We start from the raw sequence: 57671 nt of genomic DNA, 5'->3' as shown, positions 1-57671 counted from the left end.
ACCATAAAACAGCTGTAGCTAATACAGCAGTCACCGCACATAAGTTGCCTAAACGCCCATTGTTCAGTGTACGAAGATATGTCCGTTCTGCATAAGCACCGAAACCTTTGCCCTCCATAGCCAGCGCCGTCTGCTGAACCCGTCTTACAGCATTCACCAACACGGCAGCCGCATACCCGCTCCACCATGATAACCGATTGCTCCACCCTCGTGGTGGTTCCTGTCCACGAACACGCCGTGCTGCCATAATTGTCCTCCCTTCTTCTTCCAATAAGGGGAGAAACGTCAGTGCCACCGAAATACCGAACGCAAACCGATAAGGAACACGCAAGCGCAGATTCAATGCCTGCACAAAATCTCGGGGATCGGTCGTCGAGAGATAGATATAAGATGCCAAAAACAACACAAAAATCCGCAACGTTAACGCCCCTGCGATGTCCAGCCCCTCTGCTGTAATGACAATGGGTCCCCATGCAGCCACGGTATGTCCTTCTCGAATCGCTAGGATAGACAATATAAAATACGGAATACCTAAACCAATCAGGAACGACATAGCCCGAAGTTGGCGTGCTAATGGCAAACGTGCGCCCAAGCCAGCCACAGCAATCAGTACAGCCAAGAGTGCTGCTTCCCGCAGCGTCGAATCCCAAGCCATCGACAGGAGGCTAAAGCATCCCACCCATATTAGCTTACTTAACGGCCCTAACCTGTGCAGCGGCGACGAACCGCCGTTATACTGAAACAGCATTTCGTTGTGCCTCCAGTCTGAGCCATTCTTCATGCAATAAAGAATACATTAGCATATCCTTAAAACCTGTAGATGTATGCTGTACCTGCCGCAACAGTCCTTCCTGTGTCCAGGACATCGAGGACAGCAGGGCTTGCGAGCCTGTATTGCGCGGGTCCACCAGCGCTTCGATCCGATTCAACCGAATCGTGTTATACCCGAATGACAGCACCAAGTGTAGCGCCTCGGTCATGTAACCCTGCCGCCAATAAGGCTTGGCTATTTCATAACCAATCTCGGCTTTATAAGCTCCCTCCGTCTGCCAATAATTAAAACCACAGCTTCCAATCAACTTCCCGTTTTCCTTCAGCTCTATTCCCCAGCGCAGCGCATCCTCCGTCTTCGCCAACTCATTCAACAGCTCAATCATATCCTCTGCGTCCTCACGTCCAGACATACCTGAAAGGTTCATATAACGGTGAACCTCCGGGTCAGACCAGCAAGCGAACATTGTAGCCGCATCCCCGCTTTCCATCCTTCGCAGCCGAAGACGCGCACTTTCAAGCAGTGGTATATGCCCCTCACATGCATATGCACACATGTTCAATCATCCTTCCAGCATTAAAATGACATAAATATACGCTACATTTAAGCATACACCTTCAACAAACACAACCTTATTTAAAGCTGCGAAGCTTATATATATAAATAGCCCTCCTATTCCTAGGATGAGGAATTAGAAGGGCATCTTCTATATTATAAGAGATTAAACTGTGGTGCGAGTCGGTTTCTTCACAACATCCTTGTACAGTACGCCCAGCATCGACTGAATTTCCTGTAATTCATCGATCCCTGCGCCGGTAATGCTGAACATATCATCATGCGGTGTCAGAAAGTTTTCCTGCGTCAGGTTTTCAAGCTCCTGCTTGACCTCACGTTCTCCTACACGGTAACCGCGCTCTTCCAACACAGGTTGAATATCTCTTACCGTGAGATCGTTCTGATGTGCATAAGAAAGCATCTGTATACGGATAAACAAGTTCTGAACATCTGCATGCATAATTGTAACTCCTCCCTGGCCTAGGCCACCATGTTACACTGTTTTTACCCATAGAGGATAAGCTGGAAACAGATGAGGGCAACCCTCGCTGAATTGCTTTCTATATTGTTTGCCCTGCTAAAACGTATAGCTTTCCCCCTTCCCAAAATGATTCTGTACAGAGGGTAGAGTACGGAGTGTACGAAAAGGTTACAGAGTGATTTTCCACTTGACTGAATATATACAATCGTTATATCTTGAATTAATTAACCAATGGTAAAAGCGAATTGGATAATTACCTATTTTTTAAGATATATACAACACTTAATGTAAAAATTTAATGTTAGGAGCGTGAACCCTACATGTTTCAAGCTATTCCTTACGAAGGCACACGTCATGAACAATTCGAATCGGTTCTCGGACAACTCCGGGCACTTATTCATGATGAATCCAATACCATTGCCAATCTGGCAAATGCATCAGCATTACTTGGTCATTTCCTTCCTGATATTAATTGGAGCGGTTTCTATCTTTATGACGGCAATGAGCTTGTACTTGGTCCTTTCCAGGGCTTACCTGCATGTATACGGATTCCATTAGGACGTGGCGTATGCGGTACCGCAGCCGCAGAACAACGGACGCTTGTTATAGATGATGTACATGCGTTTCCAGGACATATTGCCTGTGACGCTGCTTCCAATAGTGAAATCGTTATTCCCCTTGTCAAGAATGGGGAACTGATTGGAGTGCTGGACATTGACAGCCCACTAAAAGGCCGCTTTGATCACGAAGATCGTGTATTCCTAGAGGAATTTACGGCTATTCTGGTAGCCAGCCTATAACCAAAAATAGCGCATATATATCGTCTTCCTTCGCCACAATATAGGAGGGTCTGAAACCCAAAACTATCCGGCGAAGGAGATTGATGATTCATGTACAACAACATGGCTCCACAACAACAACTTCATCAATGTGAACAAATCATGCAACAATTGGTACAACAAACACAGCAAGGAACTGCGATGTATCAGCAGTTGCTGCAACAGGAACAACAAAATGCATCCAGTCTTGAAAGCCTGGTGCAACGTGAACGAAGCGCAGCTCAAATGATCCAAACTGCAATTCAGCATCACCAGCAGGCTATGCAGCAATACCAGCAAGTGATTCAACTGTGTAGTCAGTTGGAAAACTCCATCCGTTCCAGCAATCAAATGACTCAGCCTGGATTTGGCGATAGCTTTGCTTCCCGCAGTATGCAACCAACCTCCTTTAATACAGGAAGCCACATGAATAACAGCTTTCCGCAACATATGGGAACGACTGGACAACATTTCGCAAGCAGTGGCATGCAACATTACGGAAACAACAGTCAGCAAGGCATGAGAACAGCACAAAGCAGCATGTAAGCTACTTTTCACAAAAAAAGGGTGAACAGCAGGCCATCGGAATTGGCTTGTTGTTCACCCCTTTGTTAATTTAATTCCCGTTCGGCTAAAACCTTCATCCCGTCTCGCAAATACTCAGCCAGTCCGGGGCGATAGCCTTCATACATTTTATTGAAATCCTCATGCTCTACATACAAGTCTCCCAGCCCGCTATAAATTTCTGCTGTAGGGGTATAGAATCGGCTTACCCATTGAAGATGACGGCGGATTAGCGCCTGTACTTCTTCACTGTTATGCTTCAATCCTTTATTCATGGCTTCTGCCAGCCGCCGATGAATCTGGTCAGCCTCTGCCTGCGAATCCAAATAATCCTCTTTGCTCCAGTTCTTCGTCGCCGTCTTGCTCTCCTGAATTGTTTCCTGAGCCTCTTGACCATAACGGTCTGTCAAATCATGTTCATACATTTCCTGCTTTTCCGGATTAAAACCTTGGTACATGTGCTCTGGTTTCATTGCTTGTTCCCCTTTCAAATGAGCCACCGTTTCGTCGATGGTCTGTAGGAGAGTATGCAAGCGGAAGACTTTGGCCTCGACCTTGGCTCGATGCTCCTGCAAAACCTCGGCCTTTTGTTCCTTGGTTTGCTCCAGCACATTTCCAATTTCAGATAAAGGCAAATCCAGTTCCCTGTACATCATGATTTGCTGAAGCCTCAACAGTTGTTCCTGTTCGTAATAGCGATATCCATTATTTCCAATATGATGCGGTTTCAGCAATCCGATTTCATCATAATAATGCAATGTTCGTACGCTGATTCCCGACAGATTAGATACTTCCTTCACCGTATAAGCCATTCCGCTTCACCTCCCTTGCTTGACAGTCTACAGTCTCACGTGGCGTGAGAGTCAACGCCCCCACTCGCCCACCTTGGTACTACACTTTTACCCTGTAAGCGCGTTGTGAACCGCCCATTTGCCAACCATTTTCCATACTTATGACCTAGAATCTGCATCTTTAGAAATCTATGCAAAAAAGCCCTCCAGCACGTATTCTCAAATATGCCGGGGGCTCCATATATTCGATTTGACTTTACCACTATTTACAGATCATACGATACCTAAGAGAGGCTTTTCCCCATAACCACATGATCATAAAAAGCTATCTTTTGAATAATTTTCTCCAAATTGTGCTGCGTTTGTGCCACATGTTCCTCTACTTTCTTTTTGTGGGCTACAAGGAAGTCTCTTCTCTCTTGGATTGTGGCTTCTCCTTTTACATTTAGCTCAAGGTATGCCTTAATTTCTTCAATGGTCATCCCTGTATCTTTCATAGCCATAAGGAACCTAATCCAATCGATTTGTTTTTCGGTATATACCCTTCTTCCACCTCCATCCCGACCCACATCAGGTAATATGCCTTCTTTTTCATAGTAACGAAGAGTAGATGCGGGCAATCCGCTCTTCATTTGAGCTTCTTTAATGGAGTACATATTTATTCCCCTCCTCGTTCTTTTATTTTCTCTTCAAGTCAGCTTTAACGATAAGTATAAGTTTTCATAGTAAAGAGTGCAAAATTAAGATTCCTACTACCTGGCAGCAGCGAGGCAACCTTCTTATGACCCGTTAGTTCGGATAGAAAATAAAACGTGGGCATTTGTGCCTCATAACAAAAATCGTCTAGAATAATCTTTATGAATATATATCGGAAATTCTTTATAATCTCCTCAACACGTTTCTCTCCATAACAAAACATATTTTGGAAATTACTTGTATACTTTTCAACAGTTTACTAAATATATGCGATTGCTTCTCTAAGCCTATTCTTTTTTATCATAACTATTTAGTATTATAAGGATATAAAAAAAGGAGGTTATCATTTGAAAAGTACAGGTATGACACGTCCCCTAGATGCGTTAGGCCGCATCGTTATTCCCAAAGAAATGCGAATTTCCATGGATTATAATGTGGGTGATCCTGTTGAGATTTTTGCAGATGAGGAAACTGGTATTCTCGCCTTTCGAAAGTACACTGGGGTGACGTGTAAAATGTGTGGTTCAACAGAACAGTTAACTTATTTTAGAGACAGCTTTATTTGCGGGGAATGTATTGAAAGTTTAAAGAAGGGGATAAATTTCAGCCCTATCCTAAGACCAGCCAAATCATCTTTATCCAACTCACAACGATCTAATAAAGAGTCCAAACGTCTACGGCGATCGACACAACAGATGATCGAAAGTCTAAAAGAATTAATGCAAAAACACCCCAATGCAGCACAGCACGAATATGCCAAAATACTTGAGGTTTCCCAAGCCCGTATATCCCAGCTCAAAAAAATGCTCTAACTACAGCTTGATACCCTACATAGATATACACCAGAGATTTCATCATGTGCAGCTACTTTTGAACCGTGATACGCAGCATCATAGCTAACCGACAAAACGCATGAACGTCCATGCGAAAATTCCACACTAGGTATAAAGAACCACTTCATGACTTGCAAGCGATAACGCCTATAAGCAGAAGGCTGTGCTACATTTAATAATGATTCCTGAATTAAAAAATGACCTTCTTTAATCTGAGAAGGTCATTTCATTTATTTATTCATTTTTCTACGGTAAACAACCCTATACTTTTCCATTTTTAATACTATAAGCCAAATGCTTTTCATTCGTAATTCTATCCATTCTTAGCAGTTAACCGGTATCGCCCCTTAGTTTACTTCTTAGATATTTATAGAAAGAATCGACCTCTTGCTTCAAGTCAATTAAACGGCCCCAGGATTCAATATTTGTAAGTACGTTCAGGATAAGCATCACTGCTTGGTTATAGAGTCCTCTGCCAGCTAGAAGCTGGGCCGTTCCGTATTGGTAATAGATTAACTCGATTTGATTAGGATGGTTTTTATCATATAGCAAAAGCTCAAAGGCTGTTTCAGCTTTCTCGTACTGTGCCTGCTTTACATAAGCTACTCCTAGATTAAAATATGCCTCAATTGTCTTCTCCCCGCCATAAGTGCGGCTTATCTCATTAGCTTGTTCGTACTGTGCAGTCGCCTCTTCGAAATTGCCCTTCATTGAACTGATCTCACCCTTAACCAAAAGCAGACGGTGAAGAATAATAGGGGAGTATGGCTCAAAGGTTATTCCCCTAATTATTGCCTGAGCAACATCCAGTTGGTCGGTTTTTAAGTAGCATCTTGCCTTTAATACCTCACCAAGAATCTTCAAATCCGTAGCGTCAGGTTTACTTTGATCCATTATGGCTAATTCATTCATCCCTTCCCCAATGTAGTGAAGTCCATTCTCATTTTCACCGGTCTCAATGAGTGACCAACCAGCACCATCAATATAAAACATAGCTGCCAACATCGGGTTCCCTGCAGAGCTTGCATATTTTGCAGCCTTAATGCAGTATTCTGTCCGTGTCTCTAGATTAATCCGACTTAAAAAATGGGTTATTCTTAACATGATTTGAATTAGAGTATTGGAATCATGATTATCTGCCCACTTGAGCAATTTAAGGATGTTTGGCCACTCGGATTTTACGGGAGCCAGATCTCTTCCTAATAAAAAACTCCAATACACCTCAGTGGGCTGCTCCCTCTTGAGATGAGTATCTAGATAAGAAAGGTAATACGAACTCCAATTCCTCCGAAGTTCCTTTTCCAACTCAGGGTTGTCGTTAAGGTGTTGTTCTCCATAGGTGAGGACTGTTTGATGTGCCTGATAGTGGAGACGGCCGTTGCTTCGCTCCGTTTCGACCAATGAGAAGCTTCTCAGCAAACGCAGGGCCTCATAAAAGTTCTTCTGATTAAGTCCCGCCGTATTGGCCCAGCTGTCTTCAACGGTCGAATCACTAAAAAATCCGAATGTCTGCCATAACCGTCGTGCTTCTTCCGTACAGCGCTCCCAACTTCGACCGAATAGAAAACTAAACAGTGAGGAGAGAGTGTGCCCCGAACGAGCAATTTCATTAATCAGCTCACTGACTTGAATATCATCGTCAGCAAGGTCAGCGACAATCAGGGAGATTGCCTTGGGGTTGCCTGCCGTAGCCATAATGAGCCGCTGTAATGCTTCTTCATCATCTGTCAGAAGCTTATTAAGGCGCTCTTTCTTGGCAGGCTGATAACTCATTTGTATTTGGTAATTTACTTCCTCTCTAAAGTAGGTTAGAGCCTCCATGGGCTCAAGTCCATTCAGTGTAATTGTGTATATTTCTTTCTGTGAGAGGGCATGTAGCAGGCTGTGATTCTCACGTGCAGTTAATAGGATTTTCACGCCGGGTGGAACTGTAGCCACAAATTCATGAATTTCATTATTGGCCATATCTATACTATCGATTATCAGCAGCAACGGTTTCTGTAGTGCGGCCGATGCAAGTACGTTCCGCACAACTAAACGTTTCTCATTCAGTAATTTTTCCAGCAATTCGCTGCGGCCTAGCTGATATGCAATGGTGTCTAAAAAATCGTTCAAGGTCAAATTTCGTAGTTCGGCACTCACCCAGATAACATGGGAAAGGTCAGGCCAAACTAAAGTTGGGGAGCTGGCTTCGCCATGCGGATCACCAATACAAGCATATGCGATTTCAAGCGCAATCGTCGTTTTACCCATGCCTCCCCAGCCAGTCAGAAGACAGATGGGGGAAGGTGAGCGTAGCCATAAAGATATATATTCGAGATCATGCAGGCGCCCAATAAAAGAGCTTGTCCAGCGGCCGGGGAGATTGTGCTCAAGAAAGTAGGAGTGTTCCTCTTCAGCTTCAATGGATTGCGAATCAGTGAAGAACGTCTTAACCAAATTCTTGATCTCTCGATCTGCCGGAGTACCGTACGATCCGTTATCCAGCAAAACTTTAGCTTTGCGAAAGCAGGAGATCAGCCAATCTGCAGTTGGAGGATCAATAACCGGAATGGAAGTGGTCAGCAATAGGTCGTTGAACCAACGAGTATTCATTACTTCTTTTTCCATAATGATCCACAGAAGACCCAAAAGTTTGCCGTCTTCCACTCGGCTGGGAATATATTTAGGGCCCATTTGACCCATCCAACTTTTAATAGTATTAGAAGACACACCGATGCGGGCTGCAATACGGTCCATATAAGATTCGGAAAAGGATCTACCTGAGGGAACCGATTCTCTTTTCTTACGGCGGGTTCGGTATTCGGGATGCTCCCTGAGGGTTGAAATGCCATCAGCAAGCAACTCAGCGAACTCTACCCTTTTATCCAATTCTGCCAATATTCCCACACTCCTTACTTCTTTCTCAATAAATGTACAGCCGCGCTGTACGAAATGGACAGTTCAAAAAGATAGATAGCAATTCCATAACTATATACAATTTAATTGAAAACAAGCAAGGTTTCTAATCAACTGGAAAGGAAGGATCGCTAATGGATAACACTTTGGCAAGAGCGGAGCATACCACCGTACACTCAGAGGAACCACATAAGCTGAGTATTTTAGAAAAGCTATCTTACGGAAGCGGCGATCTGGCCATCAACTTCTACTGGTCGATGGTGCTGACATATATGCTGTTCTTTTATACGGATGTTGTCAGACTGCCGGCTGCCATTGTAGGAACAATGTTTCTTCTTGTACGAATCCTGGACGGATTTATAGATCTAGGTATGGGCTTTATTATCGACCGAACCCAGACACGATGGGGAAAGCTGCGACCTTTCATTTTGTTTGGTGCGGTTCCAATGGCTATCGTAGGTATATTGTGTTTCTCTGCACCTGAATTTAGTATGACCGGTAAAATTGTATACGCATACATCACGTACATTGCAATTATGGCCATGATGTCCTTCATCGGAACACCATATGGTGCGCTCACATCAGCGATGACACAAAATCCTCTGGAGCGTGTCAGCCTGTCATCTTACCGTATTGTTGGTTCCATGATAGGCAGTATCATTGTCTCCGTCATGACGCCGATGATTATCGAACATTTCTGGCCCCATAACGACCAGGTCGGCTATCGTAACACGTTGATGATCTATTCTGTATTCGCATTAGTGTTCTACATGATCTGTTTTGCAGGCACCCGGGAACGGGTTTCGGCCAAGAAAGCCGTGTCTCTTCCGTTTAAGAAAGCCCTTAAGGTTTTACTGCTGAATAAACCACTGCTGTTGATATCGTTTATTTATCTGGTATTCCAAGCTGCGGCAGGTATCCGTTCATCGATTTCTATTTACTACGTAAATTACAACCTGGACCGTACGGATTTACTTTCATTATTCATGTTGCTTACCTTTGGCGGTAATCTAATTGGTACTCTGGCTGCCCCGCTTCTAACCAAATGGCTGGAAAAGAAAAACGCTATCATTCTGGGACTATCCGGCACAATGATCTGCGGTGTTGCCCTGTTTTATACAGATTATAGCAATCTGTCTATGGTTATTGTCTGGACGCTGTTAAGCAGCTTAATAGGTGGGATGCCTGCGGCAGTGATATGGGGGGCGCTTCCCGATACTGTAGAATACTCCGAATGGAAGACAGGGTACCGTACCGAAGGGCTCATCTATGGCATATTCAGTTTTGGACAAAAGCTGTCAATTGCGGTGTCAGGAGCACTATCTGGTTACATCCTTGAGATTTCAGGATATGTTCCGAATGCCGTACAAACTTCATCGGCACTCACTGGAATAGCACTTCTACTCTGTCTGGTTCCTGCATTGTTAAGCATTATGGGTATCGTTGCAGCATTATTTTACAAGCTCGATTCCAGACTTTTTAACCGGATTGTATCAGACTTATACCAAAAAGAATCAAAATCTCAATTATAAACAGAAAGGGTTGTAATCTATGACAAACTATCAAGTACCCCAAACAATGAAGGCTGCTGTTATGCATAGTACTCGCGAAATCAAGATAGAAGAAGTTCCTGTACCAGAGATCGGTCCAGATGAAGTGCTGATAAAAGTAATAGCCGTTGGCATCTGCGGCTCTGATTTGCACTATTATACGCATGGACGAATCGGTAACTATGTCGTAGAGAAACCGTTCATTCTCGGACATGAATGTTCTGGGGATATCGTGGCTGTTGGATCCAATGTAAGTCGCTTCAAGGTCGCAGACCGCGTGGCGGTTGAACCGGGCGTGACCTGTGGCAAATGTGAGGCCTGCAAGTCTGGCAGATATAATTTGTGTCCTAAGGTAGAGTTTCTGGCAACCCCTCCGTTTGATGGGGCCTTTGTTCAATATCTTAAAATGCGAGAGGATTTTGTATTCCAGATCCCTGATAACCTGACCTACGAGGAGGCGGCTCTGGTTGAACCATTCTCGGTAGGCATCCATGCGGCTGCCCGCTCCCAATTGCAGCCTGGATCTTCTATTGCAATTATGGGTATGGGACCTGTCGGTTTGATGGCTGTAGCCGCTGCTAAATCTTATGGTGCTTCGACAATCATTGTAACCGATCTTGAGCCTCTCCGCCTTGAAGCTGCCAAGAAGATGGGAGCTACACATACCATCAATGTGTTGGAACAGGATGCGGAGAAAGAAATTAAACAAATCACTAACGGTCATGGTGTAGATACAGCTTGGGAGACTGCAGGTAATCCTAAAGCACTCCAATCTGCACTTGGTAGTTTGGCACGCGGAGGCAAGATGGCAATTGTCGGTCTTCCTGCACAGGCGGATATTCCTTTCAATGTTCCTTTCATAGCGGATAACGAGATAGATATTTACGGTGTTTTCCGCTACGCCAACACCTATCCGAAGGGGATTGAATTCCTTTCGTCAGGTAGTATTGACGCTAAGGTACTAATCACTGATAAATATCCATTGGAGCAAACCTATGAAGCAATGGAGCGTGCACTAAACTATAAAAGCGAATGTTTGAAGGTCGTTGTATACCCAAATGAATAAAATTTACTGGAAATAGTAAATAGGACGGAAGAGGATATCCGGTTAAGGATACCCTCTTCTCTTCATGGGTCTGGCTTTAAGTACTATCGGATGATCTGAATTGATACACCTAGAAGCCGCTATTTAACGGCTTTTTCATCTATAAAATAATCGTTGTTGTCTAAATGCGGTTGTTACATTGAGCTTCGTCATCTTATAACCTTTAATAAGAGGATTTAAAAAAGCTGCTGAATATTTAGACTATGCGCAATCTCAGTGATTGCACATGTTAAAGCCGGATGATGATCTTGATGCGATAGATATGTCTGTCCTCGTATTTCATTACCGCTGATGACATCGAAGAATGAATAATTCTGTAACGATCCATCTCCGTGTATGTGCAAAATTTTCGGCTGCAATTCATTAAATTATCGGGGAGATTAACGGGATAGATAAATGGTATTTTATAGCGTAATTAAGTTGAATTTCGTGTGTTATACTAAAAAAACATGCTAGGACTTATAAGAATGAATCCACTGTTGAAGGAGGATACAAATGTATAATTTTATAGCCCCCCCAGTAGAACCACAACAGTAGGATCTACTGTGAAGGTATCTACATGAAGTTTGATGTTCCTTTTCCATAGATTCTACTGTATGCAAGAGTAGACTATATCCTGTCAGTCTAACCATCATATTAGTAGAAAGCGGGAAAATAAATGAAAGAAAAATTATATTTTGTTTTGTCTATGGTGATTTTCGGTGCAGTTGGCGTGTTTGCAAAGTATATCGATTTGAGTTCAATTGAAATAGCTTTATTCATGAGTCTGATTGGCGGTTTGTTATTGTTCGGAATCTCCATCATAACCAAGAATAGAGTATATTGGCCTAACATAAAAAAGAATGCTCTTGCATTATTACTTGCAAGCATCGCCTTGAGCTTAAATTGGGTCTTTCTCTTTCAGTCTTACAAGGAAACAACAATCGCTAATGCCGCTTTAAGTTACTATTTCGCTCCTGTTTTGGTAATAGGTATGTCACCTATTGTGCTTAAAGAAAAGCTCTCCCTAAAAAAATGTTTATGCGCCTGTGCTGCCCTTTTCGGGTTGATTTTAATTTTACAGAGCGCGAGTAACGGAGAAGACGGCAATCATTTGATTGGTATCGTATATGGACTTATTGCAGCAACTTTTTATGCAATCCTGACTTTGACCAACAAATTCATTAGGAATATGAATGGACTAGAAATCACGATTGTACAACTATTATTATCATCGATATTCTTGATTCCTGTTCTTTTTATTACTCAAGAGAAATTAGGAATATATCAGTTATCAGACAATTCCGTTATCCTTATTTTGATACTAGGTATCCTGCATGCAGGTGTGGGGTTCTACTTATTCTTTTCCGGAATGAAAGGACTAGGTGGTCAAAGCATCGCTATATTAAGTTATGTAGATCCCCTAACCTCATTATTGATTTCAGCACTTGTGATAGGCGAAAGTATGACGTTATTTCAAATATTCGGCGCTATCCTGCTACTGGGATCAACATTTATTAGTGAAGTAAGCCTAAAAATAAAATATCCTTATAGAACTAAAAATGAGTAACCTCTCATTTTATTGAAGTCAACTTCAAAAATAATTAAAGGCAGCCGTCCAGAAGGGATGGGCTGCCTTTTTTAATTAACGGGCTGACAATAGGAATCGTTGCAAAAATGCTGCTTTTTGTACTTTTTTAGGACAATGAATTTTTCAAGAAAATATCTTGTAGGAACATTGCCCATTCCAACGAGTACGTTTACACATATGATGTCACAAAATTCAATTTAAAGGGGAGATACACACCTTGACTAAACATTCTTCTCATCGTTCGATGGGGTCGTTACAACCACATTTTGCAACCACTACTGAAGTGAGTAATTTTGTTAATCTATGGGGAATATTTACTGTGAATGGTCAACAGATCGTTGCTTTCGTAAAAAGCGTAGATCCCACTAATAAATCAATGTTAGTGCTATATCCTAATGGGACACAGTCTTATATTGATGTTACTCAAATCAGTCAGGCACAAGGCCCTTATCCAAGTATGCCTTCTATTGCAGGACAAAGCGGTGGTCAGGGCGGCGGTCAAGGCGGTGGATCGCATTGGCCTCCTCATAATCAAGGCGGTGGTCATCAGGGTAGTGGCTCACAGTGGTGGCCTCCTCATAATCAAGGCGGCGGTCATCAAGGTGGTGGCTCACAGTGGTGGCCTCCTCATAATCAAGGCGGCGGTCATCAGGGTGGTGGCTCACAATGGTGGCCCCCTCATGGTCAAAGCGGTGGTCAAGGTGGTGGGTCACAGTGGCCTTCCAGTGGATCTCGTAGCGTCAATCGGAAAAATCGGAAAAACTAATGCCTAACCCTTAGTATGGCAAATTGATGCTTGCCATGAGCGAGTGTCGATTGGAACACATTCAATATTGGACCAACCCAAAAGGCATCGCCTGAAGATGCACGCGATGCCTTTTGGTGTTAGCCACTGGCTACTTCGATTCCCCTAATGCTTAATCCTCTGGCTCTGAACATAAATATTAGGCTTTGCTGGCCATGTCTGCAATCTGGCGAAGCCACTTCTTACGCGTATTTTCATCAGATTGGGGTACCGACTCGAAAAATAGATGATACATGATATCAAGTCCGCAATATTCAAATATGCCTTTGTCAGACGTCAAACGAAGGGCTTGATCCATGCCATTGCTGGCATATTCCGCATGTGATTTTCCTTGCGTATTGAGGATAATGGCTTTCTTACCCTTGAGTAATCCCATCTGCACTCCATTTACATATTTATAAGCAAATCCGTAAGAGAATACGCGGTCTATATACCCTTTCATAATGGCTGGCATCCCCGTCCACCAAATCGGATAAATAAGGGTGATTACCTCTGCCCATTGCAAAAATTCCTGTTCCCGTACAACATCTTCTCCGATTCCTTCAATGACCTCGCTGCTGCTAATCACAGGTTGAAAGTTGATTGCATATAGATCACGAACAACCACATCATGTCCTTTTTGCTTCAGCCCCTCGACTGCTGTGGTCAAAATTGCATGATTAAAGCTTCCCTCGGATGGGTGTGCGTAAATAATAAGATGCTTCATGTTCTCTCCTCCATTTACTTTAAAATAAGTGATTGATCAATTACTTAACTTCGTACTCCTTCAATTAACTGAATATGCTCAATCCATAGTTCCGATAAAGATACTTCAGTAAACTTGAGCGGTATCCTGCTCATGAATATCACCTCCGTTGCTTGTTAATTCAGTTAGTGATTGATCAATTACTAATGAATGGCCTCAGTATAGTTTATTCCTTTTTACTTTGCAAGTGCTTTTTGTTCAACTTGTCAAAAAGATTATTTAAAGATCTGATCCCAAGGCAGTGTTATTATCGCTGTTCAAAGAAAATAAAGTCCCCCAGTTGATGCCCATTAGGGTGTGATGTAGAGCAATCACTTAATATGACTTTATAATGTCATGTTATAAGGTGTATGCTACCGAGAGAGGTGAAGCGTATGCCGTTAAGCAGACATTTTGAAATCGTTTATATGTTACTCCATAAGAAAAAGGTGACTGCTGATGAATTGGCAGAGCATTTTGAGGTTTCCACACGAACGATTTATCGGGACATAGATACCTTAAGCGCAGCTGGGATTCCCATCTACAGCAGTAGAGGCAAGGGGGGCGGAATATCATTGATGGAGGGTTATGTCTTTAACACCTCTTTACTGTCCGAGCAGGAACAAGATGATATCTTAATGGCACTTCAGAGTGTGGCTACAGCTACCATCCCACAGGTAGAAGAAGTGCTAAACAAGTTGAGTAGGCTTTTTAAAAAAGACATGGGAAACTGGATCGAAGTAGATTTTTCGCCATGGGGAAGCCAAAACAGCCAGAGACAGCTATTCACTCTTATACGCAACGCAATAATCACAAACCGTGTTATAAAGTTCCGCTATTATAACGTCGCCGGGGAACAGAGTTATCGTAGCGTCGAACCTGCCAAGCTCTTGTTTAAAGATAAATCCTGGTATGTGGAAGGTTACTGTTTAAATACGGAAAGTCATCGTGTATTTAAGATTAGCCGAATGAAAGAGATTGCAGTTACCGAAATTAGTTATGAGCCAAGAACAGTCGTAGCATCTACAGATACAAAGATGAACGACTTGCTTCATACCATTGAAGTAACTCTTCACATTTCTGCTCAAGGAGCTTACCGCGTATACGATGAATTTGCCGAGAAAACCATTACTCAGAAGGAAGACGGCTCTTATACCGTCACAGCACAATTTCCTGTAGGCAATTGGCTGGACAGTTATCTGCTGTCCTTTGGTCCCCTCCTTATAGAGGTTAGCCCCGAACAAGTACGTACAAGAATATTGTCTCATTTAGAAACGATGAAAAGAAATTTAAATGGCCCTCTATAATATGACACCATGTAGTCATATTATTACTGCTATGATGAGTTTGAAGTTATCGCTCACAACATACTCACCATAGGAGGTTGAAGGATCAATGAATCCACATAGAACCATGCCACCCGCAGTAGAAACTTACTTTACATCAGCGAATAAATCCCAGCTTGAAGTACTTACTTCCGCTTTCGATAAAGATGCGTTGATCTTGGATAATCATCGCGAAATCAAAGGTATGGAAGCCATAAAATCATGGTGTGAAGCAGAAATATCGGAGCCGAATGTCACCTTTGAGATCGTGGATATGGATGACAGTAATAATACCATCGTCATAATTGCGAAAGTAGACGGAGACTTTGATAAATCAAATCTCCCCGATCCACTCCTACTTAAACATCAATTTCTAGTAAACAACAATAAAATTAAAGAACTGATTATTACACTTCCATAAAGGTATTAAAAAAATAAGAAAGGGACAACGAATATGCCCGCTTATGTTGTTTTTATACGTGAACAGAGTACCGATCAAACTGAACTCCAACTCTATTCTGAGTTGGCACCGGCAGGTTTGGCGGGACATTCCGTCAACCCCCTAGCAATGTATGGCGCATACCAAGTTCTCGAAGGACCCGCTATTGAAGGGCTGGCCATCTTGGAATTTCCCACTTTTGAGGAAGCACAAGCTTGGTACTTTAGTCCAGCCTATCAAAAAGCCCTAAAACATCGACTGCGCGGAGGGCGGTACCGGGGTGTCATTGTCGATAGTGTGTAAGGTTCGCAAGACAAGTGAACTCGAAGTGGAGATACCTAGAGGTATTTCTCAACCACATTGTAGAATTTAGGAGGAATTATTCGCATGAGTTTTCAATTAGAAAGCATTTTAAGTGAGTTTAAAGGCAAAAGGGCCTTGGTCACAGGCGGTACCAAAGGAATGGGAGAAGCTATTGCTAAGCGACTTACAGCTGCAGGTGCTACCGTAATAACTACGGCTCGAACTACTCCAGCTAATTTAGAAAATCCAGACCTGTTTATTCCAGCCGATATTAGTACGCCTGAAGGTGTAGATAAAGTAGTAAACAGTGTTCTTGAGCGCCTAAGCGGTGTAGATATTCTTGTCAACAATGTTGGAGGCTCGTCAGCCCCATCCGGGGGAGCTCTTATCTTGACAGACGAGCATTGGCAGCAAACTTTTAACGCCAATCTGTTTGCTGCCGTCCGTTTAGACCGTGGACTGCTGCCGGCTATGGTGGAAAAGGGTTCCGGTGTTATAATTCATATTTCATCTATTCAACGTCGCTTGCCGCTATATGATGCAACATTGGCCTATGCTGCAGCCAAAGCAGCTTTAACTACTTACAGCAAAGGGTTATCCAAGCAGTTTTCGCCTCAAGGCATTCGTATTAATACAGTTGCGCCAGGCTTTATCGAAACGAAGGCAGCACAAAGTTTGATTGATCGGATTGCTGAAACGACAGGTGACCGAGAAAGTGCATTAAAGCAACTGATGGACTCGTTGGGAGGAATTCCAATTGGTCGTCCAGGACTACCAGAAGAAGTCGCTGAGCTTGTTGCTTTTCTGGTATCCGACCGGGCCGCTTCAATTACAGGAAGTGAATATAATATTGACGGTGGAACAGTTCCAACGGTCTAAAACTTTATTTTCATCTGAAAATCGCGCAAAAGGTGAAAAAAAAAGCCCTCTAATGAGCAGACATACGCAAAACGTATTATCTTTGTCCATCAGATAGGCTTTTATATAACTACTACCGTTTAATAACGACCAGCTTTGTTTCCAGCATCTCTTCCATGGCGTACTTTACGCCTTCGCGTCCAGTGCCGCTTTGCTTCACACCACCATACGGCATATGGTCAACACGGAAGCTTGGAATGTCATTAATTACCACGCCGCCAACCTCAAGCTTGTCCGCTGCATCCAGCGCGGTCGTAATATCACGCGTGTAAATTCCCGCCTGCAGGCCATAAATCGAATTATTCACATGGTTTACAGCTTCATCTATAGAGCTAACAGAATGAATCAGCACAAGCGGGGCAAACACTTCACGACAGGACACCTTGGCAGTCGGGTCCACATTAAGCAAAACCGTCGGCTCCAAAATACCTCCCTTGGCTTGGCCACCCAGAGCGATCCTTGCGCCTGCTTGAACCGCTTCTTCCAGCCACTCACGGACTCGTTCGACATCCTTGGCTGAAATAAGCGCGGATACATCCGTGTCCGGCTCTAGCGGATCTCCAATTTTTAAACGTTGAGTTGCTTCTATAAAACGGGATACAAAGGTATCATACAGCTCATCAGCAACGTAAATACGCTGAACTGAGATACATACCTGCCCCTGATTGGCAAAGGCTCCACTCACACAACGGTCGATGACCGCGTCCACATCCGTATCACGGTCGATAATAACGGCCGCGTTGGAACCCAGCTCCAGCGTGACCCGCTTCAAGCCAGCCTTGGAGCGAATTTCTGTACCGACCGCCGGGCTACCGGTAAAAGTGATATAGCTGACGCGCGGATCAGTGACAAGTACGTCGCCAATGGTTTTACCATCGCCGCTGATCACGTTAAGAGCGCCCGCAGGCAATCCAGCCTGCTCCAGCAGCTCCGCAATCAAGTAAGCCGACAACGGCGTCTGCTCCGCAGGCTTTAATACGACCGTATTGCCTGCTGCCAGCGCGGGACCCACTTTATGAGCGACCAGATTCATCGGGAAGTTAAATGGTGTAATAGCTCCGACTACTCCTACTGGTTCTTTGAGCGTGTAGGCCATACGGCCCTCGCCGCCCGGTGCAGCATCCAGCGGAATGGTTTCCCCGTGAATCCGTTTGGCTTCTTCAGCTGCGAACTTGTAGGTTTGCACCGTCCGATCAACCTCCGTCAGCGCAGCCTTCCATGGTTTTGAGGCTTCACGTGCAATGATGCGCGCTGCATCCTCACGCCGCTCTTCCAGCAGGTTAGCCAGCTTCTCCAAAATGGCTGACCGCTGGTGCGCTGGCATGGCCCGCATCTCCGAGCGTGCATCAGAGGCCGCTTGAATAGCAGCCTTGGCATCCTCTGACGTGGCCTCTGCCACCTCAGCAATGATTTCCCCGGAATACGGTGATTTCAACGTCGTGTACGATGAAGCAGCTTTCCATTCTCCACCAATAAATAAATGTTGCTGCATGCTTTTCCCTCCTTCTCTGGATATCAACGTTCTTTTACCATCTATTTTACCGTCAACACCGGACAAGGTGCATGCTGAATCACCTGATGGCTCACACTACCCAGTATCATTTCGGAAACAAGTCCTTTGCCCCGCGTCCCCATAATGATCAAATCCGTCTTTTCCTGCTTTGCACTTTCGCAAATGACACTGGCCGGATCACCGTGACCCGCCAGCATACGGTAAGATATACCCTGGTCCTTCAAATAGTCGGATGCAGGTTCTAAGATATGACGACCTTCCTCTTCAATCCGCTCATCCACATCAACCCCAACCGGCGGCTCATTCATGGATAAAGCCGGGTTTACATGCAATACAGTCAGATGCGGATTCCCCTGAAGCTGCTTAGACAACGTTTTGGCTGTCTCCAACGCCTTCATCGCGTGTTCCGAACCGTCAATCGCAACTAGAATATGTTTGTACTCGCTCATACTCTGTTCCTCCTCAGAAGTCCAATTTTAGTGTGCATCCACTTGAATATCCTGCATATGTCGACGACGTACGATCAGCACAGCTACACCAATCAGTACCATCAATGCTCCAAAATAAAACGGGGTTTCTGCTGAGTACCACTCTGACAGCTTCCCTGCAAGCCACGGCGAAATTGCCCCGCCCAAAAACCGCATGAAGCTGTAGGCCGCAGATGCTGTCGAGCGCTCCACTGGAGCAGCCTGCATAACAGCAGTTGTAATCAATGTATTGTTAATTCCCAGAAAAATACCAGCTACAATGACGGCGACAATGACAGTCGTTGGCGAACCAGCTATCGTCCCAATCGCCATAACACCTAAATCAATGGCAAACAGCGTCAGCATGATACTAATGGAAGATACCACGCTCAAGCGTGCTTGAATCTTCGGTGCTACAAACACCGAGGTAAAGGCCAGCATAATTCCCCAACCAAAAAACACATAACCTAAACCATGCTCGTCCAGATTCATAACATATGGAGAATACGCCATCAACGTAAAAAATCCAAAGTTATATAATAACGCTACAATACCGAGCGTGAGCAAAGCCGGATAACTGAGCGCTTTGAAGGGATCGGTAATGGAACCGCGTTTTTTGGGCTTTGGAATCGAAGGCAGCATAAACGTAATGAACAAAAATCCCACCACCATCAGTCCGGCTACACCGAAAAACGGACCACGCCAGGAAATGGAACCTAACTCACCGCCCAGCAACGGCCCCACTGAAATCCCAAGGCCCAAGGCCGCTTCATACAAAATAATTGCTTTAGCTGTTCCAGAAGTGGACAGACCTACAATCGCAGACAACGCTGTTGCGATAAACAAAGCGTTCCCCAAACCCCAGCCTGCCCGGTAACCCACAATTCCGCCAACTGTATTGGCCGTGCCGCCCAGTCCGGCAAACACAATAATAAACAAAATCCCGGTTAGTAGTGTCCATTTGACACCCAATCGACTAGATACAACGCCCGTAATCAGCATCGCAACGCCTGTTACCAGATTATAGCTGGTGAACAGCAATGAAACCTGGCTTTTCGTAGCATGAAGCTGATCGGCAATGGCCGGAAGAATCGGATCGACCAATCCTAGACCCATAAATGAAATAACACAAGCAAAGGCGACTGCCCATACCGCTTTCGGTTGAGACAGCAAGCCTGAGCGTTCTTTTAACTCTTCAGGTAATGCATGTTGTGAACTCATATTATGATGTTACCTCCACATCTGAATGTAAATGTTCTTGTTATGATGGGTCGTGATCAAGTTCTTCATCCAGAAGAACCTTGCGTTCACGCACCCTAACCCGCAACTCCACCAGCTCAGTCTGGAGCATACGGATGCTGTTGATTTTTCCCTCCATTAATTCCAACTGTTCGTTCAATGTACTTTCCATATCCTCCAACATGGCCCGTCGCTCGTTCGGTTGCAAATGCTCTGTTCGCTCGCGATATTCCTCCCGCTGACCCTTAAGCATTTCCGCTGCGGACATGTAACGCTGAAGCTCTTGCAAGGAGAATCCAAGTACTTCCTTGGCACTCACTATTTTTTTTAGTAAATCCACATCCTCCTGCGAATACAGGCGCATATTCCCTTCACTGCGCTGCGGAGAGGGCAATAAGCCGATTTCCTCATAATAACGAATGGTTCGCTTCGTCAGACCACTTTGCTTGGCGACCTCATCAATTTTATACGTAACCATGACACCCACCTTATGAAAAAGATTATATATAAATACTACGACTCTATAACGTTAACGTCAACGTAAACTTTTATATAAAAAAGAAACCGCCTCTATTGGAGACGGTTCCTAGTTTGGCTTGCACGGTCATAGACCCGAGCATCGGTGCTCAAGCCCATGAATATCGCTTTAGATGAAAATGGTACGTGTGATGATAACCAACAAAATGAAGAGTACCAGAATAACACCAGTGGAAGTAAACATGTTGTAGCCACCGCCACCGCAACCTCTTTCTACTTCACCCATCTTAAGTTCCTCCTCCCTCTGTCGATTACAACAAATCGCCCGAAATCAGATTCATGAGCTACGAATTAGATGACGAATGCTTTGGAAATAATAACGAGCAGAATGAAAAGTACCAGAATCGCTCCTGTAGATGTAAAAGCTCCATAACCAGCACCTACTCCAGACATGGTGATTCCTCCCTTCATGGTTTACAAAAGCATCTTATGCTTATGCCATCATTCATGATAGGGACAAATGCCGCGCCTGCCGCCCAAATCTAGGTTGGGATTGTATAGTCCTGTTATTCTTCGGACCCGAGCATGCCGTGATACAGGAGGTTTCGTGCCTGCTTGGCAAGCACAGATGGACTTTCACGTCCAGGTAGTAATTTAGTTAACGTCAGCCGTTCAATCAAGCCGATCACGCATTCTGCTGTCAGTTCAGGGTCCAGTTCCTCACGGCAGGAGCCCCATCGTTGCGCCGCCAGCAGATGCTTTTTAATATGCTCGGCCATTTCCGCCTTAATGCGCACCGAGTCTGCCGCCTGGTAAAATCCGACACGAGTGATCGCTGGATTGTTAGACAACACGCGAAAAATAGCTTCCAGAAACACTTGTCCCCGTCTCAAAATTTCAGCCTCGCTTTGGTCTGGGCCAATCTTCATGCTTTGTACCGTATCATTCACCAAAGTACGAAAGCTCTCCACAAGCTCCTCATACATTTGTTCCTTGCTTTCAAAATGAATATAAAAATCCGGCTGCGTTAATCCTGCACGTGCCGCGATCGAACTTACCTTAGTCTGATAAAACCCCGTCTGAGCGAACTCTTCAGCCCCCGCTTCCAGTAACAACCTTCGACTTTCCCGACTTCTGACTCCTGCTCTCATCACGGTCTTGCCCCCTTACGCCACAAATCTATCGTATTATAAAGTTCCTTTGCAGTAAGAACAATGGGCTTGAGGATGATATATACCTGTCCTTCAAAAGTCCTAATACAGAAGGACTGAAAGTTTTGGAAAATCTAGGGCATCTGCCTACAAGGTATAATTAACCAATCTGATGGTGAGCGAGCAGGAATTTATTACGCTCAGTGATGAGGACAATATTTGCGCATCATCTCAATCGTTGTCAGATCATCATCCAGCCCCCGTTGTTGCAAGCCGTCGATAATCTGCTGACGTTCCTGACCTTTGACATTTTGACCGAATTTAAACTTGGCAGTCCATTCCTCTGGTACAATTTTGATCAGAGCGACCCCTTTCAAGCGTGAAGCATACCGAGAATCGCTGGCATCAATCGTATCATACCCGCCTTCCGGTTGCAGCTTACTCATAAAAATGGAAAAGGCCGATGCTTTTTCTTCCAAATCCACTACATGCTCCGCATGACCACGCACGGTAATACTTTTAAAAAATGATGTCGCAGGACATGCCATATGTTCATCCGTAAAATAAGACGGAATGAGCGCATATTCTTTGGCAGCTGAAAAAGTAACCCGATTATCCTCTTTCATCCGTTCCATCTTTTCTCCAGCACGGCTGCCATGAATATAAAAAACGCCGTTTCCATAAGCGAAATTCAAGGGAACCACACGCGGAAAACCATCCTCGCTGTTCATGCCTAAAAATCCGAAACTGACCTCGCTCAGAAACTGCTCTATTTCCTCTTGTTCTGCCACCGTAAATTCTTTTCTTCTCACATTGAACTCTCCTTCCATCTATTGACCAATGATACATTTCAGATTATGTTGAAAATGGATTCATAAAAAGATCCAATATGAACGAAAATGAGTGGTCCAATCGAAGGAGAAGAGTATGGATATTACGATTGCTTATCAGCGTGCGCTTCAAAAGTATCATTTAAAATATTTGGCATTGTATCATGCTCTTCGTGAGGGAATCCTCAATGGTTCCCTAGCCAGTGGTACGCGTCTGCCTTCCACTCGTGATCTGGCTGTGATGTATGGAATTTCGCGAGGGAGCGTTAAAGAGGCATACGATATGCTGTTGGCAGAAGGATATGTAGACTCGGCAGTAGGCAGAGGAACCTTTGTTATGCAACAGACAGCGACGCTGCCCGACAAATTTCTAATCAACCAGCAGAACCAAAATTCACCTGTCGCAAAACAAAAAGCCCCTGCTCTATCAGCATGGGGACAACGAATCATGCAGATCGAAAGGGAACGAAACTTACAGTCGTCTCCTGTTTCTGCTACAGATAGAGACAGTGCGCAACCGCCTTTGATTTCTTTCCAGGCAGGAGAAGTTGTATTGGAGGGCAATTCACAGATCGCATGGAAAAGCGCAATGACTGCCGCTGGAAAAGATCTGCAAAGGCCCTCGGCTGATACGACGACTGCACCCGTGAACGGTGATGAATGGCTGCGCGAAGCGATTTGCCATCATGTTGGCAGAACACGCGGAATAACGGCTACCCCGGATCAAGTCGTATTATGCAGTGGTTCCATGGAAGTGATCACGTTATTAAGTCAGTTGCTTATTCATGAACAAGATCGAATTGTATTGGAAAATCCCTGTTATTCCGGCATCTATCGTGCAGTTACTGCCTCAGGCGGACAGATACATGCTGCTGAAATGGATCAACATGGAATTGTCCCACAGGATTGGGATTCCAAATTGCTGTTTGTTACGCCGGGACGTCAGTTTCCAACGGGTGCTGTGTTACCATTAGCACGCCGTCAACACATTTTGCAATGGGCAGTATCCAAAGGTGCGTGGATCATTGAGGATGATTATGACAGTGAATTCCGCTGGGCAGGACGACCCATTGAACCATTAAAAGCACTGGATCGCGCGGAATGTGTCATCTATGTCGGTTCCTTTTCCAAAAGCATGTTCAGCAGCCTTCGACTCGGATTTGCGATTCTGCCCGTTGAATTGGCCCAAGCGCTGACAGCTGCCAAACGACTATATGATCCCCTGCCTCCTGCCCGCTTGGAACAGCGCGCACTGGCACGTTTTATGATGCGCGGCGACTATGTACGCCATGTGCGTCGGATGACTCGAATATACAGATCACGCTACGACGTGTTTCAGCGTGAAATACAGCAGTTAAGTGAACTGTTTCACTGGCATCAGAACGATTGCGGACTACATGCCTATGCCATCTGGAAGCATGAGTCTGTCCAGTATCATCATTTGATGCAGACAGCACGATTTTTCGGAGTCACATGGCGTGATGCCGCCGATTACCAACTGACACCGGGACCTCCATCTGCCTGCTTTATCTTTGCCCATTTAACGGAGCAACAAATTATTGAAGGGTTTAATCGTCTGCGCCAGGCATGGGACCGTAATAAAAATCAGTAAGGAATCCCTTATTTAATCACTAGCCCCAAAAGGCCCACAAATGATGAAGCCTGATGCGGTGAAATGATGCAGCCATTCAAATCTTCTATATCCACCTGTAGCCCATCAAATTCGCAATCGCTCAGATCAATCCCTTTGAGCTTGGACCCGGATAGCATCGCTTGATCCAGATTGCAACGGTTAAAAAAGGTTTTTTGTAGTGTTAAATGATACAGATCGGCACTTATTAAAGAACAATCTTCAAAACCAACTTGCTTAAAATTAGCAAAACGGAACATCGAATAATCCCCTAAGCAATCCGAAAAACGAACGTTTTGGAGCCTGCTTCTGGAAAAGTCTGTTCCAAGCAATTTGCAGTTCCTGAACTCTACCCGATGGATAAAGGAACCGGAAAAATGAACATTAGACAGATCGCATTTATCAAAAATGACGTCTGTCCATTCACTTTCCGGCAATGACGATTCCATGATCGTTACATTTTTAAAAGTCATCTTCTCTAATGAAACCTTAACCGCTTCCACATTATCCAAAATCATATCCTCTACAGACCCCATACGATATTCGCCTTTGGATCGTAAGGAATACATTTCTTCATTTAATACGGGCAAGTCGACAGGAATCTTCGGCAACTCCATTTTAATTTTCATAATACCTCTACCTCCACGATTGAGCGCCCTCTAGGACATTTATATGAATCTATTTTCTACCAATTCTCATACATAGGGTAGCAAAAGTATTTCTCACACATATATTAACGTAGTGAGCACGCTCACGAACCTTTGTTAGGAGGTTGATAGCATGGCAGTACAACTATCTAATCAAGTGTTCTCCATCTCTGTCGGAGATTACGGCGATCTCTCTTCCTTACGGCTGGTAGGGGACACTTTTAATACCAACTATGTCATGAACAGCTCCAACGCACCTAAACAGAATACGTCGGATCATCAGTGGCTGGGTGAACTCATGTTCACCTATCGTCTCGACAATGGAGCGTGGACTCGGGCATGGACAAGTAATTCTGCTGATGCGCGCCAGATCACCTCTTCTGGAAACAGTGTCCAGGTAGCCTATCAGAATTCATCAAACAATCAGGGAATACGTAATTTCATTTTACATGAAACTTATTCGTTGGTTAACGATTATTTGCATTGGCAAATGAAAGTAACAAACACCTCTAATCAAACGCTGGAGATCGGAGATTGGGGACTGCCGCTTCCGTTTAACGAGTACTGGTCCGGTGGCAATAATGAACAAATTTATGAAACCAGAGTACTCTCACACTCCTTTGTAGGCCATAATAGCTCCTTTATTACCGCCGGACGACCTAGCGGCATCGGACCGTATGTACTGCTAATCCCTGATGCCTCAACGGGTGCTGGTCTCGAATATCAGGACCATTGGAGAACTGAGGAGCATCCCGGCAGCACTTGGGCTATGGAGCAAGGTGGCTGGTCCGAAGGACTGAATGTGTTCTATATCCACTCCAATGTCATCAAGAGCACCAACCGTGGTTATCTCGGAAGCACCAGTCTGTCGCTGGCTCCTGGTGAAAGCAAAACGTATGCCTTTAAATTTTATAAAGTAGCGGACGAGCAGGCTGTAAAGGACAGGCTGTACAGTGAGGGACATGTGGATGTGACCGTGGTCCCGGGTATGATTTTCCCGACCAATCTCAAGGCCAAATTCGATCTGCATACCAGCAAATCCATTACCTCTGTCACAGCGCAATATCCGTCCGAAACGACCATCAGCTATCTGGAAACAGCCCCTACAAACCATAAAATATATGAACTTACCCTGGGACGACTGGGACATAACAATATTACTGTAAACTATGGTAACGGCGAAAAAACCGTTCTCCAGTTCTATGCCATAGAGCCAGTCGAAGCTGCACTTCAGCGTCACTCTACCTTCATGGTCAACAGCACCCAATGGAACGTGCCGGGCGACCTGAGGGACAAGGTCTTTGATGACTGGATGATGCAATACAAGGCCAAACGCAACAGCTTTGCTGGCTACTGGGGCTGGGGTGATGATTGGGGACTAACTCACGGCCAGTTTCTGGCGGAGAAAAACGTTCAGAAGCCCGTAGCATCTGAAATCAAGGCAGTCGATGATTATTTGGAGGTGGCCATCTGGACGAATTTGATGGAAGGCCATCATACCGATTATCTGGTTCCTGATTTTCTGATGCCGCAGCCTAATACGACACCAACGTACCGGGGCTATGCCTATCCGCACATTTATAATACATTTTTTAGCATGTATAAACTTGCCAAGCTGTATCCCAACCTGATCAGCTATCGCAATAGCAAAAACACATATTTGCTACGTGCTTATCGTATTTTTAAAGCGTTGTATGAAGGCCCTGTTGCTTATAATTGGAACACGGGACTTATGGGTGAGCTAACTACACCTGATATGATTAAAGCGCTTCAGGAAGAAGGCTTGACTACCGAGGCTAACGAGCTGATTGCCAAAATGGCTACCAAGTACAACAATTTCAAAAACACCACCTATCCTTATGGCTCTGAGTATAACTATGACAACACAGGTGAAGAAGCCGTATATACACTCGCCAAAATGAACAACAACACGACCATGATGAGCAAAATCAACGCCAAAACGCGTGCTGCACGCGGTCATATGCCTGTCTGGTACTATTACGCCGATCCGGTCACCATCACCGGAGAGAATTGGTGGAACTTCCAGTACACCACTTCACTGGCCGGCTATGCGATGGATGACTGGACACGTCGGCATTCGTCCAAGCCCGAAGTGGATCAGCGTCTGTCCTATGCCGCCAAGCTGGCGAACATCGGGGCGATTAACTCGGGACAGATCAGCCCTGATCCTGCCAATATCGGGGCGGTATCGTGGACATATCAGGCGGGCAAGGGCAATTATGGCGCACTCGGTCTGGACGGCGGCCCCCTCTTTAACGGATGGCGCGGGATGTCCGGGGAAGCCGACCTGGGGCTATTTGGAGCCATTAAAATCCTAAGCTCGGATGTTGCTGTAGATCCAATATTCGGCTTGTTCGGCTATGGCTGTGACGTTACAGAAAGCAGTAACAGCTACGCGATCACTCCAAAGGACGGTGTATTCCAGCGACTGCATCTGATCACCCAAAAGCTGAGTTTGGAGCTGAATCGGGACCAATATAGCTTGGCCATCGTGTCTAAGTCCAAGAACAGCATCCGCCTGACGCTGAAAAACACGACTCCAGGCACGACTCACACCACCATTATGAGCTTGACCGGACTTGCGGCAGGTACGTATGACGTGCTCGTAGACGGCACAAAAAACGGATCAGTCACGGCTGCTAACAGCTCTACGACCACGGTCAGACTGAATATCGGTACGGCAGCCAACTATGATATCCGTATCCAGTCGAGTACAGACAACCCGTCTCCCGCCGGAGACATTGTAGCCCGTTATGAATTTGACGAAACGGCCGGATCTACCGCAGCCGATTCGTCAGGTTATGGACAGCAGGCCAGTGTAAATGGAGGTGCGTGGGGAGCCGGACGGAAAGGCAATGCCCTGCACTTTAACGGTACAGACGCCTATGCTAGCCTGCCCGGTGGTATCGTTAGCAGCCTAAATGACTTTACGATTGCCGCGTGGGTACGGGTGAACACGCATAACGGCTGGGCACGCCTGTTTGATTTTGGAGCAGGCACGAATCGGTATATGTTTTTGACACCCAAAGCCGAGGGAACCGGTATGCGCTTTGCTATCACCGTCTCGGGGAACGGAGAGGAACAACAGTTGAATGCGCCAGAGCTGGCAACAGGGGTTTGGAAGCATGTCGCCGTGACTTTGTCAGGCAATACTGGAATGATGTATCTGGACGGTGTAGAGGCGACGCGTAACACGAACATGACGCTCAAGCCTTCCAGCCTTGGACTAACAGACCGGAACTACATTGGGAAATCCCAGTTTGATGATCCCTACCTGAACGGTGCAGTGGATGAACTGATTATTTACAACAGAGCCCTAACCGCTCAGGAAATCCGGGGCTTGGCCTCGGCAAGCAGCACCATTACAGCCCATGATATGGGAGCCCATTCATATGCTGAAGGAGCAGATTAGAATGTATTCATTCATGCCGTTAACGTTTTAGATTATGAATGATTTGTACCGTGAATGATTTGCGTCGTGAATCATTATCGTCGTAAATGATTGGTATCGTGAATGATTCTTCCTATATTAGCTCACCCCCGGATTACTTAAGTTAAGTCTATAATCAGGGGAGAAATCCGGGGAGATGATGCTTCCGAAGCAAGCAGTCCTTCGGAAAGCTTTTAAAGCGACCGCTTTATTGGGACGATCAGCGGCAGCTTTTCCATCTGTAGGGCGTTTAGCTCCGTCTAATGCGTGTCGTTCTTGGTCTTAAGCGAACCAGTTCCTCACTGGTGAGCTGCCTAGTATAGGAGCGAGGGGAAGATCCTGTATCTACCCTGAGCACCCTGCCTGCCCCGTTGGGGCGGGCTACCCGTGTGTTGAATACCTGCATCGCCCACTGCACCGGAAAGGCTATAGATAAGCGACCATCTGCCGTGCCTGCATAGTTGACCGCAGCTGCATAATTATCTGACTGTCTGAGCCATACAGAGCCAGAATCCCCAGGTAGTGATACGGGAGTCGTACCTCTAATAACCGTCTGATCTTCGAAGGTCAGCAGGCCCAACTCTCCGCCATAATTGATTTGCAGGTCCGTATAGACGGACTCTACCGTGCCATTGACCCGTCCGGTCGTACGCCCAACCTTCTTCAATCTTTCTCCTATGCGATATGCGGTAACATGACCTGGAATCGCTCCTACCGTAGCGTAACGCGGATTGAGTAGGTTGTTACGGGTCGGAAGCGAAAGCGCCGCATCAATCAGGTTTGTACCGGTGGGATTCAAGCGTACGTAACGATACAGCCTTCCTATACGATCCTGAGTAACCGTCCCCCCATCGGCTCCGCCTGGCTGTATTGTAGCCTCCCGATTGTCTGTATTGGAGGGATTGAGGACATGGTTATTGCTAAAAAGATAACGCGTCGCCGGCGCTCCAGTTGGGGCAACGATGAGTCCGGTTGAACCGGAGCCTTCAATCGTCCCGACACTGTAGCCGGCGATGACCGGGCGTATGCGCACTTTGTAGTCCGTGGCATTGGCTCTGATCTTTCCAGTTTTTACAATTCGGACTGGAACGTTCGTTTTCTTTCCTAAGGCGGTGGCTGACAGGAGTCCAGTAGAGGCCGACGCTAGACGGTCCGTATACACAATGACAGCGGCTCCCTTTTTGGGATGGGCAGGGTCCCTGTATCCTACGCCAATGCCGTGGACACCGGACATTTTTAAGACTCGCTTGGCCATCCGCTTTTTCACTTGAAGCGCGGCCGAGAAGGTAGCCAACATAATCATCTCCTTTTACATTCAGATGAAATATTGTATGGCTAGAGACGCTTCACGTTCCATTTGATCTTACGATCGCTGTATTGAAAGGCATATGAAAACATTCCAAAAAATGGTATGCTCATTTTCGAAATTGACATCTTATCATTGGATCTTAATGTTCAAGGAGGTACTTTATGTTTTCAATCATGTTGACATACAGCATACAAGCAATTGCAATTTTACTAATTATCTTTGAATTGTTGAGAAAAAACAGAAAAAAAGTAGGCTGGGGATCACTTTCACTGCTGTTATCTCTTCTTGGCATAGCTGTTTCTTTTGAATTTGGCGATTACATATTGGGAGACCAGTTGCTTTCCTTTTTTGGATTGTCCGCATGGTCCAATCCTGTCGATAATACTAGGTTTCACTACACCATTTATCTATCCAGTATTTTTTTTATTCCCAGTTTAATCATTGGATATAAAAATCCTAAAGAGTTTGGAGCTACAATCGGAAAACGGATTTCTAGTATATATCTAACTTTGATCATCATTTCGCTTTTATTTTTTATTATAAGTATTTTCTCGAAGTAACGTTGGATGTGCGTCGTTCCAAAACAAAAGCCTTCCTCAGCGGAGGGTTTCTGTTTTATCACATTAAATCCAAACAATCCGGGGTGAGTAATTAGATCAAGGAGTTGGTATTATTTATAATTCATTTACCTCCATATTTTTTGCTGCGTTAACTGCAATCACCCTCATAACGTTGCCAAAATTAGAAGCTAGGGTGAGTAAGAGAACAATGTTGAAAGTGAGAATTTCCTTAATAACAACAGTTCTGCTGATCGGAGTCGTGTTGTATATCATTGACCCTCAGTGGTGGATCATTGCAGCCTTTGCAATTTTGTTTGTAACCCTTCCTATCTTTTTATTGAAACGTTGGCGCGAAAAAAGCTGAATCAGAGAAAAAGCCTTCCTTGTTGATAGGAAGGCTTTCCACCTTATCCCTTAACCGCTCCCTCTGCGATACCCTCCATGATGAATTTCTGGAAGAAGGCATAGATCAGGATAACCGGGATGGAGGTCAGTACAAGTGCGGCCAGAATAAGCGACCAATCCTTGTTGTACTCTCCAAACAGCGTATTGGTCGAGAGAATTAGAGTGTAATGGTTCACATCCGTCAGCATTAACAATGGAAGCAAAAAGTCGTTCCAAATCCACAGAAAATCCAAAATCGCGATGGTAACTGTGATCGGCAGCAGCAAAGGAAATATAATGCGAAAGAACGTTTGAAACTCATTACAGCCGTCCATTTGTGCGGATTCTTCCAGCTCACGCGGGATGGATTTGACGAATCCATGATACAAAAAGATCGCCATATTCACACCCAAGCCGATATAGATCAGGGCCAAGCCGTACGTACTGCCTTGAACGGACAAATCTTTTGCCATTCGTGTAAGCGGTATCATAATGGAGTGAAACGGCACCAGCATCGATGCGACAAACAAGAAGAAAATCGCACTGCTCAGTTTCCCCTGTGTACGAGACAGCTTGTAGCCTGCCAGTGCCGAACAGATCACAATGCCACCAATGCCGATAAAAGAAATAATCGTGGAATTAAGAGCGCTGTTCAGCAAATGAGTCTGATGAAAAGCCTGACTGTAATTTTCAAAGTGAAGCTTCGTCGGCAGCGCCGTAAAGGATGCAAACATCTCACCCTGTGTTTTAAACGAGTTAATTACCGCCATGTAGATTGGGAAGAAGGACACGACAGCGCCCACGCACAGAATCAGCGTAATCAGCAAGGAATTGGCTTTCTTCAGCCTCATGCCTCCACCTCCCTCTTCTTCATGACACGCAGCTGAATCAGGGTGAAAATAAGAACAATCGCGAACAAAATAACAGATTTGGCGCTCGCATACCCATAACGGAAGTTGTTGGAGAACGCCTCCTCATAAATGTTCATCGTAATCACCTGTGTACTGCGCCCTGGCCCTCCGCCAGTCAGTCCGTATACGACCTCATACACCTTGAAGGCACCATTCAGCGTCAGGAAGAAACAGATCGTAATCGCATGAGTAATCATCGGCATCGTTACGCTTCGCAATGTCTGAAATGCGTTCGCCCCGTCAATAATAGCAGCCTCCTTCAAGCTTTGTGGTACACCTTGAAGCGCAGCCAGATAGATGATCATCATATAGCCGACACCATTCCAGAGCGACACGATAATGATAGAGAAGAAAGATACCTTCGGATCGCCCAGCCACGATTGGCCCAAAAAGGCGATAGCCGTCTTTTCGGCGATCTGTGGCAGCACGGAAGAAAAAACGAAGGTCCACATAAATGCGCTAATAATGGTACTGATCATATTGGGCATGAAAAATATCGTCCGGAAAAATCCTTTGGTACGTGTACGCGACTCAATCAACACTGCCAGAGCCAGTGCCAGTACATTTTGCAGCACAATCATGACCAATACGTATTTAAGGGTAAACCAAAGGGAATTGAGAAAATCGGGGTCTTCCTTCAACGATTCCACAAAGTTCCCCAAGCCGATAAAGCTGTAATTGGGATTCAATCCGTTCCAGTCTGTAAAGCTGTAGTACATGCCGCTGATCGTTGGAATGAGCAGGAAGATAGCATAAAAGATCAGCGCCGGAGCCGTAAACGCCAGTAGCATGACGTATTTTTTATAGATTTTAAAAGGCATGGAGTCTCTCCCTCCTGGTGTAATTCTATAGGTTACCGTTACTTGTTCACTTTGTTATACGATTTCCATGCCTTATCCAGTGCCTTAATGACGTCATCCTGCGAGAGCTGACCAGCATAATAGGATTGTAGCGATTTCCCTGCCTCGTCCTTAACCGCTTGCGGGATAGATGGATCTTGGTACGACTTGCCTGCTTTTACGTATTCGGTAGCGTCATTAACCCAAGGATAGCTTTTAAACGTATGCACTTTGGAGATCGGATTAAATTTCAATGCTTCATAGAACGCGCTAGAATCCTTGTCATCCAGCACATAGTTAACAAAATCGAGCGCAACCTCCTTGTTCTTGCTTGTGGAGGATACAGCCAGCGAAGTCGAAGTGGACAAATTGATCAATGTCGCATTGGGATCGTCATTGATCGGCAGCGCTGCTACCCCAAAATCCATCTTCGGATCAGATTTTAAAATCGTTTCCGCAAACCACGGTCCCTGAATCCACATCGCCGCTTTACCCGAAGCAAACGCAGCCGATCCATCATCCCCGCCGATTTCAAGCGCCTTGTCAGTACCGTTGCTATTCACCAGATCAATAATATCGAACATGCTCTTCATTTCGGAAAAGGAGCCTTGGTCCTGATTCATCCGTTCGATAAAATCTTTATTCTGTGTGTTCATCATCGCACCTGCTGTCAGAGGCACGAACAGCTGTGGAATCCAGGATTCCTTGTAAGACAACAGGAACGGTTTTACATTATTCGCTTTCAGCTTCTCCACCACAGCCTTCATTTCGGTCAACGTTCCCGGCGGCTGCAAATCCAAATCCTTAAATATCTTTTTATTGTACAAGTAGCCCCACGAGATCGTTTCTAAAGGAACCGCTACGACCTTTCCGTCTTTGGTTGTCACCGAAGGCTTCACACTATCCATCAATTTGTTAACAAAAGGCTGACCGGACAAATCCTCCAAATAGCCCGCTTTATAAAACGGAGGAATTTCATTCACCGCGTGCAATGCAAATACGTCCGGCGCATCGTTGGATGCAAGTCTTGTCTTCAAAATTTGTGCGGCGTTGTCAGCAGGCGGCATCTCCAGTTGCACCGTAACGTCGATATTTTTATCTTTCTTCTCTTTCGCTACGAAAGCATTAATGTATTTATCGTAGTGCTCCTTCAAACGGGGCTGAGCAATAAACATTTTGAGATTCACCGTTTTGCCGTCTCCACCGGAACCGTTGCTGTCACTGCCTGAAGAATTCGCTCCACACCCGGCCAATAACGTGCCAACCAGCATCGTGCTCAATACACATTTCCACATTTTCATGAAAAATGACCTCCCCTATTTTGAAAATAACCGTTGCCCATCGGCAAATCAGTTGTTATTCAAAGCAGCTATGCCGCCGGTCTTCAACCTCTATTCAGCTCTGTGCGAACTTCATAAAGGCCAAATTCCTTTGTACTGCTCATTTTGTATACGCTTTCATTATAGAATGAGAGGTCACTTCTGCCATTGGACACCCTTAGCTTATTGGATTGGACTTTTTTAAACTTCCTTCCTCATTTCACCGGGTGCCACGCCAAAATGCTTTTTAAATACCCGATAGAAATAAGACACATCCTCATATCCTGCCATCTCCGCTACTGCTTTGATTGAAATCTGTTTATTGACCAGCCATTCCCGCGCCTTTTCCATTCTTCGCTCTACGATGTAGTCCGTTACATTTTGACCATACTCCTGCTTAAATACCTTGCTCATATACTCTTTGCTCACAAAAAAGTTTTTTGCCAACTGCTCCAGTGTAATCGGCCCAGCAAAGTGACTGTCGATATATCGCCGTACTTCTTCTAAATTCAGTTTGTTTTTGTATTTCCGCTGCCGAATGAGCTGATCCAGTTCCTGAACATAGCACGACGATACGAATTCCAGCGCATGTTCTACAGAGGATACGGCATCCTGCGACAGTGGAAATCCTGCCTTTGCCGTAGAAGTATCCAGCCCGTTATCCGCTGTGAGCTCTTTTAGTAGGGAAAGAAGCTCCTGCACCAGCCTGCCCAGCATATGTGGACTCGGTGCTCCATAACTCTCCAGCTCCTGCATAACCTGCCTACAAGTTATGTTCACCCCGTCACGGTTCAACTCATTAAAATAAAGACGCAGCAGTTGCTTATACCGGGTCAGCTTGTGAAAAAACTCATAATCCAGCTCCGTCGCTTCTTGCTGCTGTTCAGCAGCCTTGACCTCCAGATCGTTTTTGCATTTGAGCAACACTGCATTCAGCTCTGCAGGATTGACTGGCTTTAACAAATAATCGACGGCCTTGTAACGGATGGCATGTTTGGCATACGCAAAGTCATCATATCCGCTCACGACAATGATTTTTACATCAGGACAATGGTTATTTAGCGCTTGCAGCAGCTCCACTCCGTCCGCACCCGGCATGTGCATATCAGTAATCACAATATGGGGAGCTAACTCCCCGACCAGCCTGAACGCCTCGTCTCCGTCTTCAGCCTCACCCACTACCAACATTCCAAGTTTTTCCCATGTGCCAAATGTCCTTAGAATATCGCGGTTCCATGGCTCATCGTCCACAATTAATACTCTGATCATACTTTTCCCTCCTCTGCTGAGGTAAATGGAATGCGGATAGTGACACTTGTACCGACTCCCTGCTCACTATCTATCGTCACTCCGTAGCGCACTCCAAAATTCATCCGTATGCGTGAAGACACATTGCTCAATCCGATATGACTACCCTGCGCCCAGATCGGTTCCTCCGACGCGTTTTCCAGCTTTGCCCGTACTTTTTCCAGCTTGTCCGGGGCCATGCCGTTTCCATTATCGCAAACCGTAATACACACATCTTCTTTCATAATCTCCACCCGAATCCCCATTCTCCATGCCCCCGCCTTTCGATCAAGACCGTGCTGAAACGCGTTTTCCAACAATGGCTGAAGCGATAGCTTAGGCAATCGAATATCCATCGCCTGTTCTTCCGTCTCCACCTGAAACACCAATCTTTGTGGAAATCGCCGTTGCTGGATGCGCATATAGTGTCCCACATGGTCGAGCTCTGCGCGTAAAGAGGCCAAATCCTGAGGTTCCCGTACCACGTAACGGAACATCTCACTCAGCGACCGAATGACTTCATAGGTGTCCTCTGGCTTTTGCGAAAACACCATACTTCCGATCATTTGCAGCGTATTTTGCAGAAAATGTGGATGAATCTGCGCTTGGAGCGCTTTCAATTCAGCCGTCTTTTTTTGCAAATTTATACTGTATTCCGCCTGAATATGCTCGCGAATTCGGCCTGCCATCCCATGCAGACTTCTTTCCAGCAGCCCTATCTCATCCGGGCGTGTACTTGGCTGTCCAATCGGTCCTTTGATCATATCCAGCTCCTGTACGGAACGCGCCAAATGAACAATCGGACGTGCAGTCCGCCATGCGATGAAAACGGCAATGCAGATGGAAACCAGGATTGAAATCACGCCGACGATAATACCATACAGCATCGTTGAAAAAGCGCTGTGGTTAATGGAGGAAGTGGGTACGATTTTGACCAGCTTCAGCCCAACTACATCCAGATCATTATAGAATACATAATGTTCAGCAGTTTGAATCATACCTGGGCCCGGCTTAACGTCACGAAGAGCTGTCAGCACACCTGCAGGCGGAGGCGCCTGCCGAGCCTGTGCTGGATACATAACTCTGCCATCCCCATCTGTAATAAGCACCTGATGCTCATCCCCTCGTCCCAGCAGGCCCAGCGTCTGATCGAATTGCGACCACAATACATCCAAAGAAATAGCCCCCGTCTGCTTCTGGTCTTCAAAACGCCGAATACTGCGCGTCAAAATAAAGCGTTCTGGGTCAGCAGAGCTTGGACGAATCGAATAATCCTTATTTGCTTGCCACATCTCGGCATACTGTGGGGGAATACCGCTCACTGTCGTAATTTCATTTTGCATGCTATTAAAGGTAAACAGGGTTTGCGATTGCTTCAAATAAAGCTGGATGCCGATCACATGACTTCCGGCCGAATAATACACATTCGCCATCGTATTCAGCATTTTTCGCTGGGCATTAAATTGGCTTGAAAGATTGTCAGGCTCGCGCTCATTCAAATAATCGCTCAGATCAGGGCTGATCTGAATGCTGTAAATCAGATGATTTAGACGATCTAGCTGGTCGCTGATATAGATCCCCGTCCATTTCATATTGGACATGTTCGTCTCTACTACTTCAGCTTCCATGGAAGCTCTACTTTTTTCCGCAGCCAGCACCGTGACAGCAATGACCGGCAGCACAGATAGAACAATCATCGTCAAGATCAGCTTGAGCTGAATGCTGCGTCGATACGGGGCTGTCAGCGCCCGGAACCAGCGGACTGCTCGGGTTGTCATAGCGATGCACTCCTCTATTCAGCCATATGCGAAAACGCCCCGCAATTCGCAGGGGCGCTTCATGTACCGGATACTCCCGGAGAATACCTATATGATATTATTCGTGAGTCGGTTTCGGCTCACTATTTCATCATTTACGCTTCTTCGATAATTATAACACCCCAAGGCTCTAATGTAAGCGTTTGCTCTTGGGTAACCGCATGCTCCCCAATCAGCTCCTTGCCGTCTCCATGAGGATATACCACCGAGCCTGCTTGTTCGGAATAGTTAAAATAGTACCGGATTGTCCGTCCCAGCTCATTCGTGCCGGATTTAACAATGATCGGATAAGACGCTTCCTGATCCAGTCCCCATACTCCTGCCTTTTTGGCTACAGAGCTGAATAGTTCACGGATGACCGCCGGACTGACGACACAGCCGATATAGGTCGCTGTTCCCTGACCATAGCGGTTTTGCGTAATTGCGGCATATTTTCCCCAATGCGGGTGATCGTAATAGGCCAATACTTCAGCAGTCGTCGGGGTAATCAGCTCCATCCACGTATCTACCTGATTGTCCTCTGGTGCCACCTCAAAAGGATTATTCTTAAGCGTCACCTTCTTCGGCTGCACGAACAAGCTGTAATGAATGCCGCAGGCTTCGCTAATCACGCCCGGCTGTCGGGACGTTCTCACCTGCACATGCTCGTCGGTAAATCCGCTTCGGAATGTGTATACCACATGACCACCTTTCTCCACATATCGGTTCAGCTTCTCCAGTAGTGCGTCTGGGGCAGAATAGAGAACCGGGACGATCAAGAGATCATAGTCGTCAAACGATTCTGTACCTGGATGAACGATATCCGTCCCGATATTCAGTTTATACAACTCGTCATACAAACGACGTACGATGTCATTGTAATTTAACGGGCTACTCATATTAAATTTAAACCAGTCAATCGACGTCAATGCTTCGTTACTGACCAGAATCGCCATTTTATTTTTCTTTTTCAGGTTGACCAGATGCGGAGACAATCTTGCAAAATCCTTCCCTATGGTCTGTGCTTCCTCATACACTGGATTCGGCTCAAAATCATGGCTCAGCAGACCCTTCCAGTAGGTTTCAAAGGAATTATGGATGGAATGCCAGTGCCAGTATGCCACCATATTAGCCCCAGAAGCCAGATGGCTGAACGCTTGCAGACGCAATTGCCCCGGATAGGGAACCCAGTGGGTAAAGGCCTGCGCTTCCGTTTCCAGCACTAGATAATTGTTATTTTTCGTCGAACGTGCCACATCGCCACCGAAGGAAATTTCAATACCAGTCAGGTCATCCTGTGATGGATGGTAAATATCCACCCCAGTCACATCAAAGGCTTGCGATGCCGCAAAGTGATCCACGTCTGGCTGAACACCAAAGGAATGACCTCTCCACGCAAAATCAAAGTTTTGCGTAACAAATTGGTCCTCCCGCTTATATTCATTCACCAGCGCAACCTGCCATGCCAGAAAGTCCGTCACCAGCTTGCGCTGGAATTGGGAAAAGGCTGCGCCCAAACTTCCATTAATCGTTCCGACCACCGAAGGAAAGTCCTCCCAGCTATTGATACGATTACTCCAGTAATCCAGACCAAATTTGCGGTTAAGCTCCTCCAGCGATTCGAACCGCTCCCGCAGATACTTTACAAATTGCAATTGCACATTGGGCCCGCTTGTGTTGTAATGCTTCGTCTCGTTATCCGTCTGAAAGCCAATAACCGCCGGATGCTGACTCACCCGCCCAATCAGCTTGCGTATGATTCGCTCGGCATGGAACAGGTACACCGGGTTCGTAATGTCCATAATCTGGCGAGCTCCATATTTGCCCGGACCTTGAGGCGTTGTCGCCAATACATCGGGATGCTCCTTCACCAGCCATGTGGGTACGGCATAGGTGGGCGTCCCCACAATGACTTCAATGCCCGCCTTATGCATGGCGTCCAGCACCCGATCCACAGAAGTAAAATCAAACACGCCGTTTTGCGGTTCATGCGTACTCCAAGTGGATTCGGCAATCCGCACCACATTGATGCCCGCATCCTTCATCATTTGAATATCTTGGTCCAAACGGTCATATGGCATATATTCATCATAATAAGCAACACCGTATAGTAGCTTTTTCATCAAATCGTCCTCCAATTAGGTTCGTTAGGATTTTGCAAAATTCGATTCCAGTCGCTTCGAAGTGCAAGATATAGACGAACCAAGTCGCCCTTTAGATTGGCCCGGTCAATGATCACGCCGAAGATCGGAGCGCTAAGTGCATCCCATATACGGGCTAGTGCGAATAAAGTACCGATAATAGAAACAGATATGCCAACATAATCCGTATAAACAGCAGAGCAAGCGCTTTCTTTTATATATAAAAGCTTATACTATAGCATTTGTAAACGCTCTTTTATTATAGTTAAATGTTAGATACAATGAGATTGTCTAAGCGGTGTAAAATTTGCCCTAATCGAAGGTGATCTGATGATATTAAATCCTGATATTGATCCAGCTCTATTTCATGATTGCCAATGGCTGCCCATTATTGACTGGAATGTGAAATTTTTTGGCGCCCATATTCACCGGGTCCAAGCGGATTGGTGCATGCCGGAGGAGTCTCATATCGGTTTTGAAATTGCACTCATTTTAGAAGGTCGTCAGGAAACGATTATGGAAAATAACGTATATTCGGTTGGGGAAGGTGATATTTTAATTATTCCGCCGGGTTTCAAGCATGTGAGTCAATGTGTTTCCCCAAACGGCATGTACTATTTTAGCTCTCATTTTAATGTCGATGATCCATTATTCTGTCAGGAAATGATTAAGAGCAATCAGCTCTTTTTTCCAGCGGGTACTGAAACGAATACCAAGCTGCAAAAGGTCGTCCATAGCTGGATTGGCATGGTGCAGGAAAGCGGAGAATATACGACAGCAGACCGTTTTCGTATGCAAATTGCCTTATTTGAGCTATTCGGGATATTCTCGCAAATGATATCTACCGGTTTGGAGCCCAGAATTGCGCCTTCATCCGTTCAATATGCCAAGGCCATCATGGAAGCCATTCAATCAAGGTTTAAGCCTTATCGGGAAGATGAATCTGGCGAGCAAGCGTTCCGTCTTGAAGATGTGGCGGCTTCCCTTGGGATTAGTCCCGGCTATGCCCAGGAAGTGTTCCGCAAGGTATACGGTTATTCTCCACGTCACTATCTATCGGAGACCAAGCTGCATGAGGCTAAGGTGCTGATCCAGCAACCCAATCTGCCACTCAACAAGGTAGCTTCCCTGCTCGGATACTCCAGTCTGGCTCATTTCAGCAGACAGTTCAAGCGCTGGACAGGCACCAGCCCACTTAAATACCGCCAGACGTTAAAACCGATTACTGATGAACAAAGGATTAAGATATAAGGACAGATAGCAAAAGCTCCACCGTGTTATTCAACCAAAAAAGAGCGTGACACCGAATATCGCGGTTGTCACGCTCTTTTGTCTCTATTTTCTATAAGCTGTACCGTTGCCTTAATGATCTAAAATCTTGACCAATCACTCATTATTCAGATCACAGCCTAATATCCCCTATATGCTGGTGCACCACATACATCATCCCCATCAGGAATACGGCCAAAGCTAAGTAACTGATGCCAAATTTCCAGCGCGATGATGCGGGCACTTCGTAATATTTATCATTTTCAAACGGAATGTAATCAATCCCACACAGCAATCTGAGCTGGTACGCATCCGGCGTCGGTATATGTTCCACACCGTTCAGCCATACATGCTGGACAAGACACTGCTGCGGCAGCTTAAGTGTCTGCTCCACATCCAAACTTTCCATATACACCGTCACATATTGCTGCCCCTCCAAATCCGAGTAGGTATTAAAGGATAATCTGCGTGTGTGCTCCGGTCCGGGCAGCGGATATCCTTGCTCATACAGATGTTGTACGTTCACCAGCGGCTTTTGCAAAAAGGATTGGATCTTGACCTCTCCTTTATTACGTTTAACATATTTTTTGTACAAATCGTAGGCAAAGAACGCCCATATGAAGAAAAATAAAAAGGATTTTAAATATACTACGACTACAATTCCACCCAATAAGCCCACCAGCCACAGCCAACGCGTCACTGCCGTGGAAATCCGTCCTCCGTCGAGCGGATGAATCGGCAGCAGGTTGATCAGGTTCAGGAAAAAACCGACATACGAGAGCGCATACAACAGGGGACTGTCTGTTGCATAGGCTCCTGCGTATACCGCCATAGCCCCAACCGTCCCCAGTAACGGGCCGCCCATGGCTACATAAGCCTCTGTCTGCGCATCCAAAGGTTGCCGTTTCATTGTGATCAGCGCACCGAGAAAAGGAATAAATAACGGTGCTGACACGGGAAGCCCCTTGCGCTTGGCAGCCCATACATGTCCCAGCTCATGCACAAACAACAGCAACACGAATCCGACCGCAAATCCCCATGGGTAAATGATCGCATATGTGCTAATCGTTATCGCCATAGATATCAGCGCACCGCCAAATTTACTGAATTTTAAAAGGGCAAGTAACGACTTGCCTTTCAGAAGAAGCAATGCTGCTGCACTACCAAGGTACCATTTGGATGAGCCGGATTTGGAATCGGTCTTTTTCTCTTCATTTTGCAAAGGTATCCGTCTCCTTTCTTTAACACTTCCATTGTATCCTGCTATGTGCAGCTTGTAAAAACTTCTCTAACCCACAGATAAGCACCCAAGTGTCCATCCTCCTGTCTGTTCTGTTATCATATAAGAAAACGGAATAACCCAGGAAAGGATTACGAATCATGAGCTTTGAACTTACCCGGCGAGCCATCAGACAACTATGCAGTCAAGCCGCTTATGACGACGGGGATGCCTATTACCGGGCCAAAAGAGTGGCCTTTACACAAATAGATCATGATGAGGGTGTGTACGAAGCTACGGTCAAAGGAAGCAGCTTTTATGCTGTTGCGGCGATGATCCGATCCAATGGAAGTATCCGAGCAGAATGCACCTGTAGCACATTTCAGAACACTGGACGATATTGTAAACATATCGCAGCTGTTCTCCTTAATGCCCATGATATACGCCGTGGAAAAAGTCTGTCTGTGCGCTCCTATGCCTCCAGGCTTCATCCTGGTACTGCCCCAGATACAGCAGGAAGCATGGATTCAGACGGGATGTACACATCTACAGATGCTCCATATGATCACACTGCTAGAACGGCACGATCCTCTGACATCACACGAGGCGATCTCCAGCTGACCGACAGTATGTTAAAACTATTTGACCGCAAGCGACCGCTACGCAGCACACCAACCCTGCTGGATACTCGCGCGGTCTTGGATTTTCAGTTCGTCATCCGGCCTTTTGCCTACGGTTACCAAAAATATATGTTTGGTGTAGAAATGAAGGCTGGTCCCAAACGATTATATATCGTGCAGAAAATTCGTCCGTTTCTGGATAGTATTGATCGTGGAGATAGCTACATGTTCACGAAAAGCTTCTCGTACGAGCCTGAGTTGTACCGCTTCCGTCCTGAACATGACGCTATTCTCCAGCAATTATCCCAGGTGTGCCACCATGAGCGTATGATTCGGGAAACCTCAGGCACGTATTCATCTTCCAGTAGTCATATGAGCGGCGAGCGAATGCTCCTCATCCCGCCTGCGGCTTGGGAAAAGCTGCTGCCCTTGCTGACTGCAGCACAGGGCATCTACTTTGAAATTCACGGGAACATGAGCGAGGGTATTCCCCAGTCCGACCTGATGCTTCCGCTGCAATTTGAATTTGATGAGGCCGAAATCGAAGGCTACCAGCTAAGCATACAAGGATTGGATGACTTGACCATCATGGAAGACTATGGTGTCGTCATTGCCGATGGCAAGCTTGTCAAACAGAAAGCCGACCCCTTACGGCGTTTGTCCGAGCTAAAACGGATGGCAGAAGTACACCACAGGCGAAAAGTTCAGATTTCGCCAGAGCAGATGGAATCTTTTATGGACAAGGTTGTACCCGGGTTAATGAAGCTCGGACGTGTTCATATGACTCGGTCCGTCTCAGATCGGGTCACACAGCAGCCATTGAAGGCAAAGCTATATCTGGACCGGGTAAGAGACAAGCTGCTGGCAGGGCTGGAGTTCCAATATGGGGATATCATCATCAACCCGCTGGAAACAGATGCACGAACGCCTGGTATCGACCGAATTCTGATACGTGATGGAGAACAGGAGCAGCGGATTTTGGAGCTGATGGAGCATAGCTCCTTTGCCAGAACAGATAGCGGATATTTTATGGAAGATGAAGATGCAGAGTATGATTTTTTGTATCATACTGTTCCGCAGCTGGAAAAGCTGCTGGATGTCTATGCTACAGGTGCAGTCAAAGCAAAAATAAACAATACTCTGCCTACCCCAAGGATACGCGCGGAGTGGGATGAACGTACGGATTGGCTTGAATTTAAATTTGATATGGAGGGCATACCGGAACCGGAAATTCGCAAACTGCTCAAATCGTTAGAGGAAAAACAGAAATATCACCGTCTTCCAAATGGTGCCTTGCTGCCGCTCGAAACAGAGGAGTACAAGGAATTGATTCGGTTCATGAATGAAACAGGTATCCGCAAAAGCGATCTGGATGCAGCACAAATTCGTGTTCCCGTCACGCAAGGACTGTACTTAATTGATCCTCACGATCATGGGAAAAACCTGACTTTGGGTAAAACCTTTCGCCAGCTGTTGGAAAATATACGTAACCCTGACCATCTCGACTTTCCAGTTCCAGACATGCTTGCCCCAATCTTGAGAGATTATCAGGTTTACGGCTTTCAATGGCTTAAGACATTGGCGCATTACCGTTTTGGGGGCATTTTGGCAGATGATATGGGGCTGGGTAAAACGCTGCAAAGTATCGCCTTTCTCGTCTCAGTATTGCCGGAGATCCGCAGCCAGCAGCTTCCAGCCATGATCGTGTCCCCTGCATCACTGGTGTACAACTGGCGGAATGAGCTGGAGAAATTTGCTCCACACGTCCGCGTCACTATCGCAGATGGCAGCCCGGAAGAACGCGGCCGAATCATACGGGATGCCGCCAGTTATGACGTCGTCATTACGTCCTATCCGCTGCTACGGCGCGATGCAGATGTGTACAGCAAGCCATCGTTTCATACGCTCATTCTGGACGAGGCGCAGGCTTTCAAGAACCATGCCACCCAGACGGCACAGGCTGTTAAGGATGTAAAAGCTCGTTACCGTTTTGCCCTGACAGGAACGCCCGTAGAAAATACGTTGGAAGAGCTGTGGTCCATCTTTGACGTTGTATTTCCTGCGCTATTTCCCGGCGGGAAAAGAGCGTTTCACAACCTGCCTCGAAATGTGATCGCCAAGCGGGTTCGTCCGTTTTTGCTGCGCCGTCTTAAGAGTGATGTCCTCAAGGAGCTGCCGGAGAAAATCGAATCCGTGCAGGTATCCCGGCTTCTGCCAGATCAAAAAAAGCTGTACACCGCCTATCTGGCCAAGCTTCAGCATGAAACGTTGAAGCATCTCAACGAGGAAGGATTTCAGAAAAATCGGATCAAAATTCTCGCCGGTCTGACTCGACTTCGTCAGCTCTGTTGTCATCCGGGCTTGTTCATCGAAGGATATACGGGAAGCTCTGCTAAATTTGAACAGCTGTTGGAGATCATTACGGAATGTCTCAGCTCCGGGAAACGGATGCTCATTTTTTCACAGTTCACCACAATGCTTCAAATGATCGGACGCGAGCTTACTCGAGAAGGGGTGTCCTACTTTTACCTGGATGGGCAGACTCCTGCTCTGGAACGAGTCGAGTTGTGCAGTCGCTTCAACGAAGGAGAACGCGAGCTGTTCCTGATTTCCCTAAAAGCAGGAGGCACTGGCCTGAACCTCACTGGTGCAGATACAGTCATTTTGTATGACCTGTGGTGGAATCCCGCTGTAGAGGAGCAGGCTACCAACCGAGCACACCGAATGGGCCAGAAAAAAGTCGTGCAGGTTATTCGTCTCGTCGCCCAAGGTACGGTAGAGGACAAAATGTATGAGCTGCAACAAAAAAAGAAAAACATGATCGACCAGGTCATTCAGCCGGGGCAAGAAACCCTTTCGGCACTGACCGAGCTGGAGATTCGTGAACTGCTCATGATCTAGCCAACTCTCCACGCTTATTTTTACGTTAGTATGACAATTCCACATGCAAAAAAGGTCCAATTGACGGTAGAAGTTTTCCCGCATTGGACCTTTTTCGTTCTAATATGATTGTTTTGATCGAGCAGATTAATCCTGTTTTAATACTCTAGGTTCAATGGGAACCAGGTTAGACTCAATCTGGGTACGCTGAGGCTCATACCATTCAGGCAGCATCAGCTTATGTCCCAACTCATTCAATTCCTCATCCACGGTAAATCCGGGTGGATCGGTTGCGATCTCGAATAAAATACCGCCCCGCTCGCGGAAGTATACGGCATTAAAGTATTGGCGATCTACAATACCACTGGTCCCAAAACCATGCTGATGAACCCATTCGTTCCACGCCTGATGCTCCGTATCATCCTGCGGGCGCCAGGCAATATGGTGAACCGTACTGGCGCCGCCATTCCCCCACGGGACATCTTTGACCGGAATGTCGATCAGGTTGCCCAAATCACCTGTCGTCTGATAGCGGATGTAGCCTGCATTTGCGTCTTCTCCGATGAGAGTCATCCCCAGGACGTTCTCCAACACCCCTTGCGTATGCTTGGAATCCGCACTGTACAGTACCGCCCCGCCAAAGCCCTTGATAGCTTTATCCGTAGGCACACCCCCGGCTGTCCACGTGTTCAACGGGCCATCTTCCCGCTCCACCAACTCCAGATGCAAACCCTCGTTGTCTCGGAACTGGATGAATGACTCGCCAAAACGAGTGGCCTTCGTGAAAGATACTTTCAAGCTGTGCAGACGGTTTTCCCAGTATTCCAAAGCACCGGACGACACGACATACGTCGTAATCCCGACCTGTCCGCCTCCAATCTTACCCTTGCGTGTACCCGGAGCTGGAAAAAAAGTAATGATCGTGCCCGGGCTGCCCTCTTCATTACCAAAGTACAAATGGTATACTTCTGGAGCATCAAAGTTGATCGTCTTTTTAATCAATCGCAGACCAAGTACGCCTGCGTAAAAATCAACGTTGCCCTGCGGGTCGCCTGCAAAGGACGTGATATGGTGAATTCCAGCGGTTTTCAATGACATCTTTATCACTCCTTCATTAACATGTTGATTTATTTACACAAATGATTTACAAATTTCAAAATCCATTGTAGCTGACAAATTGTCCAACCGGCTTGCGGTATCCCCGTGCCCGCTGACCCGATTCGTCCTCTTTACCCAAGGTAATCATCATCACTGGTACAAATTGCTCTGGAATATTTAGTACTTCCTGCACCTTCGCCGGATCAAAACCGATCATCGGGCATGTATCCCAGCCTTTGTCCTTGGCAATCAACATCAATTGCATAGCCGACAGGCTGGCATTACGGATCGCTTCTTCTCTCTGGAAGACAGGTCCCCGCTCGCGATAAAACTGAGTTACCGACTCTACTGTGCTATCATATTCCTGCTTGCTCAGAACGCCCAAATTCAGGAATCCTTCGTTGAGGTCGGCTACCTTGGTATAAGCCTCTGTATCCCCCAGCACTATAATGGTCGCCGAAGCCGTTAATATTTTATACTGCTTACTTGCCTCATCATGCAGTCTTTGTTTGGTATCAGCATCCTGCACTACGATATAACGCGCATGCTGTAAATTAAAGGCCGATGGAGCAAACTTCACCAGCTGAAATATTTCTTCTAGTTCTTTTGCATCTATAGTAACATCAGGAATAAATTTAGAAGCTGATCTTCTCTCTTGAATAATATTCACCAGTTCGCTCATGTTAAGTTCCGCTCCTTGATATTATTTTCAAATAAATTATCTTTAAATTAAGAATATATCTATTCGTGATTTCTGTCAAGTAAAACTATAATAATGTTAATAAGTATGTTGGGATACAACCTAAGGGCTTATACCAGCCCTTTACAGATCCGTTGCCCGTATTCTCATCGTAATCGCTTCGCGTTGCGCTTTGGTTAAGCTCTTGAAGACCAGCTCATACGAATGGTCGATCATGCTATACAAATCCTCCAGTGGGAAGGTAGCATCAACCTCAATCGTATTCCAATGCTTTTTATTCAAATGATAGCCTGGCTTAATCGCCTTGTTTTGTTCACGCAGATTTACCGCAATGACTGGATCACATTTCAAGGATACGTGGCAAATGCCATCCTTTTCAGTTAGAAGTGCAAACATCTTGCCCCCTACTTTTAGTACCAGGGGATCAGCACCAAATGGATAATCCTTAACAGCCTCTTTTTGGCTCAGACCATATGCTACAATTTGCTCAAACACCAGCCTTCACTCCTTTGCTTGAGTCATCATCTATGAAACGATTTGTGCCCTATTATATCACGCTCTCCACTTACAATAGTCCCGTAAGATTTCACACGGTGACGAAGCTGCCATCCAAGGATGAGGCCAATTTATATTCGCTGTTTGCTGGCAATCCGAAGGCACAAACGCTTATGCAATGATCGCCCTTCGTGGTTGTTGCAGACGACGGACAGCGTCTGGGCGTATATGACCTGCGTTTCTATCGGGAGGGTCAATCCTTTCAATATGTTTTACTGTAAAGTCAATTATATGAAGAAGCGGCAGCTTCGAAGGTGAGATATAATCTTAGACTGCCGCTGCTTTTCCTTTATTAAACTTCAAAAATCTAAAGAGTTCCTGTGCTTAAGCAAGCTTGCTCAAGCCCTTGAAGTAATGCTTCTAGCTCCTGCCTAGTTTCAGCGTTTGTAATTTCACCTTCCTGGTTTAGCTTCAAGGTGATATGCGGAATAATGACCTTTCCATTCTCCACAATCTCTGCATTGATCATTTGCAATGTGAGCAGCAGCGAGGCATGCGCCAGATGGCCGCCCATAGGAGACGGTGACGCGCTGATGACCGCTGTAGGTTTATTTACAAATTCACCTGAAGATACGAGCCAATCCAAGGCATTTTTCAAAGCACCCGGCACCCCATTCCCATATTCCGGTGTACAGATCAGCACTCCATCCACTTGTTTCAATTGTCCCCGTAGCTCTCTTACGGAAGCTGGCCCCTCATCTACATCCAAGTCAGGGTTAAAATGCGGAAGATCCCCCAATCCATCATAGACTGTGAACATCATATTTTCAGAAGCCAGTCCCATAGCAGCCTTCATAAGCGCTGTATTGGAGGATTTTTGACGAAGGCTACCCGATATAGCCAATACCTTAATTTTCTGTTCCATCCGATCATCTCATTTCATTTATCTTGATCTAATCTTGCATATTTAGTGTACTATAGCTAACAAGAGAATTAAAAAGTGGATGAGCGTCAGCGATTCTTCCTATGAACAAACGGGCAATAAAAAAATGCCTGCGGCTTCGCAGGCATTGGTAATGAATCAATAGTCACTATACTAGGGTGGAACCTGTAGTGCTGAATCAAGTATCCTTCTCTTGCTTGCGTTTTATCCCAATCAGATCCAGGAAGAAAACAAACAACGGAATACCTACAATCAAGCCCCAAATTCCAATCAGATGCTCAGAGAAAATAAGTACGACAAAGGTAAAGAATATCGGTAAATTCGTTTTGGATGACATCAGCTTCGGATTTAAGAAATAGGCCTCAATCGCATGAATCACCACGATCAGAATAACCAGATAAACCACATATTGAATGCCGCCGACACTGAAAGCGATCAGGCCGAGCGGTGCCAGTGAGATAAACACACCTGCCACCGGAACCAATCCCAGTACGAAAATGATGAGCGCAAGACCGAGCAGATTAGGGAAGCCCATAATCCAGAGCGCAATCGTGGTCAATATACAATTAATAAGTGAAATCAGCAGTTGAGCCTCCAATACCTTCCCGAACGTACCCAGAAACATACGGCCAAAATGACCCACTTCCTTGAAAAACCAACCCAGCTTGCTATCTACAAACGTAGCTGTAAAACGTGTAATATAGGATTTTTCCATCAGGAAGAACAAGCTCAAAATAATTGACACCAGAAGCTGTGTTCCTAATTGACTGACCTTCATCACTGCACTCAGGCCAGGCTCAAATAGCCGCTGAGCATTCAGCGTGTCCATAAATTCGATAATCGTTTCGTTCCATTGATTGCGATCAGGATACATATACGCTTGCTGAATCATGAGATACACCTGCTTGACCTGTACAACGATTAGCGGCACCATTCGGTAAACGCCCCACACCATAATCAGAATTAGCAAACCATACACCAGGAGTAGCACGATCATTGACGGCACATTGACGAACCGCTTGACCAGCTTATTCACTCCGTTATATATACTGCCAATCAAGATCGTAAGCAGCAGTGTTAACAACATAATATTCATCATGCTTCTTAACATAAACAACAGCAAAACGATTATCGCAAGGACGGCTATCCGCCTGACGCCCGCATGATTCATCCAGTTTCTTACCATTCGTCTTTATTCCCTCTCTCCCACTTGACTGTCAATTTTGCAATCTTCCTGAGCATCAACTTTCTCTTTTTAACAATTTACTGTTAGCGATCAATAGAGAACCTACCATGACTAGGATAGCAATAGACCACCAGAATGTATTTTTAGCATCATCATGATCTACAATAATGAGCCTGATGACAGCCGTGATCCCAATATAGATAAAATAACGTAATGGAAAATGAAAATTGGTTTTAAAGTACTTAACTATTAATGCTATGAATTCAAAGTACAAGAAAAACACAAGCAACTCTTCCGTGAATTCATAGTAATTTTTGTCGGTCTCTGCGTACAAAAAAACATAAGAAAAAATGGACCATGTTTCTTTTAGCAGTAAGAAGCTTAAAATCAGCCCGACCAGAAACAGCGAGATATTCAAGATCATTTGCAGAAAACTCGGTAACTTCTCAATATACTTCATTAGTACATTCAATACAGATCCCCTCACTGGTTGTACAGTATCTTTATTTATATTATCGGTGGTATACGTGAAAAATGCTACATTACTTTTGAGGTCACCTTAATGAAAGTTTATATTCGCCCCTGCAATATAACCAATGGAGATAAAGATAAGCGTCCATATCAGAGAACCTGCGCTTGCCACCAGCATATATTTTCGGACAGGCATCGCACTAATGCCCGACAAATAGCTTGTCGCATGTCTGACTCCTGGGATAAAATAACCGAACAAAATGGTCCACAACCCAAAGCGTGCAAACCACCCCTTAACTCTTGCAAATCGCTTCGGTGTCAATCCAACCCACTTGCCGTGCTTATCCACCAAGGGCTGACCCAGCTTTTTGCCTAGCGTGTAGCTGATCATCATCCCTGTCATTGCACCAATGAAGCTGACTAATATAGACACCGAATAATTCAGTACCATAATAGAAGATAAATAGCCGACAAACACCATAATAATTTCATCTGGAACCGGTAGGCCGATAATCCCAAGAGCAAGAAGAGCAAAAATAGCGATATATCCGTATTGTGTAATCATGCTGATGACCCATTCCATAGGGGAGCCACCTCCTGACCGATTATTTTTTGAAGGACGGAAAGGGAATACGGCTAACCATCAGGAACGACAGCACTACCATTAATGCAAGCAACAACCCCGGCTTCAAATGCTCACTCCATAAAAACATAAAGGACAAAATCACACCCGCCGCCGTAATCGGCATACCTACAAATCCTTTGCTAAAAGCCATTAGGTTGAATCTTGCCAATCTTACCGCACCGCATATGACAAACAAAACAGCCACAAGCGGTCCTATCCAATGGGTATCTCCCAGCTTGTATAACAAGATCAAGAAAGCAGGGGCAACCCCAAATGAGACAACATCCGCCAGCGAATCGAGCTGTTTGCCAAAATCACTGGAACAATGCAACAGCCTTGCCAGCAAACCGTCTAATACATCCCATAAAGCAGACACCACCACGAGAATAAAAGCGGTCATGTATTGCTCATGAATCGTGAAATACAGGGATAAGACCCCTGCCCCCAGGTTTGCAATCGTGCATAGTGAGGGCAACCAATTCCATTTCATACTCTTAACTCCTTTGCCATAGCTTAGCCTCCGAATATAACAACAAAACGGACGCCGTCCTTGGTATTCTCCACCTTATAGCGGAATTCGTGCAAATCCAAAATTCGTTTGACGATCGATAGCCCCAGTCCTGTCCCACCTGTCTGACGGCTTCGGGACAGCTCGGCCCGGTAAAAGCGATCCCATATCTGCTCCAGTTGATCGTCAGGAATGGTCTCACCTTTATTTTCAATGGAAAAAAAACTGATTTCCCCAGCACCTTCGATACGAATCGTGATCGAGCTCCCTTCCTCAGCATGTCGTATGGCATTGACAACAAAGTTGATAATCACCTGTTCCAGCCATCCTACATCGGCATGGATCGGCATCTCATTGGCGGGGATAATGACCACTTCCAGCTTTTTCTCCTTCAACAAATGGAATAACTTGTCCACGACCTCCTCCACCAGCTCACTCAAGATGAAGGTCGTCTTGCGAAGCTTGAGAGTACCCGATTCCAATTTGGCGAGGTCCAGCATATCTTTGACCAATCGCTCCATTTTGTCCGCTTCCTCTACAATGACTTTCATATAATGATCCTGCTTCCCGGCGCTAACCCCATCTTGTAATCCTTCTGCGAAGCCTTTAATGATACTCAGCGGAGTTTTCAGCTCATGAGAAGCGTTCGCAAAAAAGTCTTGTTGCACAGCCTCCATTCTCTGCTTCTGTTCCATGTCCTCCACTAATTGCTGATTGGCCTCCTGAAGCTCGCGCAAAGCTGTGTCCAGGTTCTGGGACAGGGTATACATGCTGTAGGACAGGCTGCCCAGTTCATCATTCTGCCGGATTGGTGTATGGGCTGTAAAATCGAGCTTAGCCATCCGCTTGGCGGTATTATTCAAAGCAATGAGCGGACGGGTCACCATCCGGGAATAGAACAGGGACAAAATCAGAATGAGTGCAAATCCCCCGATCCCTAGGTACAGATAAAACCAGCGCAGAGCTTCATTCGTCTCACTAATTTCCTGCAACGATGTCACTGTGAACAGGAGGTCGATCTCGCCTGTGTCCTGACGAACAGGATGGACTATGACTGCATTGCGTACCCCTGTCCAAGGTTCCGTCCACTCTTCTTCCAACACTTCGAAATTCTTAAGTTTCTCCAGATGCGCCTGTGATAAAGGGAACCATTCCTCCAGTGCACTAAACAGTAAGCCTTGTCGCTGACTCCATGTTTTCAGATCCGGCAGTACAATCTCTGTCACCGTACCGGAAAACCTTACACGGCCATCTGTGCTTGCCTCTTCCGAAGTCGATCCTATATTTTTGAAACCAAACTTCTGTATGCCGGTTGGATAAATTAAATTGGCGGTAGAGATGCCGTCCGTTCCCAATCCCTCACCTTCAACCGTTACCGTATCACCGGGCTGAATCCGAGCAGCTCTCAGTTCATCTCCGTACTCGCTCATAAACAGAGACAGCGATATTTTAACGATTTTACCATCCGCTTTTCTTAGATTGATATGAAACGCATCATCCAGCTTTACTTTGCCGTCCAGCGTTACAATCGCCAGCTGGTTTTTATTCTGAAGCATAAAGCGAGCTGCCTCACGGGAAACCCTGCCCGACCCCCAAGCCTCCTGGACATAACTTTGACCGAAGCTTTGCAAGCGGCTTTCCACACGACCAATCTTCTGTTGCTGATAAAAATTTTCAAAAAACAGCAATTGGCTTAAAATCACCATACCGTAAAAACACAGGAAAAACACAACCGTCATAATGAACAACTTAAAGGTAACTCCCCGTTTGTTCATTCTTCCTCCTCAAACCTATAGCCAGTACCAAAAACCGTGCGGATATGGCGTGATTCACGGCCTAGCTTACTTCTCAGCTTTTTGATATGCGTATCGACAACTCGTGTATCTCCTTCAAAGTCAATGCCCCACACCCGGTTCAGTATCGCATCCCGTGAAATAACTATGCCTTTATTATGTATAAGCAGCCGCAGCAGCTCATACTCCTTGGGCGTCAGCTCGACTTCCGCCTGATCCACCTCAAGCCGATGAGCCATCGTGTTGAGAATGGCACTACCGAACCGCAAAATATGCGACTCCGGCTGTACATGTCCCTCCACCCGTTTCATCAGCGCGTTGGCGCGAGCGATCAGCACCTTAGGGCTGAAAGGTTTGGTCACGTAATCATCGGCTCCCAGTTCAAAGCCTAATATTTTATCATCATCACCGGATTTGGCTGTCAACAAAATGATCGGCACACCTGAGCGGCTACGCACCTGGCGGCACACCTCCCAACCATCCAGTTCCGGCATCATAATATCGAGTATAATCAGGTCCGGCTGCACCGAATCAAACCAGATCAGTGCATCTTTTCCATTGCCTGCTTCATAGACTTCCCAATTATTCTGTTTAAAATAGTCAGCAATCACTTCACGAATACGTATTTCATCCTCCACGAGAAGAACTCTTTTCTTCAATCGACTTCCCTCTTTCGGTCATTCTAGGACACCATCATATCAAAGACATGTGTACTTTATGTGTTCTTGACACTTCTTATCAGCAGAAGTTCTCATCCGCAAATTCAACCTTGGATTAGGGCAAATTTGTCTTGGCTCAGACCATCTCATCTCCTATGATCCTACCTTATAATAAGAAGAGATACAAAAAGCTTGAACAGGAGGGTAATACATGAGTAATCAAACCATTCAGTGGTTTTCCACTTCCAAAGCTAAAACTTGGCAATCCCAAGCTCATCATTTGACCGATACTCAAGAGAGTGCCAATCTAATCTTTACGGGAGAAACACATCAGCTTGTCGAAGGATTTGGTGGCTGTTTTAATGAATTAGGTTATGTGGCCCTGAACCATTTGGAAAAAGACGAACGAGATCGGGTGCTTCATTCTCTCTTTCATCCAGCGGGCGAGCACAAATTTGCGATTTGCCGACTTCCTATTGGAGCGAGTGACTACGCGCTGGAGTGGTACAGCCACAATGAAACAGACGGTGACGTGGAGATGAAACACTTTTCCACTGAGCGTGATCAGCAATATCTCATTCCTTTTATTCGGGAAGCGTTACAACTCAACCCGGACTTGAAGTTGTTCGCTTCACCCTGGAGCCCGCCGACATGGATGAAATCACCGAAAGCCTATAATTACGGCACGCTGCGCTGGGAAAAGGATATTTTGAAAGCGTACGCATTATACTTTGTCAAATTTGTTCAGGCTTATCGAGAGGCAGGTATTACAATTCATCAGATTCATGTTCAAAATGAAGTCATTGCCGATCAGAAGTTCCCTTCCTGTGTATGGACCGGAGAGCAACTGCGTGAATTTATTCGCGACTATTTGGGTCCTGCCTTTGAGGAACACGGACTGGATACGGAAATTTGGCTGGGCACCATTAACGCACCCGATCCGTGGGAGGAATTAATGAAGAAGACTTCGACCGGATTCGATGAGTATGCCCATACCGTGTTGAGTGACCCTCAGGCCTACAAATATATTAAAGGCGTAGGCTACCAGTGGGCAGGCAAAAATGCCATTCAGCGCACCGTTGCCAGTTATCCTGAGCTTCGTTACATGCAAACAGAAAATGAATGCGGGAACGGAGAAAACTCATGGGACTACGCCAAATATGTATATAATCTGTACCAGCACTACTTCACCAATGGCGTAAATGCTTATATTTACTGGAATATGGTTTTGGAACCGAAAGGCAAGAGTACATGGGGCTGGGAGCAAAATTCGATGATCACCGTTGATCCGATGGATCGAAAACCTGTCTTGAACCCGGAATATTACGTCATGAAGCACTTTTCTCATTTTGTATTACCGGGTGCCCGACGCATAGGACTTCGTGGCTCATGGACTGGAAATGCAGTTGCTTTTCAAAATACAGACGGGCAAAGGGTGGTAGTCATCGCCAATCCGTTCAAGGAATCACGTGTGCTGAATCTGTCTCTCGGAGAAACAACACACCGCTTGGAGATGGAGCCGGAGTCCTTTAATACTATTGTGATTCCTTCTTAACACCGCAGATTTCTGGACTCTTCCAGTCTTGCACACATCATTAGGTACCCCTGTCCAGTCTATAAGTGCCCAAGCATATGCATAGTTTCCAAAATGGATGTATATCCTTTTGCGTATAGTAGCTATAGATAGTATACTTGGAATAACTACGGACAGGAGGTCGATGAATATCACTACTGTAAAAGACCGGATAGATTTGAAGCTGATTAATTGTGATAAGGAATTGACTCTCGCGGTCATCGGTGGAAAATGGAAGCTGATTATTTTGTGGCATCTCGGTATGGAAGGCACCAAGCGGTTTGGTGAATTGAAGAAGCTAATCCCCCACATTACGCAAAAAATGCTGACCAACCAATTACGTGAGCTGGAAGAAGATAAACTCATTCTGCGTAAAGTCTATCCTGTCGTCCCTCCGCATGTGGAATATTCACTGACAGAGCATGGCGAAAGCCTGATTCCGGTACTGAGAGCAATGTACGATTGGGGATCAAACTATCGAGAGAATGTGATTTGGAAAGAAGAAGAGGAAATTCAGGACGTCACACCCGTGTGATCAGCAAAACAAGCATTTTGCGAAATGCTGAACTATATTTTTAGTAGAGACGACCCTGGGGAGATCTGGGGTTGTTTTTTTATGATATAAAGACGTTCCCCAAGATAACAAAAGAAATGGATGCAAGTATCCGTTTCCATTGGCATTAAAGCTCGTTTTTCGCTACATATCCCCATTTTACACTTGTATCCGTGATTTACATTACATCCTCTGTGACGTAGGATTCTTCCATCCCTATTTACAGTGAATCCAAGAAGGAGGCCGTTCTAGCATGAGCATGACGCTTGCCCAGCCCACAACGTCCCAAGCGACCCAATTACGCATTGGTTCCATGGAAATGATTCAATACGACTATCGTCAATTTCCTGACTCAAAACCTTATCAACACCATTGCTGTGGCTTGCTTACTATGTCGTGTAACCTCAAGGTGACCATCCTCCCCCCTCGGATTAGTCGTTCTTATCTCATCGAGCATGACCTGGTCTACTATTCATTCTAGATATCGTCCACAACTCCATTGTCAATCCACTTTCCAGTTCACGTAAAAAAGCCTGAGACTGTTTATCACAGGCCAGGCTTTTACACTTTCAGCATAGAGTTGATTACACTTGCAATTTACCTGCACGAATATCGTCTGTCATTCCTGCGTAAGGTGCTTGGGAAATTAGTTGTTCGTTGTTCACACCCGCATTTTCGATGAATGTAATATCTGCAAATTCAGGAACCACATACTTCGGATACGTTTCATACTTTTCACGCGATTCTTCCATCAGCGGAATAAAATCGTTTTGATAGCGCACAGTGATTTCCGGATGCTCATGAACCCATTTAGGGAAGAAAATAATGCCATGCATACGTTTTTCCTCAGGCATAAAGTTCAGAGAAACGTCAGTGCCTGTCGGTTCGGTCCACGATACTTTATACACATTTTCCACCAACTTCACCAGATTGACCTTCTGATCACGTACCCAGCGGCCGCCTACCATACCACTATGAATGCGATAATCGATCGTATCTTCATTTTTAATATATATTTCGTACTCCCAACCATTCTCATAAGTGTAGATCATGTGGCTGCCGATAAACTTGTCCATCTTGCATCCTTCTTTCCTAAATTATAAGTTTTTATGAATTGAATAGGAGACCAAAGATAATAAACATTCAATTCAAAACATGTAATATTAAACATGTTTTTAAATACATATAAATTGTAGCACTATGGTATACTAGTGTCAAATAACGTTTGACAAGGAGAGCTACGTTGAAACGCACATTAAAATACGCCATTTTGGGCCTGGTTCATAAAGAGGAAATGAGCGGCTACGATATTACGAGTCAATTCAAGAAGGAAATCGGACAATTTTGGAGCGCCAAACACAGTCAGATTTATCCTGAGTTAAAAAGGCTGACCGAAGAGGAGCTTATTGAATATCGCACCTCCATTACAGGAGCCAAGCTGGAAAAGAAGCTGTACTGCATTACCCCCAAAGGGACCCAAGAACTGACCGAATGGCTTCTAAGTCCCAAAGAGTTACCAGAAACGGAAAAGGATGAGTTTATGCTCATGCTGTATTTCTCAGCAGCCATCCCCAAGGAAGAGAACAAGCGATTGTTCGAGGACCAGATAACCAAACGTAAAGAGAAGCTGGAGTATCTGTACGAAAGTAAGAAATCCCTCCAACGGCAGGACGAGAACCTTCAGGCCCCAGGTTCTAATCAATTCGGGCATTATCTGGTGCTGAGCCGTGCCATTAATCGGGAAGAAAGCTATATTACGTGGCTGGAAGATACACTATCCCTGTTTGAATAGCCTAAAAAACCTTCAACGCCACGTAGATTCGTGGTATTGAAGGTTTTTCTAAAGTACATACAAACTAGTCTGCCGTCGTAATCGAAGAGCCGTAATCTTCAATATGGATATCTGTGCTAAAACGTACGGGAATGGTACTAAAAGTGGTATCCCAATCCTCTTTGACCTTACGCCAAGCTTTAGGATGCT

General features: G+C 45.5%; 57 protein-coding genes (2 of these 57 only partly in view). 21 read left to right on the top strand and 36 right to left on the bottom strand.

Annotated elements, in window-relative coordinates:
• From WA407_RS18430 to WA407_RS18420, 3 genes are all read right to left on the bottom strand, one after another.
• Positions 1-748, bottom strand: partial view of an energy-coupling factor transporter transmembrane component T family protein gene (locus WA407_RS18430; protein WP_254329070.1) — the 5' portion only. The gene continues 11 nt to the left of window position 1, outside the view; 748 of the gene's 759 nt are visible here — the first part of the coding sequence; its start codon is at positions 746-748; its stop codon lies off the left edge, out of view.
• Positions 732-1328, bottom strand: a complete 597-nt coding sequence (locus WA407_RS18425) for a GNAT family N-acetyltransferase (protein WP_254329069.1) — start codon at positions 1326-1328, stop codon at positions 732-734. The genes WA407_RS18430 and WA407_RS18425 overlap by 17 nt, the downstream gene beginning before the upstream one ends.
• Before the next feature lie 165 nt (positions 1329-1493).
• The gene (locus WA407_RS18420; protein ID WP_061831300.1) at positions 1494-1787 is read right to left on the bottom strand and encodes a hypothetical protein; all 294 of its coding nucleotides are present in this window, start codon (positions 1785-1787) and stop codon (positions 1494-1496) included.
• Between the two features lie 341 nt (positions 1788-2128).
• On the opposite strand from WA407_RS18420, the gene WA407_RS18415 reads away from it, so the two are divergent.
• Both WA407_RS18415 and WA407_RS18410 read left to right on the top strand, forming a co-directional pair.
• Positions 2129-2608: a GAF domain-containing protein gene (locus WA407_RS18415; RefSeq protein WP_254329068.1), complete on the top strand. Its 480-nt coding sequence runs from the start codon at positions 2129-2131 to the stop codon at positions 2606-2608.
• Positions 2609-2698: 90 nt separating this feature from the next.
• Positions 2699-3172, top strand: coding sequence for a hypothetical protein (locus WA407_RS18410; protein ID WP_235307207.1), 474 nt, complete (start codon positions 2699-2701; stop codon positions 3170-3172).
• A gap of 65 nt (positions 3173-3237) precedes the next feature.
• On the opposite strand, the gene WA407_RS18405 is transcribed toward WA407_RS18410, so the two are convergent.
• Both WA407_RS18405 and WA407_RS18400 read right to left on the bottom strand, forming a co-directional pair.
• Entirely contained in the window at positions 3238-4002 is a 765-nt protein-coding gene (locus tag WA407_RS18405; protein WP_235307206.1) for a MerR family transcriptional regulator, read from the bottom strand.
• A 263-nt stretch (positions 4003-4265) separates the two neighbouring features.
• Positions 4266-4637 (bottom strand): MerR family transcriptional regulator, encoded by a 372-nt coding sequence (locus WA407_RS18400; RefSeq protein WP_061831297.1) that lies wholly within the window; start codon positions 4635-4637, stop codon positions 4266-4268.
• A gap of 387 nt (positions 4638-5024) precedes the next feature.
• On the opposite strand from WA407_RS18400, the gene WA407_RS18395 reads away from it, so the two are divergent.
• Entirely contained in the window at positions 5025-5489 is a 465-nt protein-coding gene (locus WA407_RS18395) for an AbrB/MazE/SpoVT family DNA-binding domain-containing protein (protein WP_235307205.1), read from the top strand.
• 351 nt (positions 5490-5840) lie between these two features.
• On the opposite strand, the gene WA407_RS18390 is transcribed toward WA407_RS18395, so the two are convergent.
• Positions 5841-8390 (bottom strand): tetratricopeptide repeat protein, encoded by a 2550-nt coding sequence (locus WA407_RS18390; protein ID WP_235307204.1) that lies wholly within the window; start codon positions 8388-8390, stop codon positions 5841-5843.
• A 152-nt stretch (positions 8391-8542) separates the two neighbouring features.
• On the opposite strand from WA407_RS18390, the gene WA407_RS18385 reads away from it, so the two are divergent.
• From WA407_RS18385 to WA407_RS18370, 4 genes are all read left to right on the top strand, one after another.
• A complete protein-coding gene (locus tag WA407_RS18385; protein WP_235307203.1) occupies positions 8543-9940 on the top strand; it encodes an MFS transporter in 1398 nt (465 codons plus the stop codon).
• A gap of 19 nt (positions 9941-9959) precedes the next feature.
• Positions 9960-11024, top strand: a complete 1065-nt coding sequence (locus tag WA407_RS18380; protein WP_336077978.1) for an NAD(P)-dependent alcohol dehydrogenase — start codon at positions 9960-9962, stop codon at positions 11022-11024.
• A 697-nt stretch (positions 11025-11721) separates the two neighbouring features.
• Entirely contained in the window at positions 11722-12612 is an 891-nt protein-coding gene (locus WA407_RS18375) for a DMT family transporter (protein ID WP_235307201.1), read from the top strand.
• Positions 12613-12850: 238 nt separating this feature from the next.
• Positions 12851-13399, top strand: a complete 549-nt coding sequence (locus tag WA407_RS18370; RefSeq protein ID WP_336077977.1) for a hypothetical protein — start codon at positions 12851-12853, stop codon at positions 13397-13399.
• 178 nt (positions 13400-13577) lie between these two features.
• On the opposite strand, the gene WA407_RS18365 is transcribed toward WA407_RS18370, so the two are convergent.
• On the bottom strand, positions 13578-14144 hold the full coding sequence (locus tag WA407_RS18365; protein ID WP_165178962.1) for an NAD(P)H-dependent oxidoreductase: 567 nt from the start codon (positions 14142-14144) through the stop codon (positions 13578-13580).
• Positions 14145-14557: 413 nt separating this feature from the next.
• Here WA407_RS18365 and WA407_RS18360 point away from each other — a divergent pair, with 413 nt between their 5' ends.
• From WA407_RS18360 to WA407_RS18345, 4 genes are all read left to right on the top strand, one after another.
• Positions 14558-15469, top strand: coding sequence for a helix-turn-helix transcriptional regulator (locus WA407_RS18360; protein WP_235307200.1), 912 nt, complete (start codon positions 14558-14560; stop codon positions 15467-15469).
• 88 nt (positions 15470-15557) lie between these two features.
• A complete protein-coding gene (locus WA407_RS18355; protein WP_235307199.1) occupies positions 15558-15908 on the top strand; it encodes a nuclear transport factor 2 family protein in 351 nt (116 codons plus the stop codon).
• Positions 15909-15941: 33 nt separating this feature from the next.
• Positions 15942-16229 (top strand): DUF1330 domain-containing protein, encoded by a 288-nt coding sequence (locus WA407_RS18350; protein ID WP_235307198.1) that lies wholly within the window; start codon positions 15942-15944, stop codon positions 16227-16229.
• 84 nt (positions 16230-16313) lie between these two features.
• The gene (locus WA407_RS18345) at positions 16314-17108 is read left to right on the top strand and encodes an SDR family oxidoreductase (protein WP_336077976.1); all 795 of its coding nucleotides are present in this window, start codon (positions 16314-16316) and stop codon (positions 17106-17108) included.
• A 112-nt stretch (positions 17109-17220) separates the two neighbouring features.
• Here WA407_RS18345 and WA407_RS18340 read toward each other — a convergent pair whose 3' ends face one another.
• The 7 genes from WA407_RS18340 to WA407_RS18310 all read right to left on the bottom strand — a co-directional run bounded on the left by WA407_RS18340 (position 17221) and on the right by WA407_RS18310 (position 22806).
• Positions 17221-18639 (bottom strand): aldehyde dehydrogenase family protein, encoded by a 1419-nt coding sequence (locus WA407_RS18340; RefSeq protein WP_336077975.1) that lies wholly within the window; start codon positions 18637-18639, stop codon positions 17221-17223.
• A 41-nt stretch (positions 18640-18680) separates the two neighbouring features.
• The gene (locus tag WA407_RS18335) at positions 18681-19109 is read right to left on the bottom strand and encodes a universal stress protein (protein WP_235307195.1); all 429 of its coding nucleotides are present in this window, start codon (positions 19107-19109) and stop codon (positions 18681-18683) included.
• Between the two features lie 27 nt (positions 19110-19136).
• The gene (locus WA407_RS18330) at positions 19137-20348 is read right to left on the bottom strand and encodes an MFS transporter (RefSeq protein WP_235307194.1); all 1212 of its coding nucleotides are present in this window, start codon (positions 20346-20348) and stop codon (positions 19137-19139) included.
• A 40-nt stretch (positions 20349-20388) separates the two neighbouring features.
• Entirely contained in the window at positions 20389-20844 is a 456-nt protein-coding gene (locus WA407_RS18325) for a MerR family transcriptional regulator (RefSeq protein ID WP_336077974.1), read from the bottom strand.
• 350 nt (positions 20845-21194) lie between these two features.
• Complete coding sequence (locus WA407_RS18320; RefSeq protein ID WP_014599460.1) at positions 21195-21296, bottom strand: hypothetical protein; 102 nt, start codon at positions 21294-21296, stop codon at positions 21195-21197.
• 113 nt (positions 21297-21409) lie between these two features.
• Positions 21410-21994 (bottom strand): TetR/AcrR family transcriptional regulator, encoded by a 585-nt coding sequence (locus WA407_RS18315; protein WP_061831285.1) that lies wholly within the window; start codon positions 21992-21994, stop codon positions 21410-21412.
• Positions 21995-22194: 200 nt separating this feature from the next.
• Positions 22195-22806, bottom strand: coding sequence for a pyridoxamine 5'-phosphate oxidase family protein (locus tag WA407_RS18310; RefSeq protein WP_235307192.1), 612 nt, complete (start codon positions 22804-22806; stop codon positions 22195-22197).
• 115 nt (positions 22807-22921) lie between these two features.
• Between WA407_RS18310 and pdxR the strand changes: the two genes are divergently transcribed.
• Positions 22922-24436, top strand: coding sequence for a MocR-like pyridoxine biosynthesis transcription factor PdxR (gene pdxR / locus WA407_RS18305; RefSeq protein ID WP_235307191.1), 1515 nt, complete (start codon positions 22922-22924; stop codon positions 24434-24436).
• Between the two features lie 8 nt (positions 24437-24444).
• Here the strand turns inward: pdxR and WA407_RS18300 are convergent, their stop codons facing one another.
• Positions 24445-25083, bottom strand: coding sequence for a pentapeptide repeat-containing protein (locus tag WA407_RS18300; RefSeq protein ID WP_235307190.1), 639 nt, complete (start codon positions 25081-25083; stop codon positions 24445-24447).
• 151 nt (positions 25084-25234) lie between these two features.
• On the opposite strand from WA407_RS18300, the gene WA407_RS18295 reads away from it, so the two are divergent.
• Complete coding sequence (locus WA407_RS18295) at positions 25235-28534, top strand: DUF5695 domain-containing protein (RefSeq protein WP_336077972.1); 3300 nt, start codon at positions 25235-25237, stop codon at positions 28532-28534.
• Between the two features lie 268 nt (positions 28535-28802).
• Here the strand turns inward: WA407_RS18295 and WA407_RS18290 are convergent, their stop codons facing one another.
• Positions 28803-29849 carry a hypothetical protein gene (locus WA407_RS18290; RefSeq protein WP_134904622.1) on the bottom strand — a complete coding sequence of 349 codons (1047 nt, stop codon included), beginning with the start codon at positions 29847-29849 and terminating at the stop codon, positions 28803-28805.
• Between the two features lie 173 nt (positions 29850-30022).
• Here WA407_RS18290 and WA407_RS18285 point away from each other — a divergent pair, with 173 nt between their 5' ends.
• Positions 30023-30421, top strand: a complete 399-nt coding sequence (locus WA407_RS18285) for a hypothetical protein (protein WP_254329057.1) — start codon at positions 30023-30025, stop codon at positions 30419-30421.
• A 407-nt stretch (positions 30422-30828) separates the two neighbouring features.
• Here the strand turns inward: WA407_RS18285 and WA407_RS18280 are convergent, their stop codons facing one another.
• The 7 genes from WA407_RS18280 to WA407_RS18250 form a co-directional block, all read right to left on the bottom strand.
• Positions 30829-31656 (bottom strand): carbohydrate ABC transporter permease, encoded by an 828-nt coding sequence (locus WA407_RS18280; RefSeq protein WP_235307186.1) that lies wholly within the window; start codon positions 31654-31656, stop codon positions 30829-30831.
• A complete protein-coding gene (locus tag WA407_RS18275) occupies positions 31653-32537 on the bottom strand; it encodes a carbohydrate ABC transporter permease (protein ID WP_023986930.1) in 885 nt (294 codons plus the stop codon). Before WA407_RS18275 ends, WA407_RS18280 begins: the two co-directional genes overlap by 4 nt.
• Before the next feature lie 38 nt (positions 32538-32575).
• Positions 32576-33856 (bottom strand): ABC transporter substrate-binding protein, encoded by a 1281-nt coding sequence (locus WA407_RS18270; protein ID WP_235307185.1) that lies wholly within the window; start codon positions 33854-33856, stop codon positions 32576-32578.
• 219 nt (positions 33857-34075) lie between these two features.
• Positions 34076-35143, bottom strand: a complete 1068-nt coding sequence (locus WA407_RS18265; protein WP_336077971.1) for a response regulator transcription factor — start codon at positions 35141-35143, stop codon at positions 34076-34078.
• Positions 35140-36939, bottom strand: coding sequence for a sensor histidine kinase (locus WA407_RS18260; RefSeq protein WP_336077970.1), 1800 nt, complete (start codon positions 36937-36939; stop codon positions 35140-35142). Before WA407_RS18260 ends, WA407_RS18265 begins: the two co-directional genes overlap by 4 nt.
• Before the next feature lie 134 nt (positions 36940-37073).
• Entirely contained in the window at positions 37074-39080 is a 2007-nt protein-coding gene (locus tag WA407_RS18255) for a beta-galactosidase (protein ID WP_336077969.1), read from the bottom strand.
• Complete coding sequence (locus WA407_RS18250; protein ID WP_336077989.1) at positions 39080-39316, bottom strand: MFS transporter; 237 nt, start codon at positions 39314-39316, stop codon at positions 39080-39082. Before WA407_RS18250 ends, WA407_RS18255 begins: the two co-directional genes overlap by 1 nt.
• Positions 39317-39428: 112 nt before the next feature.
• On the opposite strand from WA407_RS18250, the gene WA407_RS18245 reads away from it, so the two are divergent.
• Positions 39429-40349, top strand: a complete 921-nt coding sequence (locus tag WA407_RS18245) for an AraC family transcriptional regulator (RefSeq protein WP_336077968.1) — start codon at positions 39429-39431, stop codon at positions 40347-40349.
• Positions 40350-40500: 151 nt separating this feature from the next.
• Here the strand turns inward: WA407_RS18245 and WA407_RS18240 are convergent, their stop codons facing one another.
• The gene (locus tag WA407_RS18240) at positions 40501-41589 is read right to left on the bottom strand and encodes a site-2 protease family protein (protein WP_235307180.1); all 1089 of its coding nucleotides are present in this window, start codon (positions 41587-41589) and stop codon (positions 40501-40503) included.
• A 158-nt stretch (positions 41590-41747) separates the two neighbouring features.
• On the opposite strand from WA407_RS18240, the gene WA407_RS18235 reads away from it, so the two are divergent.
• The gene (locus WA407_RS18235; protein ID WP_336077967.1) at positions 41748-45107 is read left to right on the top strand and encodes a DEAD/DEAH box helicase; all 3360 of its coding nucleotides are present in this window, start codon (positions 41748-41750) and stop codon (positions 45105-45107) included.
• A 126-nt stretch (positions 45108-45233) separates the two neighbouring features.
• Here WA407_RS18235 and WA407_RS18230 read toward each other — a convergent pair whose 3' ends face one another.
• The 3 genes from WA407_RS18230 to WA407_RS18220 form a co-directional block, all read right to left on the bottom strand.
• The gene (locus WA407_RS18230; RefSeq protein WP_336077966.1) at positions 45234-46184 is read right to left on the bottom strand and encodes a ring-cleaving dioxygenase; all 951 of its coding nucleotides are present in this window, start codon (positions 46182-46184) and stop codon (positions 45234-45236) included.
• A 55-nt stretch (positions 46185-46239) separates the two neighbouring features.
• Positions 46240-46866 carry a nitroreductase family protein gene (locus tag WA407_RS18225; RefSeq protein ID WP_220026938.1) on the bottom strand — a complete coding sequence of 209 codons (627 nt, stop codon included), beginning with the start codon at positions 46864-46866 and terminating at the stop codon, positions 46240-46242.
• Positions 46867-47007: 141 nt separating this feature from the next.
• Positions 47008-47379, bottom strand: a complete 372-nt coding sequence (locus tag WA407_RS18220; RefSeq protein WP_322156602.1) for an MmcQ/YjbR family DNA-binding protein — start codon at positions 47377-47379, stop codon at positions 47008-47010.
• Between the two features lie 32 nt (positions 47380-47411).
• Between WA407_RS18220 and WA407_RS18215 the strand changes: the two genes are divergently transcribed.
• On the top strand, positions 47412-47561 hold the full coding sequence (locus WA407_RS18215; protein ID WP_336077965.1) for a hypothetical protein: 150 nt from the start codon (positions 47412-47414) through the stop codon (positions 47559-47561).
• A 185-nt stretch (positions 47562-47746) separates the two neighbouring features.
• Here the strand turns inward: WA407_RS18215 and WA407_RS18210 are convergent, their stop codons facing one another.
• From WA407_RS18210 to WA407_RS18180, 7 genes are all read right to left on the bottom strand, one after another.
• Positions 47747-48304, bottom strand: coding sequence for an NADPH-dependent FMN reductase (locus WA407_RS18210; protein WP_336077964.1), 558 nt, complete (start codon positions 48302-48304; stop codon positions 47747-47749).
• A gap of 196 nt (positions 48305-48500) precedes the next feature.
• On the bottom strand, positions 48501-49508 hold the full coding sequence (locus WA407_RS18205; RefSeq protein WP_069291049.1) for an AI-2E family transporter: 1008 nt from the start codon (positions 49506-49508) through the stop codon (positions 48501-48503).
• Positions 49509-49563: 55 nt separating this feature from the next.
• Positions 49564-49980: a phosphate-starvation-inducible protein PsiE gene (psiE, locus tag WA407_RS18200; RefSeq protein ID WP_081330719.1), complete on the bottom strand. Its 417-nt coding sequence runs from the start codon at positions 49978-49980 to the stop codon at positions 49564-49566.
• A gap of 87 nt (positions 49981-50067) precedes the next feature.
• Positions 50068-50562, bottom strand: a complete 495-nt coding sequence (locus WA407_RS18195) for a DedA family protein (protein WP_013308662.1) — start codon at positions 50560-50562, stop codon at positions 50068-50070.
• A 22-nt stretch (positions 50563-50584) separates the two neighbouring features.
• Positions 50585-51094 carry a CDP-diacylglycerol--serine O-phosphatidyltransferase gene (gene pssA, locus WA407_RS18190; RefSeq protein ID WP_336077963.1) on the bottom strand — a complete coding sequence of 170 codons (510 nt, stop codon included), beginning with the start codon at positions 51092-51094 and terminating at the stop codon, positions 50585-50587.
• Between the two features lie 23 nt (positions 51095-51117).
• Positions 51118-52887: a sensor histidine kinase gene (locus WA407_RS18185; protein WP_336077962.1), complete on the bottom strand. Its 1770-nt coding sequence runs from the start codon at positions 52885-52887 to the stop codon at positions 51118-51120.
• Positions 52884-53564 carry a response regulator transcription factor gene (locus WA407_RS18180; protein ID WP_061831262.1) on the bottom strand — a complete coding sequence of 227 codons (681 nt, stop codon included), beginning with the start codon at positions 53562-53564 and terminating at the stop codon, positions 52884-52886. Before WA407_RS18180 ends, WA407_RS18185 begins: the two co-directional genes overlap by 4 nt.
• A gap of 211 nt (positions 53565-53775) precedes the next feature.
• Between WA407_RS18180 and WA407_RS18175 the strand changes: the two genes are divergently transcribed.
• The 3 genes from WA407_RS18175 (at position 53776) to WA407_RS18165 (ending at position 56171) form a co-directional block, all read left to right on the top strand.
• On the top strand, positions 53776-55119 hold the full coding sequence (locus WA407_RS18175) for a glycoside hydrolase family 30 protein (protein ID WP_336077961.1): 1344 nt from the start codon (positions 53776-53778) through the stop codon (positions 55117-55119).
• A gap of 163 nt (positions 55120-55282) precedes the next feature.
• The gene (locus tag WA407_RS18170; RefSeq protein ID WP_061831260.1) at positions 55283-55672 is read left to right on the top strand and encodes a winged helix-turn-helix transcriptional regulator; all 390 of its coding nucleotides are present in this window, start codon (positions 55283-55285) and stop codon (positions 55670-55672) included.
• 271 nt (positions 55673-55943) lie between these two features.
• Positions 55944-56171 (top strand): hypothetical protein, encoded by a 228-nt coding sequence (locus tag WA407_RS18165; protein WP_336077960.1) that lies wholly within the window; start codon positions 55944-55946, stop codon positions 56169-56171.
• Between the two features lie 103 nt (positions 56172-56274).
• Here the strand turns inward: WA407_RS18165 and WA407_RS18160 are convergent, their stop codons facing one another.
• The gene (locus WA407_RS18160) at positions 56275-56766 is read right to left on the bottom strand and encodes a phenolic acid decarboxylase (RefSeq protein ID WP_013308656.1); all 492 of its coding nucleotides are present in this window, start codon (positions 56764-56766) and stop codon (positions 56275-56277) included.
• Between the two features lie 167 nt (positions 56767-56933).
• Here WA407_RS18160 and WA407_RS18155 point away from each other — a divergent pair, with 167 nt between their 5' ends.
• The gene (locus WA407_RS18155; protein ID WP_061831257.1) at positions 56934-57482 is read left to right on the top strand and encodes a PadR family transcriptional regulator; all 549 of its coding nucleotides are present in this window, start codon (positions 56934-56936) and stop codon (positions 57480-57482) included.
• Between the two features lie 64 nt (positions 57483-57546).
• On the opposite strand, the gene WA407_RS18150 is transcribed toward WA407_RS18155, so the two are convergent.
• On the bottom strand, positions 57547-57671 hold the 3' end of the coding sequence (locus WA407_RS18150) for a Ger(x)C family spore germination protein (protein ID WP_061831256.1). The gene runs 1075 nt beyond the window's last position; the window shows 125 of its 1200 coding nt (coding positions 1076-1200); its start codon lies off the right edge, out of view — the gene reads right to left on this strand; the stop codon is at positions 57547-57549.

The organism is Paenibacillus sp. 203 (assembly GCF_037027525.1).
Classification (GTDB): domain Bacteria; phylum Bacillota; class Bacilli; order Paenibacillales; family Paenibacillaceae; genus Paenibacillus; species Paenibacillus polymyxa_B.
The sequence above is the reverse complement of the archived record's forward strand: the minus strand, read 5'-3'. Positions and strand labels throughout refer to the sequence as shown.

Excerpts from the sequence above, each read along its gene's own strand:
- WA407_RS18335 (WP_235307195.1), bottom strand. The coding sequence starts at position 19,109 with ATGAGCGAGTACAAACATATTCTAGTTGCGATTGACGGTTCGGAACAC.
- WA407_RS18265 (WP_336077971.1), bottom strand. The coding sequence starts at position 35,143 with ATGATCAGAGTATTAATTGTGGACGATGAGCCATGGAACCGCGATATT.
- WA407_RS18205 (WP_069291049.1), bottom strand. The coding sequence starts at position 49,508 with ATGGTAAGAAACTGGATGAATCATGCGGGCGTCAGGCGGATAGCCGTC.
- WA407_RS18280 (WP_235307186.1), bottom strand. The coding sequence starts at position 31,656 with ATGAGGCTGAAGAAAGCCAATTCCTTGCTGATTACGCTGATTCTGTGC.
- WA407_RS18380 (WP_336077978.1), top strand. The coding sequence starts at position 9,960 with ATGACAAACTATCAAGTACCCCAAACAATGAAGGCTGCTGTTATGCAT.
- WA407_RS18365 (WP_165178962.1), bottom strand. The coding sequence starts at position 14,144 with ATGAAGCATCTTATTATTTACGCACACCCATCCGAGGGAAGCTTTAAT.
- WA407_RS18175 (WP_336077961.1), top strand. The coding sequence starts at position 53,776 with ATGAGTAATCAAACCATTCAGTGGTTTTCCACTTCCAAAGCTAAAACT.
- WA407_RS18195 (WP_013308662.1), bottom strand. The coding sequence starts at position 50,562 with ATGGAATGGGTCATCAGCATGATTACACAATACGGATATATCGCTATT.
- WA407_RS18330 (WP_235307194.1), bottom strand. The coding sequence starts at position 20,348 with ATGAGTTCACAACATGCATTACCTGAAGAGTTAAAAGAACGCTCAGGC.
- WA407_RS18410 (WP_235307207.1), top strand. The coding sequence starts at position 2,699 with ATGTACAACAACATGGCTCCACAACAACAACTTCATCAATGTGAACAA.
- WA407_RS18230 (WP_336077966.1), bottom strand. The coding sequence starts at position 46,184 with ATGTCATTGAAAACCGCTGGAATTCACCATATCACGTCCTTTGCAGGC.
- WA407_RS18325 (WP_336077974.1), bottom strand. The coding sequence starts at position 20,844 with ATGGTTACGTATAAAATTGATGAGGTCGCCAAGCAAAGTGGTCTGACG.
- WA407_RS18165 (WP_336077960.1), top strand. The coding sequence starts at position 55,944 with ATGAGCATGACGCTTGCCCAGCCCACAACGTCCCAAGCGACCCAATTA.
- WA407_RS18400 (WP_061831297.1), bottom strand. The coding sequence starts at position 4,637 with ATGTACTCCATTAAAGAAGCTCAAATGAAGAGCGGATTGCCCGCATCT.
- WA407_RS18345 (WP_336077976.1), top strand. The coding sequence starts at position 16,314 with ATGAGTTTTCAATTAGAAAGCATTTTAAGTGAGTTTAAAGGCAAAAGG.
- WA407_RS18225 (WP_220026938.1), bottom strand. The coding sequence starts at position 46,866 with ATGAGCGAACTGGTGAATATTATTCAAGAGAGAAGATCAGCTTCTAAA.
- WA407_RS18255 (WP_336077969.1), bottom strand. The coding sequence starts at position 39,080 with ATGAAAAAGCTACTATACGGTGTTGCTTATTATGATGAATATATGCCA.
- WA407_RS18315 (WP_061831285.1), bottom strand. The coding sequence starts at position 21,994 with ATGAGAGCAGGAGTCAGAAGTCGGGAAAGTCGAAGGTTGTTACTGGAA.
- WA407_RS18245 (WP_336077968.1), top strand. The coding sequence starts at position 39,429 with ATGATATTAAATCCTGATATTGATCCAGCTCTATTTCATGATTGCCAA.
- pssA (WP_336077963.1), bottom strand. The coding sequence starts at position 51,094 with ATGAAATGGAATTGGTTGCCCTCACTATGCACGATTGCAAACCTGGGG.
- WA407_RS18425 (WP_254329069.1), bottom strand. The coding sequence starts at position 1,328 with ATGTGTGCATATGCATGTGAGGGGCATATACCACTGCTTGAAAGTGCG.
- WA407_RS18215 (WP_336077965.1), top strand. The coding sequence starts at position 47,412 with ATGAAACGATTTGTGCCCTATTATATCACGCTCTCCACTTACAATAGT.
- WA407_RS18300 (WP_235307190.1), bottom strand. The coding sequence starts at position 25,083 with ATGAAAATTAAAATGGAGTTGCCGAAGATTCCTGTCGACTTGCCCGTA.
- WA407_RS18270 (WP_235307185.1), bottom strand. The coding sequence starts at position 33,856 with ATGAAAATGTGGAAATGTGTATTGAGCACGATGCTGGTTGGCACGTTA.
- WA407_RS18295 (WP_336077972.1), top strand. The coding sequence starts at position 25,235 with ATGGCAGTACAACTATCTAATCAAGTGTTCTCCATCTCTGTCGGAGAT.
- WA407_RS18405 (WP_235307206.1), bottom strand. The coding sequence starts at position 4,002 with ATGGCTTATACGGTGAAGGAAGTATCTAATCTGTCGGGAATCAGCGTA.
- WA407_RS18185 (WP_336077962.1), bottom strand. The coding sequence starts at position 52,887 with ATGAACAAACGGGGAGTTACCTTTAAGTTGTTCATTATGACGGTTGTG.
- WA407_RS18385 (WP_235307203.1), top strand. The coding sequence starts at position 8,543 with ATGGATAACACTTTGGCAAGAGCGGAGCATACCACCGTACACTCAGAG.
- WA407_RS18415 (WP_254329068.1), top strand. The coding sequence starts at position 2,129 with ATGTTTCAAGCTATTCCTTACGAAGGCACACGTCATGAACAATTCGAA.
- WA407_RS18170 (WP_061831260.1), top strand. The coding sequence starts at position 55,283 with ATGAATATCACTACTGTAAAAGACCGGATAGATTTGAAGCTGATTAAT.
- WA407_RS18160 (WP_013308656.1), bottom strand. The coding sequence starts at position 56,766 with ATGGACAAGTTTATCGGCAGCCACATGATCTACACTTATGAGAATGGT.
- WA407_RS18420 (WP_061831300.1), bottom strand. The coding sequence starts at position 1,787 with ATGCATGCAGATGTTCAGAACTTGTTTATCCGTATACAGATGCTTTCT.
- WA407_RS18350 (WP_235307198.1), top strand. The coding sequence starts at position 15,942 with ATGCCCGCTTATGTTGTTTTTATACGTGAACAGAGTACCGATCAAACT.
- WA407_RS18290 (WP_134904622.1), bottom strand. The coding sequence starts at position 29,849 with ATGTTGGCTACCTTCTCGGCCGCGCTTCAAGTGAAAAAGCGGATGGCC.
- WA407_RS18235 (WP_336077967.1), top strand. The coding sequence starts at position 41,748 with ATGAGCTTTGAACTTACCCGGCGAGCCATCAGACAACTATGCAGTCAA.
- WA407_RS18355 (WP_235307199.1), top strand. The coding sequence starts at position 15,558 with ATGAATCCACATAGAACCATGCCACCCGCAGTAGAAACTTACTTTACA.
- WA407_RS18320 (WP_014599460.1), bottom strand. The coding sequence starts at position 21,296 with ATGTCTGGAGTAGGTGCTGGTTATGGAGCTTTTACATCTACAGGAGCG.
- WA407_RS18285 (WP_254329057.1), top strand. The coding sequence starts at position 30,023 with ATGTTTTCAATCATGTTGACATACAGCATACAAGCAATTGCAATTTTA.
- WA407_RS18360 (WP_235307200.1), top strand. The coding sequence starts at position 14,558 with ATGCCGTTAAGCAGACATTTTGAAATCGTTTATATGTTACTCCATAAG.
- WA407_RS18340 (WP_336077975.1), bottom strand. The coding sequence starts at position 18,639 with ATGCAGCAACATTTATTTATTGGTGGAGAATGGAAAGCTGCTTCATCG.
- WA407_RS18275 (WP_023986930.1), bottom strand. The coding sequence starts at position 32,537 with ATGCCTTTTAAAATCTATAAAAAATACGTCATGCTACTGGCGTTTACG.
- WA407_RS18210 (WP_336077964.1), bottom strand. The coding sequence starts at position 48,304 with ATGGAACAGAAAATTAAGGTATTGGCTATATCGGGTAGCCTTCGTCAA.
- WA407_RS18375 (WP_235307201.1), top strand. The coding sequence starts at position 11,722 with ATGAAAGAAAAATTATATTTTGTTTTGTCTATGGTGATTTTCGGTGCA.
- pdxR (WP_235307191.1), top strand. The coding sequence starts at position 22,922 with ATGGATATTACGATTGCTTATCAGCGTGCGCTTCAAAAGTATCATTTA.
- WA407_RS18260 (WP_336077970.1), bottom strand. The coding sequence starts at position 36,939 with ATGACAACCCGAGCAGTCCGCTGGTTCCGGGCGCTGACAGCCCCGTAT.